The 57,671-nt window shown below is 60.8% G+C and carries 46 protein-coding genes, 1 tRNA gene and 1 pseudogene (1 of these 48 running past the window's edge); 16 read left to right on the plus strand and 32 right to left on the minus strand.

Features of this window, described 5'->3' with window-relative positions; translation table 11 throughout:
• Positions 1-58: 58 nt before the first annotated feature.
• Positions 59-2,080, plus strand: coding sequence for an FIST N-terminal domain-containing protein (locus H0Z09_RS18375; RefSeq protein WP_186692160.1), 2,022 nt, complete (start codon positions 59-61; stop codon positions 2,078-2,080).
• A 58-nt stretch (positions 2,081-2,138) separates the two neighbouring features.
• Here H0Z09_RS18375 and msrA read toward each other — a convergent pair whose 3' ends face one another.
• The 3 genes from msrA to H0Z09_RS18390 all read right to left on the minus strand — a co-directional run bounded on the left by msrA (position 2,139) and on the right by H0Z09_RS18390 (position 4,681).
• The gene (msrA, locus tag H0Z09_RS18380; RefSeq protein ID WP_169378055.1) at positions 2,139-2,645 is read right to left on the minus strand and encodes a peptide-methionine (S)-S-oxide reductase MsrA; all 507 of its coding nucleotides are present in this window, start codon (positions 2,643-2,645) and stop codon (positions 2,139-2,141) included.
• Between the two features lie 109 nt (positions 2,646-2,754).
• Positions 2,755-4,101, minus strand: a complete 1,347-nt coding sequence (locus H0Z09_RS18385; protein ID WP_186692163.1) for a hypothetical protein — start codon at positions 4,099-4,101, stop codon at positions 2,755-2,757.
• Positions 4,102-4,174: 73 nt separating this feature from the next.
• The gene (locus H0Z09_RS18390; protein WP_186692166.1) at positions 4,175-4,681 is read right to left on the minus strand and encodes a hypothetical protein; all 507 of its coding nucleotides are present in this window, start codon (positions 4,679-4,681) and stop codon (positions 4,175-4,177) included.
• Between the two features lie 245 nt (positions 4,682-4,926).
• On the opposite strand from H0Z09_RS18390, the gene H0Z09_RS18395 reads away from it, so the two are divergent.
• The 4 genes from H0Z09_RS18395 to H0Z09_RS18410 all read left to right on the plus strand — a co-directional run bounded on the left by H0Z09_RS18395 (position 4,927) and on the right by H0Z09_RS18410 (position 9,017).
• Entirely contained in the window at positions 4,927-5,964 is a 1,038-nt protein-coding gene (locus tag H0Z09_RS18395) for an alpha/beta fold hydrolase (RefSeq protein WP_186692168.1), read from the plus strand.
• A 92-nt stretch (positions 5,965-6,056) separates the two neighbouring features.
• Positions 6,057-6,302 (plus strand): helix-turn-helix transcriptional regulator, encoded by a 246-nt coding sequence (locus tag H0Z09_RS18400; RefSeq protein WP_186692170.1) that lies wholly within the window; start codon positions 6,057-6,059, stop codon positions 6,300-6,302.
• On the plus strand, positions 6,295-7,530 hold the full coding sequence (locus H0Z09_RS18405) for a type II toxin-antitoxin system HipA family toxin (protein ID WP_186692172.1): 1,236 nt from the start codon (positions 6,295-6,297) through the stop codon (positions 7,528-7,530). Before H0Z09_RS18400 ends, H0Z09_RS18405 begins: the two co-directional genes overlap by 8 nt.
• A 92-nt stretch (positions 7,531-7,622) precedes the next feature.
• On the plus strand, positions 7,623-9,017 hold the full coding sequence (locus H0Z09_RS18410; protein WP_186692174.1) for a PLP-dependent aminotransferase family protein: 1,395 nt from the start codon (positions 7,623-7,625) through the stop codon (positions 9,015-9,017).
• On the opposite strand, the gene panB is transcribed toward H0Z09_RS18410, so the two are convergent.
• Positions 9,005-9,820, minus strand: a complete 816-nt coding sequence (panB, locus tag H0Z09_RS18415; RefSeq protein ID WP_076953373.1) for a 3-methyl-2-oxobutanoate hydroxymethyltransferase — start codon at positions 9,818-9,820, stop codon at positions 9,005-9,007. The two genes, H0Z09_RS18410 and panB, sit on opposite strands and share 13 nt — an antisense overlap.
• A gap of 150 nt (positions 9,821-9,970) precedes the next feature.
• On the opposite strand from panB, the gene H0Z09_RS18420 reads away from it, so the two are divergent.
• Entirely contained in the window at positions 9,971-10,132 is a 162-nt protein-coding gene (locus H0Z09_RS18420; RefSeq protein ID WP_076953371.1) for a DUF2986 domain-containing protein, read from the plus strand.
• A gap of 145 nt (positions 10,133-10,277) precedes the next feature.
• On the opposite strand, the gene H0Z09_RS18425 is transcribed toward H0Z09_RS18420, so the two are convergent.
• Positions 10,278-11,492, minus strand: a complete 1,215-nt coding sequence (locus H0Z09_RS18425) for a YeeE/YedE family protein (protein ID WP_186692176.1) — start codon at positions 11,490-11,492, stop codon at positions 10,278-10,280.
• A gap of 520 nt (positions 11,493-12,012) precedes the next feature.
• Complete coding sequence (locus H0Z09_RS18430; protein WP_186692179.1) at positions 12,013-12,810, minus strand: DNA/RNA non-specific endonuclease; 798 nt, start codon at positions 12,808-12,810, stop codon at positions 12,013-12,015.
• 158 nt (positions 12,811-12,968) lie between these two features.
• Here H0Z09_RS18430 and H0Z09_RS18435 point away from each other — a divergent pair, with 158 nt between their 5' ends.
• Positions 12,969-14,048, plus strand: coding sequence for an SDR family oxidoreductase (locus H0Z09_RS18435; RefSeq protein ID WP_186692181.1), 1,080 nt, complete (start codon positions 12,969-12,971; stop codon positions 14,046-14,048).
• Positions 14,049-14,127: 79 nt separating this feature from the next.
• Here the strand turns inward: H0Z09_RS18435 and H0Z09_RS18440 are convergent, their stop codons facing one another.
• Positions 14,128-15,345 (minus strand): MFS transporter, encoded by a 1,218-nt coding sequence (locus H0Z09_RS18440; protein ID WP_186692183.1) that lies wholly within the window; start codon positions 15,343-15,345, stop codon positions 14,128-14,130.
• 121 nt (positions 15,346-15,466) lie between these two features.
• Between H0Z09_RS18440 and H0Z09_RS18445 the strand changes: the two genes are divergently transcribed.
• The 4 genes from H0Z09_RS18445 (at position 15,467) to H0Z09_RS18460 (ending at position 20,178) form a co-directional block, all read left to right on the plus strand.
• Positions 15,467-16,141 carry a TetR/AcrR family transcriptional regulator gene (locus H0Z09_RS18445; protein ID WP_186692185.1) on the plus strand — a complete coding sequence of 225 codons (675 nt, stop codon included), beginning with the start codon at positions 15,467-15,469 and terminating at the stop codon, positions 16,139-16,141.
• A gap of 87 nt (positions 16,142-16,228) precedes the next feature.
• Positions 16,229-16,750: a sigma-70 family RNA polymerase sigma factor gene (locus tag H0Z09_RS18450; RefSeq protein WP_186692187.1), complete on the plus strand. Its 522-nt coding sequence runs from the start codon at positions 16,229-16,231 to the stop codon at positions 16,748-16,750.
• Complete coding sequence (locus H0Z09_RS18455; RefSeq protein WP_186692189.1) at positions 16,747-17,697, plus strand: FecR domain-containing protein; 951 nt, start codon at positions 16,747-16,749, stop codon at positions 17,695-17,697. Before H0Z09_RS18450 ends, H0Z09_RS18455 begins: the two co-directional genes overlap by 4 nt.
• A 75-nt stretch (positions 17,698-17,772) precedes the next feature.
• Entirely contained in the window at positions 17,773-20,178 is a 2,406-nt protein-coding gene (locus H0Z09_RS18460; RefSeq protein WP_186692192.1) for a TonB-dependent siderophore receptor, read from the plus strand.
• Positions 20,179-20,262: 84 nt separating this feature from the next.
• Here H0Z09_RS18460 and H0Z09_RS18465 read toward each other — a convergent pair whose 3' ends face one another.
• The 6 genes and pseudogenes from H0Z09_RS18465 to H0Z09_RS18490 all read right to left on the minus strand — a co-directional run bounded on the left by H0Z09_RS18465 (position 20,263) and on the right by H0Z09_RS18490 (position 33,542).
• Positions 20,263-20,721: an Hsp20 family protein gene (locus H0Z09_RS18465; RefSeq protein ID WP_186692194.1), complete on the minus strand. Its 459-nt coding sequence runs from the start codon at positions 20,719-20,721 to the stop codon at positions 20,263-20,265.
• A 246-nt stretch (positions 20,722-20,967) separates the two neighbouring features.
• On the minus strand, positions 20,968-22,821 hold the full coding sequence (locus H0Z09_RS18470) for an ABC transporter ATP-binding protein (RefSeq protein WP_186692196.1): 1,854 nt from the start codon (positions 22,819-22,821) through the stop codon (positions 20,968-20,970).
• Positions 22,822-23,225: 404 nt separating this feature from the next.
• Positions 23,226-23,405 (minus strand): annotated as a pseudogene (locus H0Z09_RS18475) (IS4 family transposase); the annotation flags it as partial.
• Positions 23,406-23,627: 222 nt separating this feature from the next.
• Entirely contained in the window at positions 23,628-23,852 is a 225-nt protein-coding gene (locus H0Z09_RS18480) for a hypothetical protein (RefSeq protein WP_186692198.1), read from the minus strand.
• 142 nt (positions 23,853-23,994) lie between these two features.
• Complete coding sequence (locus tag H0Z09_RS18485; RefSeq protein WP_238340271.1) at positions 23,995-31,788, minus strand: DUF637 domain-containing protein; 7,794 nt, start codon at positions 31,786-31,788, stop codon at positions 23,995-23,997.
• Between the two features lie 32 nt (positions 31,789-31,820).
• Positions 31,821-33,542, minus strand: a complete 1,722-nt coding sequence (locus tag H0Z09_RS18490; protein ID WP_186692201.1) for a ShlB/FhaC/HecB family hemolysin secretion/activation protein — start codon at positions 33,540-33,542, stop codon at positions 31,821-31,823.
• Positions 33,543-33,705: 163 nt separating this feature from the next.
• Between H0Z09_RS18490 and H0Z09_RS18495 the strand changes: the two genes are divergently transcribed.
• The gene (locus tag H0Z09_RS18495; RefSeq protein WP_186692209.1) at positions 33,706-34,242 is read left to right on the plus strand and encodes a sterol desaturase family protein; all 537 of its coding nucleotides are present in this window, start codon (positions 33,706-33,708) and stop codon (positions 34,240-34,242) included.
• Here the strand turns inward: H0Z09_RS18495 and H0Z09_RS18500 are convergent.
• From H0Z09_RS18500 to fni, 5 genes are read right to left on the minus strand one after another with little or no spacing between them, the layout of a single operon-like run.
• The gene (locus H0Z09_RS18500) at positions 34,124-35,122 is read right to left on the minus strand and encodes a phytoene/squalene synthase family protein (protein ID WP_186692211.1); all 999 of its coding nucleotides are present in this window, start codon (positions 35,120-35,122) and stop codon (positions 34,124-34,126) included. The genes H0Z09_RS18495 and H0Z09_RS18500 overlap by 119 nt on opposite strands.
• Entirely contained in the window at positions 35,122-36,612 is a 1,491-nt protein-coding gene (locus H0Z09_RS18505; protein ID WP_186692213.1) for a phytoene desaturase, read from the minus strand. The genes H0Z09_RS18500 and H0Z09_RS18505 overlap by 1 nt, the downstream gene beginning before the upstream one ends.
• Positions 36,609-37,775, minus strand: coding sequence for a lycopene beta-cyclase CrtY (gene crtY / locus H0Z09_RS18510; RefSeq protein WP_186692215.1), 1,167 nt, complete (start codon positions 37,773-37,775; stop codon positions 36,609-36,611). The genes H0Z09_RS18505 and crtY overlap by 4 nt, the downstream gene beginning before the upstream one ends.
• Positions 37,772-39,046: a glycosyltransferase gene (locus H0Z09_RS18515; RefSeq protein WP_186692217.1), complete on the minus strand. Its 1,275-nt coding sequence runs from the start codon at positions 39,044-39,046 to the stop codon at positions 37,772-37,774. The genes crtY and H0Z09_RS18515 overlap by 4 nt, the downstream gene beginning before the upstream one ends.
• A complete protein-coding gene (gene fni / locus H0Z09_RS18520) occupies positions 39,043-40,098 on the minus strand; it encodes a type 2 isopentenyl-diphosphate Delta-isomerase (RefSeq protein ID WP_186692219.1) in 1,056 nt (351 codons plus the stop codon). The genes H0Z09_RS18515 and fni overlap by 4 nt, the downstream gene beginning before the upstream one ends.
• A gap of 214 nt (positions 40,099-40,312) precedes the next feature.
• On the opposite strand from fni, the gene H0Z09_RS18525 reads away from it, so the two are divergent.
• Positions 40,313-41,218 (plus strand): polyprenyl synthetase family protein, encoded by a 906-nt coding sequence (locus H0Z09_RS18525; protein WP_186692221.1) that lies wholly within the window; start codon positions 40,313-40,315, stop codon positions 41,216-41,218.
• Here the strand turns inward: H0Z09_RS18525 and H0Z09_RS18530 are convergent, their stop codons facing one another.
• The 5 genes from H0Z09_RS18530 to H0Z09_RS18550 all read right to left on the minus strand — a co-directional run bounded on the left by H0Z09_RS18530 (position 41,219) and on the right by H0Z09_RS18550 (position 44,185).
• Complete coding sequence (locus H0Z09_RS18530) at positions 41,219-41,686, minus strand: hypothetical protein (protein WP_186692399.1); 468 nt, start codon at positions 41,684-41,686, stop codon at positions 41,219-41,221. It abuts the gene before it with no gap.
• Between the two features lie 91 nt (positions 41,687-41,777).
• Positions 41,778-42,077, minus strand: coding sequence for a hypothetical protein (locus H0Z09_RS18535; protein ID WP_186692223.1), 300 nt, complete (start codon positions 42,075-42,077; stop codon positions 41,778-41,780).
• A gap of 100 nt (positions 42,078-42,177) precedes the next feature.
• Positions 42,178-42,990 (minus strand): DUF1206 domain-containing protein, encoded by an 813-nt coding sequence (locus H0Z09_RS18540; protein WP_186692225.1) that lies wholly within the window; start codon positions 42,988-42,990, stop codon positions 42,178-42,180.
• 162 nt (positions 42,991-43,152) lie between these two features.
• Positions 43,153-43,228 (minus strand) — tRNA-Asn (locus tag H0Z09_RS18545).
• Between the two features lie 60 nt (positions 43,229-43,288).
• Positions 43,289-44,185, minus strand: coding sequence for a LysR family transcriptional regulator (locus H0Z09_RS18550; protein ID WP_186692227.1), 897 nt, complete (start codon positions 44,183-44,185; stop codon positions 43,289-43,291).
• Between the two features lie 101 nt (positions 44,186-44,286).
• Here H0Z09_RS18550 and lldD point away from each other — a divergent pair, with 101 nt between their 5' ends.
• On the plus strand, positions 44,287-45,423 hold the full coding sequence (gene lldD, locus H0Z09_RS18555) for an FMN-dependent L-lactate dehydrogenase LldD (RefSeq protein WP_186692236.1): 1,137 nt from the start codon (positions 44,287-44,289) through the stop codon (positions 45,421-45,423).
• 494 nt (positions 45,424-45,917) lie between these two features.
• Positions 45,918-46,844 (plus strand): GGDEF domain-containing protein, encoded by a 927-nt coding sequence (locus tag H0Z09_RS18560; RefSeq protein ID WP_186692238.1) that lies wholly within the window; start codon positions 45,918-45,920, stop codon positions 46,842-46,844.
• Positions 46,845-46,865: 21 nt separating this feature from the next.
• On the opposite strand, the gene H0Z09_RS18565 is transcribed toward H0Z09_RS18560, so the two are convergent.
• The 7 genes from H0Z09_RS18565 to H0Z09_RS18595 form a co-directional block, all read right to left on the minus strand.
• Positions 46,866-47,666: an iron-containing redox enzyme family protein gene (locus H0Z09_RS18565; RefSeq protein ID WP_186692240.1), complete on the minus strand. Its 801-nt coding sequence runs from the start codon at positions 47,664-47,666 to the stop codon at positions 46,866-46,868.
• Between the two features lie 46 nt (positions 47,667-47,712).
• Positions 47,713-50,175: an EAL domain-containing protein gene (locus H0Z09_RS18570; protein WP_186692242.1), complete on the minus strand. Its 2,463-nt coding sequence runs from the start codon at positions 50,173-50,175 to the stop codon at positions 47,713-47,715.
• 71 nt (positions 50,176-50,246) lie between these two features.
• Positions 50,247-52,049: an ATP-binding cassette domain-containing protein gene (locus H0Z09_RS18575; RefSeq protein WP_186692244.1), complete on the minus strand. Its 1,803-nt coding sequence runs from the start codon at positions 52,047-52,049 to the stop codon at positions 50,247-50,249.
• Positions 52,042-52,644, minus strand: a complete 603-nt coding sequence (locus H0Z09_RS18580; protein ID WP_186692408.1) for a DsbA family protein — start codon at positions 52,642-52,644, stop codon at positions 52,042-52,044. Before H0Z09_RS18580 ends, H0Z09_RS18575 begins: the two co-directional genes overlap by 8 nt.
• Positions 52,645-52,680: 36 nt before the next feature.
• On the minus strand, positions 52,681-53,622 hold the full coding sequence (locus tag H0Z09_RS18585; protein ID WP_186692246.1) for a rhodanese-related sulfurtransferase: 942 nt from the start codon (positions 53,620-53,622) through the stop codon (positions 52,681-52,683).
• Positions 53,623-53,745: 123 nt separating this feature from the next.
• Positions 53,746-54,039 carry a BolA family protein gene (locus H0Z09_RS18590; RefSeq protein WP_076953088.1) on the minus strand — a complete coding sequence of 98 codons (294 nt, stop codon included), beginning with the start codon at positions 54,037-54,039 and terminating at the stop codon, positions 53,746-53,748.
• A 6-nt stretch (positions 54,040-54,045) separates the two neighbouring features.
• A complete protein-coding gene (locus H0Z09_RS18595; protein WP_017527734.1) occupies positions 54,046-54,564 on the minus strand; it encodes a DUF2059 domain-containing protein in 519 nt (172 codons plus the stop codon).
• A 192-nt stretch (positions 54,565-54,756) separates the two neighbouring features.
• Here H0Z09_RS18595 and H0Z09_RS18600 point away from each other — a divergent pair, with 192 nt between their 5' ends.
• Positions 54,757-56,139, plus strand: coding sequence for a class II fumarate hydratase (locus H0Z09_RS18600; protein ID WP_186692248.1), 1,383 nt, complete (start codon positions 54,757-54,759; stop codon positions 56,137-56,139).
• On the opposite strand, the gene H0Z09_RS18605 is transcribed toward H0Z09_RS18600, so the two are convergent.
• A complete protein-coding gene (locus H0Z09_RS18605) occupies positions 56,136-57,092 on the minus strand; it encodes a DMT family transporter (protein WP_186692250.1) in 957 nt (318 codons plus the stop codon). The genes H0Z09_RS18600 and H0Z09_RS18605 overlap by 4 nt on opposite strands.
• Before the next feature lie 76 nt (positions 57,093-57,168).
• Positions 57,169-57,671, minus strand: partial view of a fimbrial protein gene (locus tag H0Z09_RS18610; protein WP_186692252.1) — the 3' portion only. The gene runs 466 nt beyond the window's last position; only the last 503 of its 969 coding nucleotides appear in the window; its start codon lies beyond the right edge, outside the window — the gene reads right to left on this strand; it ends in the stop codon at positions 57,169-57,171.

Consider the following 57,671-nt stretch of genomic DNA (forward strand, 5'->3'; position numbering starts at 1 on the left):
ATAACTTGATTATCGACACGCCTCCCCGCGCGTCCACATGATCGAGCCCCTCCCCACCATGAACCCACTCAACCTGCTCAAAAAAGCCCATCCCACCCGCCAAGGCTCTACCACCCTCACCTGCACCGCCAACGAACTCGACGCGTCCCTGGCCACCCTGCGAATCAGCCCCACCCTGATCACCGGTTTCATCTCGCCGCACCTGGACATCGACCAAATCGCCGCCAAGCTCAAACGCCGCTTCCCCCACTCCACCCTCAGCCTCTGCACCACGTCCGGTGAACTCTGCAACGCGCCCAATTCGCTGTATTGCGCCACGGGCGAGCGCTGGGACCGGATCGTGTTGCAGTTGTTCGACGACAGTGTGATCGCCTCGGCCGAGGTGGTGATGGTGCCGTTGGAATGTGAGGATATTCGCAGTGGTGGCAAGCGCCTGGGGATGCAGGAGCGGATTGCCAAGTTGGTGAGCAACATCAAGCGCGTGCAGGTGCGTACCTTGATCGATCATCGCGATACGTTGGCGTATGTGGTGTTTGATGGGTTGTCGGCGTCGGAGTCGTTTTTCATGGAGGCGCTGTATGAGTCGGGGCGGTTTCCGTGTTTGTTTGTGGGCGGGTCGGCCGGGGGTAAGGCGGATTTTCAGAAGACGTTGATTCATGACGGCCAGCGCAGTTATCAGAACCATGCGCAGATTGTGTTTTTGAAGACCGCGGCACAGGTGCGGTTTGGGGTATTCAAGAGCCAGAACTTCAAGCCGGCGGATGTGAGCTTCAGTGTACTGACGGCGTCGGTGGAGGACCGCACGATCGACCAGGTGATCGACAGTCACGGCAACATCAAGAGCATGGTGCAGGCGCTGTGTGATGCGTTCAGTTGCACGCCCCAGGCGCTGGAGGCGAAGCTGGCGGATTATTCGTTTGCGATTCGGGTGGGCAGTGAGCTGTTTGTGCGCTCGATTGCGCGCATCGACTATGAGCAGCAGATCGTGCAGTTGTTTTGCGACGTGGCGCCCGGCGAGGAGTTGGTGATGGTGCGGCGTACGCCGTTACGCGAGGCGACGCGGTTGGACTACGAGCAGTTCTTGCGCGGCAAGGGCGGCCAGCCGGTGGCGGGTATCTTGAACGACTGCATTTTGCGCCGGCTGAACAACGGCGCCGAGCTGGGCAGCATGGCCGGCACGTTTGGGGATGTGCCACTGGCGGGGTTTTCGACCTTTGGGGAGATTCTGGGGTTGAACCTGAACCAGACGCTGACGGCGATTTTCTTCTTTCGGGTGGCCAAGGGTGCGAGTTTTACTGACGAGTACGTGGACAATTTCATCGCGCACTACGGCGAGTTCAAGGCGTTTTTCCTGCGGCGCCAGGTGAAGAAGCTGGCGGGGTTGAACCATGTGGTGGTCAAGCAGATTGCCGCGTTCAAGAACAATGACTTCAGCACTACCCTGAATACCCGCGGGCTGGACCGCAATATCCTGCCGGTATTCGAGGGCCTGGCGGATTTGGGACAAGTGCTGGCCCAGGCCGAGCGTCAGCAGGAGGATATCGCGGCGCAGCTCAAGCATTATTCGGGTGAGTTGCATGCGTCGATGGATGACCTGGTGGGTACCATTGACCGGCAGAACACGGTGTCTGCCCAGGCCGGAGCCACGGTGGAGGGGCTGTCCAGCCAGGCGGATGTGGCGGTGGAAGGCGCGCGCACCCTGGCCGGGTCGAGTTTGCGCATCCAGTCGATCGTGCAGGTGATCCAGCAGATCGCCGGGCAGACCAACCTGCTGGCGCTCAACGCCGCAATTGAAGCGGCGCGTGCCGGCGACCTGGGCCGGGGCTTTGCGGTGGTGGCGGACGAGGTGCGCAAGTTGGCGGAAATCACGCGTAAGAATGCGGCGGACATTGGTGTGGATATCGACCTGTTGTCCAGCGAGATTCAGCGCGTGGCGCAACAGATCGAAGACCAGTCCACCGGCGTGGGCGCGCTGCGTGAGATGCTCGATGCGCTGGAGGCGTCCAGCCGCGAGACGGAAGGCACGGCGCAGCGCACCAAGACGATTGCGGACACCTTGACCGGGCTGACCCACGCCTAGGCAACAGCGGGATCAGACTAGGATGCGGCGCCCCAACTACTCGGGTGCGCCGCCCTCTTCAAGCCCGCTTCGGCAACGTCCAATTCGGCCGAATGAAGTGGCACGTATACCCATTCGGAATGCGCTCCAGGTAATCCTGATGCTCCGGCTCCGCTTCCCAGAACGGCCCCGCCGGCTCGATCTCAGTCACCACCGGCCCCGGCCACAGTGCCGAGGCATCAACGTCAGCGACCGTATCGTTGGCAATATCCCGTTGCTGTTCGCTCAGGTAATAGATCGCCGAACGGTAACTGGGCCCGAGATCATTGCCCTGACGATTCGGCGTGCTCGGGTCATGTATCTGGAAAAAGAATTCGAGAATTTGTCGATAAGTGATCACCGCCGGATCAAACACAATCTCAATGGCCTCAGCGTGGTTGCCGTGGTTGCGGTAGGTGGCGTTCGGCACATCGCCGCCGGTGTAGCCGACGCGCGTGCTCAGCACGCCTGGGTAGCGGCGCAACAGGTCCTGCATGCCCCAGAAGCAGCCGCCGGCGAGGATGGCGGTTTCGGTTTGGTTGGTCATGGTCTGCCCTTGCGTTTAATGGATACAGGGGTAGTTATGGGGCTGTGTTGGCCAATACCAAGCGTCAACGACGGTCAGCTGTCCGGTAAACGACGAAATGTGCCAGGCCTCAGGGTTTGAAGTTTTTCATCAGCTTGAAAAGGTGACCGGGCCAGAGCCATCGTGTCTTGGGTTGCTCCCCCGTGTCGGAGAGGGCTTGGAAGAGGCTATTGTTGCGCGCCTCGCTGGCGGGATCGTTCCAGGTTGAACGCTGTTGCGCTTGATCCGTTGGTGGCTCGGCGGGCTTGTACACCTGGCGGGTGGCTTTATCCAGTCTGTAACCCTCGGCCTTGCCGTACTCGGTGAGGCTCCATACACCGTTGACGACCTGTGTGACTGCTTTGGAAGGTGGGAGCCTTATATCCTTGTGCGTGGTGCTGACGACATGATCTTCGACTCTGGCTCTTTTGAAGGTGGTGAACTCACTGCCAAGTGGAGGTTGATCCGCGCCCTCACTGGAGAATTTTTTTACCATCCGCTCCAGGAAAGGTATGCCGCCAATGTTGATGAACGATCCGTGGTCCGGGCTCAGAATGTATCGCAAAAAGCCTTGGTCGATACGGGTGCTATTGATTGCCGAACCGTTGAGTATGCTGGAGGCGGTTGCGGCGTCCTCCGGCTTGAAATCCAAGGTCACTCGATACCCGTCCGTGTCGTAGCCATTATTGCCACTGAGTTGACGCCCGTCGCTGTAATAACGGTAGGTGCTGAGTGACATGACCAATCGATCGACGTAAGCCAGATCCGCGCCTTGCGACTGTGCATAGGCGTACATGTCCCCGATCAAGGCGCGATCATCAAGGGTCAGGAATTCGCTGCGTCTTTGAGTGATGTTCTCAAAGGTCGCCGGTGGCAAGGCGACGGGGGGTTCGCGATTGTTGAACAAGCGCGAAACCATGATGTCACGGCCATTGACAGAGACCGACTCCGAACTCGACGCAGTTGGAGACTCCATCGATTGCATCGTTTCCCAAGCTGCGCGTCGCTCGTTAACAGTGAAGGCGCCACTGTCATCGCGGGCAATCAGGTTGAGTTGATCGCGCCCAAGCCCGTTGAAGGGGTTTGTGTCGTGGCCGTTCAGGAAGTCAGTCGCTTGTCGCGCCCGTGCCAACAGTTCCGGGTGGGTGGTATTGGGTATTTCTGCGTCGTGTTGCGTGTTGTTGGCGAAATATTCTTCGCCTGTGATCGGGTCGAGCGGATCGGTGCTTTTCTGCTCCACACTGGCTGCAGCCCGCGTTGCCGCGTCACTCAGTTGAAGTGCCAGGATTGAAACCGTAGTGGAAGTGCCACGATTTGAAGAAATGGACGCGGCATTTTTGCTGTCCTCCGGCGACACCGGGCGCCGGGCTACAACGCTGGCGGCATCGTTTGCCGGGCGGGTGTTAGACGAGGACGTAGATGAACTGACGTTAATCATGGGTATTCACCTTACCTATGAACATTCATTAAAACGCGCATCATCGAAACGAGCGTGAGCGTTTGACACCTCATCAGTACCTATATTTAAAACTTACCAAGTCCACACCAGCGGGACGAGCGTAAGGTCGCGCGCCGCCTAAAACTTTATGATTAATCACAACCTTTGAACCATGACCGAAGGCTTGATCATTAAAAAACATCAATGTCCCGGAAGCATTTGGATAGATTTTTTCACAGCTATTTTGAGAACTGAACGGCAGAAAATAACATAACTGGATTTCTTCATTGATCGTCCCAGGATAGTAAGTTGTACGCCAACTAATCTCCAACAGCTGCTTGGGCCCCACGAGTGTTCCCGCAGGAATGTCGGGGTACAAAATGTCGAAGACTGCGAACCCGACACCGGGATCAATATTAGAATTAGACAATATAAGTACCGGACTGGGCGCCTTCATTTTACTAATCGTGTGCTCCGCAGCAAACGTATCAGCCTGTGTAAAAATAATAAAACCGGCAAACAGAGCAAGCGATAACTGACTTGCGTTCTTGCTGTTTGGAAGCACCATCAAGCTTTTCATAATCATCACCATAGAGTCGTGCATTAACACTTAAGGTTCAAATCAAGCCAGCTGTAAGATTCACGCCTCTACCATTGCACGATTAATTAACCGAAGAAAGCCATGCACTTCCTAAAATAACGAAGGACAACTCCGTCATACTTTAAAGTAGGAACGCGTCAGCCACTTCCTAGTCCCGCCTGCCCTCTACCAAAACGGCCTGTTTGGGTGCATGCTGCGCCACCTCATATCAAGGACGATAAACAGTGAAAACCGCCCTCGCCGCCCTCCTTTTGCTCTGCTTGACCGCTGTCGCGTCGGCTGAGGAAACCGCCATTGGTTTTCGAAGCACCACCCTGCCCGACGCGCAAAACCACCGCGCACTGCAAATGGTGGTCTGGTACCCCGCCGCCACCGCTGCCACCCCCGAACTGATCGCCGACAACCCTGTCTTTGTCGGTGCCCTCGGCGTGCCCGACGCACCGCCGGCTGCGGGTGAGCACCCGCTGGTGGTGCTTTCCCATGGGTATGGCGGCAATTGGGGCAACCAGGTGTGGCTGGCCAGCGCCTTGGCGCGCCAGGGTTATATCGTCGCGGCGGTCAACCACCCCGGCACCACCAGCAAGGACCGCAGCCCGCAGGTAGCCGCACAGTTGTGGCAACGCCCCAAAGACTTGAGCCGCGCCATCGACGCGGTACTGGCTCAGCCAACACACTTTGGCGCAGTGGCGAAGCAGCGGATTGCCGCAGTGGGTCATTCCCTCGGCGGCTGGACGGTGATGGAAATCGCCGGTGCGCGTTTCGATCCTGTGCTGTTTGCCCGGGACTGCGACATCCACCCCAAGCTGGGCGGCTGCATCGGCTATAAGCAGATGAACCCTGCCGGCACGCCAGTCGGGAAGGCCGAACTGGCCAAGGACTTGAGCGATAAGCGCGTTACCGCCGTTGTGTCCCTGGATCTGGGCCTGTCGCGCGGCTTCACCGACGCCAGCCTGGCCGCGCTGCCGGTGCCGGCGCTGGTGATTGCGGGAGGCGTACCCACCGAGGATATGTCGCCCGAATTGGAGTCGGCTGACATGGTCAGGCGCATGCCCAAAGCGTCGACGCAGTATATGGAAATCGGCGATGCGACCCACTTCAGTTTCATGGCGATCTGCAAACCGGGTGGTATGGCGTTGATTGAAGAGGACTCGCCGGGGGATGGGATGATTTGCCGGGATGGTGAGGGCGGCCGGCCACGGGAGGCGATTCAGCAGCAGGTTGTGGAATTGATCACAGCGTTTCTGGCGCGTACAGACTCCTAGTCGAAAAAAACGCTACTCAACGCAAAACGTATGGAATACGATGCATAAATATAAAATTTCGCATATCTGCACTGTATAGGATGCAATTTAATATGGAAGATTTGGGTCTGCTAATCAAAAGCCTGCGTAAGGCGGCAGGCCTTTCGCAAAGTCAGCTCGCGCTTCGGCACGGTATGAGCCGAGCAACCATTTCGGGGATTGAGAACAACACCATCCCTGAAGTGGGGGTCCGAAAGGTAGCCGCTATCCTTGAGGGGTTGGGCTATGAATTGACCGCGACGCCCAAGCGTCGCCGCAAGACGCTCGATGAACTGAAAGCAGAAAACTTCCATGACTAAAGAAAGCGAACGGCTGAACATCGGGGTCAGCGGCATTTTGGCTGGAATACTTGGGCGCAGCGAAGAAAACCGGCACGACTCGGTGTTCTCATATAACCAAGCGATTGCCGAAAAGGACGCGGTGTCCTTGACGATGCCGGTACGCTTGGAAAGCTACACCTGGACGTATGGAATCCATCCTCTGTTTGAGATGCACCTTCCCGAAGGGCATTTGAAAGCCGAGCTTGTACGCCGCTTCAGCAAGTCCGTACGTGGCTTTGACGACTTCGCCCTGCTGGGTATCGTCGGTCCGCACCAGCTAGGTCGCATCAGCGTCACCCAAGCCAGCGCTGGCGAATCGCTGCCTGAAATCAAACTCTCCAATCTGCTGATGTATGACGGGGCGAAAGACCTGTTCGACGATCTGATGAAAACCTACGCAGCCTATTCAGGTGTGTCCGGCGTTCAACCTAAGGTACTGGTGCGCGATGCTGGCGATACGGATCCCGATGTTGCGTGCCTCACCCACCGTGGCGCCACGCACTTGGTGAAGGCCTTCAATGATTCAGACTTCGCGCAACTGGCAGCCAATGAGTTTTTCTGCCTGCGCGCGGCCTTTCATACAGGCCTTGAGGTACCTGAATGCCAGCTAAGCCAGCAGGGCAAGTTTCTGGTGGTGAAACGGTTCGATATCCGGGATGGCGCCTACCTGGGGTTTGAGGATATGTGTGTTCTCTCCGGAAGGGGAACGGACAAGAAGTACGACGGCAGTTACCAGGGCTGCGCAAAGTTGATCAAGGCGTACGTTCCCCCTTCCCGCGTTACCAAGGCATTGGAAGACTTCTTCTTGATGGTGGCGCTCTCGGCCGCGATCCAAAATGGTGACGGGCACTTGAAGAATTTCGGGCTGCTCTATGAGCACTGCGCAGAAGACGCCGATGTTTGGCTCGCGCCAGCCTACGACCTCGTGACCACCACGGTGTATCAGCCGAACGACATCATGGGCCTGCTGCTCGGCGGCTCGAAAGCGTGGCCAAAGCGCAAGCTGCTGGTGCAGTTCGGACGTAATTCGTGCAATTTGACAGAGGCGCGCTGCAATGAATTGCTCGCCAGGGTACGCAGCGGCATGAACCGCGCGATGCTAGAGCTATCGGATTATCGAAGCACTCACCCGGCTTTTGAAGCGGTGGGCGAAAAGATGGCTGCCGCGTGGGCTGCAGGGCTGGCGAGAAGTATTGAGCCGGCGTAGACGTTGCCTGCCGGCTCAATGCACGTCGCTGCCCTCGCGACGTGCAAGCCTGTTAACCCGCCGGCCTGTAACAGCGGCCGCCAGGAATGATCATGGCTAAACCCAAAGACGCCGCCTTCGCCTATCAGGCCGTGTACCGCTACCTCGTCGAATGGATCGAGGCCAGCCCTGCCCAAGGTGATCGCAGGTTGCCGTCCCTGCGCCAATTGGCGCAGCGCCTGGGTGTATCGGTGTCGACGACCAAATACGCCTATGCGCTGCTTGAGGATGAAGGGCGCATCTACGCCAAGCTTAAGTTGGGGTACTTCACCCGTTCGATACCGCCGCCTCCATCGACTGATCACTCGCCCAGCCTGATCGACCAGGTCTTCGCCAGCGCCCGCCAGCCTGGAATGCTGGCCTTGAGCAGCGACGCCCCCGCCCTGTTGCTGTCGCTGGAGAACCCGCTGCTGCTGATGGAGCGAGAACTGGCCCGCCATTACCCGCGCTCACTCACACCGCTGTACCTGCCCTTCGGCGAACCGGAGCTGCGGGCGGCGTTGGCCGAACGCTATACCTGCTCCACTGATTGCTACTGGCAGGCCGATCAGGTGTTTATTGGCGCGGACCTGCACAGCGTGCTGGAGGTGTCGCTCAATGCCCTGGACCTGGCGGGCACCGTGGCGCTGGTGGAATCGCCCTGTTCGTGGGCGATTCTGCGCCAATTGCAGGCAGCGAACATCCGCGTGATCGAACTGGCCCTGGGCGCCGACGGGCGTTTCGACCTGCACGCGCTTTATGAACGGCTCACGCATGAGCCCATCGCCCTGGCAGTACTGTCATCGACAGTGAACATTCCCCACGGCAGCCGCATGCCGGACGAGGACAAGCGGCAGATCTGCCAGTGGCTGGCTGAGCGGGAGATCTGGCTGTTCGAAAACGACACGTACGGCGAGTTGTATTTCGCCCCCCAACCGGCGCGCTATCGTGACTTTGCCGCCCCGCACAGACTGGTGGTGTTCTCCAGCTTCGACAAGGTGATCGGCGCGGAGGCGCCCTATGGCTATCTGCTGTGCCGCGGGCATGGCCCGCAGTTGCAACGATTGTTCCTGGAGCGGGCGTTTCGTCTCTCGCCGATCCGCCAGAAAGCGATTGCCAAGCTGTTCACCTCCAGGCGCATCGACACGCATCTGCATAAGCTGCGCGCCTTGCTGCAGGACTGCATGGTTCGCATGAGAGGCTTGCTGGACCAGCATGGCAATGGTGCTTTCCACGCAATGATCCCGCAAGGCGGCGCGTGTTTCTGGCTTGAGGCCACACAGCCGGTCGACATGCAACGGGTGTTCGAGCGGCTGCTGGCTGAACGCATCGTCATCGCCCCCGGGGAGTTGTTCAGCCAGCATGGTGCCTGGAGACAACATGTACGCTTGAGCTTTACCCTCGATTGGAGCAAGGACATCGTTCGGGCCGTGGCGCAACTGGGACAGGCGATCCGTCAAAGTCCGTAGCAGTGCCGCGCCTGCGGGAAACGCCCATGGCGCACGTCTTCAGCAAAGCGCTCGCAGGCGTCGCGGATCACCGCGCCAACGTCGGCGTACTGTTTGACGAAGCGCGGTGCCTGTTCGCCGCCAAGGCCCAATACATCTTCTGTCACCAACACCTGGCCGTCGCAGGCGGGGGAAGCGCCGATGCCGATGGTGGGCATCGCCGAATCAAGGGTGATCTGCCGGGCAACGCCCTCGGCCACCCCTTCAAGCAACAGGCTGAACGCGCCCGCCTGCAAGTTGGCGCGCGCATCCTCGGCAATCAAGGCGCCGGTCTCGGCGGTAAGGCCCTGGGCCTTGAAGCCGCCCATGACATTGACGAACTGCGGCATCAGCCCTACATGCGCCATGACGGGTATACCGCGCGCCACCAGAAATTCGACGGTGCCGGCCAAGGCCTTATTGGCTTCCAGTTTGACGGCATCGCAACCGGTACGCGCCACTACTTGTGCGCAATTGCGAAAAGCCTGTTCATTTGATTCCTGATAGCTGCCAAACGGCATGTCGGCGATGACACAGGCCAGGCGTGTACTGTCGACCACGGCCCGGGTGTGGCCGATGATTTCTTCGAGCTGCATGCTCAAGGTCGAAGGCCGGCCATAACCGACCATAGCCGTGGAGTCGCCGACGAGGATGAAGTCGACCACCGGGTCGATCAGCTTGGCGATGGCGCTGGTGTAGGCGGTGAGCGAGACGATTTTCTGCTGGCCCTTCATGGCGACCAGTTGCGGGACGGTCAGGCGTTTGGTGCGGGTGTGGATGCTCATCAGTGTCTTCCGTTGTGCGCTGGAGGACCCGATTATTGGCAAAAGGGCAGGCGATTCAATGCACAGATCAGCGCTAAAAAGCGCCCCAGGGAACGGCCCCGGATTTTATGCTGGTATCATCCCGCGCCTGAACAATCCGGATAGAACGACATGAATCGCCAGAAAAAACTTAAGCAGTTGTTCAAGGCCAAAGCCAAAAAAGCCAGCGCCAAACTGGCGCCGAAAAGTAAGGATAAGTACATCAGCAAGGCGGAGCGGGAAAAGCTCGCTGCGCCAGCGGCTGAGGACTCAAGCCCTTCACAAGAGAGCTGATCGAAGGGCAGCCCCGGCCTCGTAGACCTACGATGGCGGGCCGGCGGCAATGAAGACGCCAGCAGTGCCGGCCCCTTCGCAGCCTCGCTGGGGCTCGACAGCTTTCACAGTGGAGCTTCAGCGCGAGCCAGAACCCGCGCACTGTTCAGCACCCGCTCAACACCGCCTTCGGCCGCTGCTCACCGGCAAAGAAAAACGGCCGCAACCGCACGCCCACGCTGTTGCCGATGAACGCCGCCACCAGCCACACCCAGCCATGCAGGCTACCGGAGGCGATGCCGCTGAAGTAGGCGCCGATGTTGCAGCCGTACGCCAGGCGCGAACCGTAGCCGAGCAGCAGGCCGCCGATGACCGCGGCGATCAGCGAGCGTGCCGGGATCTTGAGGCTGGGGGCAAAGCGGCCCGCCAGGCCGGCGGCCAGCAGTGCACCGAGGACGATGCCGATGTCCATCACGCTGGTGATGTCTTCCCACACCGGCGCGGCCAAGGCCTTGGCATTGCCCGGCATCTGCCAGAACGCCCAGGCGCTGACGTCCACACCCAACCCGCTCGCCACCTTGGCGCCCCACAGCGCGAACGCCGAGGTGATGCCCCACGGGCGCCCGGCCAGCGCCAGGGTGGCGTAGTTGAGCAACGCCAGGCCAATCGCGCCCCACAGCAGTGGCCAGGGTCCGCGCAGGAAACGGCGCAGGCCCTGGTGTTCGCTTTTGACCCCCTCTTCCAACTGACCGTGGCGGCGCTTTTCCAGGCGCACCGTGACCATCGCAATGATCGCGAACATGGTCAGGCTGGCGAGCAATGCCGGGAAGACGCCGAAGCTCTTGACGATGGAGACGGCGGGGAACGCAGGCAGCGCGAACCACCAGTCCACGTGGTGCGTGGCGATCAACGAGCCGCAGATAAAGAACAGAAGTGTCACCAGCATGCGCGCATTACCGCCGCCCACGGTGAACAGCGTGCCCGACGCACAGCCGCCGCCCAACTGCATGCCGATGCCAAAGATGAACGCGCCGAACACCACCGACACCCCGGCCGGTGCCACCAGCCCAACCACTGGCTGGCCGAACAAGGTGCCCGCCCCCAACGCGGGGAAGAACAGCAGCACCGCCAGCGCAAGCATCACCATCTGCGCGCGCAAACCGGCGCCACGGCGCTCATTGATAAAGACGCGCCAGGCCGACGTGAAGCCGAAGGCGGCGTGGTAGAGCGTCAGGCCCAGCGCGGCGCCGACCACCAGCAACAGCACCTGGCGCGAGCCAACGCTGTTTTGCAGGAACAGGGCGCCCAGTACCAGAATAATGAAGGCCACCAGCGGCGCGACGGGCTTTCGCGCAGGGGTGAGAGGGAGAGAGGTGCTCATGGGATATCTCGGGCTGTTTGAAGAGGTGATTCGCGGGGGGGTAAGTATAACCTCTTGAAGCGATATCCACTTGTGGGAGCTGTCGAGCTTCAGCGAGGCTGCGAAAGCGGTGGGTCAGGCGCAGAAAATGCCAGCAATGCCGCCGCCTTCGCAGCCTCGCCGGGGCTCGACAGCTCCCACATTTGATCTTCGTCGCGCCGGAGATTACGCCAGCCGCGACAACGCAAATCCACCCCACAAAAGCCGACCCCCTGTGGGAGCTGTCGAGCTTCAGCGAGGCTGCGAAAGCGGTGGGTCAGGCACAGAAAATGCCAGCAATGCCGCCGCCTTCGCAGCCTCGCCGGGGCTCGACAGCTCCCACATTTGATCTTCGTCACGGCTGGGATTACGCCAGCCGCGCCAACGCAAACCCAACCAACAAAAGCCGATCCCCTGTGGGAGCTGTCGAGCTTTAGCGAGGCTGCGAAAGCGGTGGGTCAGGCGCAGAAAATGCCAGCAATGCCGCCGCGGCGCTGAAGAGTTACGTCCGCCCCACCGAGCCCACAACCGGAAGGTTCCCCAACAATTTCAGCCCAGTGCTTTTGACAAAAGCTTCGTAGTCCATCGGCCGTTGGATGCGTGTCTCTGCATTAGGCAACACATACGCCCACGCCCGCTGGGAAGAGGCGTCGTACACCAGCTTGAACAGCCGCGTCGGCACCCAGACCTTGTTGTCGCCAATGGTGCCGTGGCCCGCATCGAACAGCGGCCCGGTAAAGACATACACGTCGCCGCCGGCGCGCGTGGCGAACTTGCGTACGTCGGCCTCCACCTTGCTCCAGATCTTGCGGTTGTTGGTGGGGTCTTGCGGCACCATGTTCGACAACGCGAAGGACTGCGCCATGGCTAAAGCACTCGGTGCGTCGGCGGCCGGGGATTGGTGCCCACGGTCCATCGCCGGGTGTTGGTCGCGATAGTCGCTGAGTTGCGCGCGCCCGGCCATGGGGATGCGCGGGTCGGCGTAGAAATGGTTGGTGCGCTCCTCGCCCTTGGCGTCGCGCAGTTGGCGCGCGTTGAGGCGCTCGACCACCAGCAACGGCGTTTTGCTGGTCTGCGAATACAACACCGCAAAGCTGTTGGAGCACAGCGCCAGGGGTTTCATCGACGCGGGAACGGTCGCGGTCTTGATCGGCGTGGCAGCGGGGAACAACGCGGCGCAGCTGTCGAACGAGAGCTGTCGTTGCTCAGCGGAATACAGGTCGATCGGGCCACGTGCCTGTGCTGCGGTGGAGAACAAAATCAAGGCCCACAGGCCAACTGCAAAAGTGCGTAGGAACATGCTTAGATCTTTTTACCTGAGGATGAACAGACGGCCAGGGACGACCGTGCGGGGCCTATGGACCCTCATAAACAGGATTAGTGCGCGCAGCCCTACAGATCAGGTTGAACCTCTCCTACGCACAGAGGCTCACAAACCTACATTCTCGGGAGAATCCTATGACCCAGACCGCATTAGTCGTGGGCGCCAGCGGCATCGTTGGCAGCGCCATTACCCAATTACTGCTTGAGCAAAACTGGCAGGTCGCCGCCTTGTCCCGACGGCCCTCGCAGGTGCCGGGGGTGATCCCGGTCGCCGCCGACCTGCAAGACCCGGCCTCGCTGCAACAGGCCCTGGCCAAGCTGAAACCCACCCATGTGTTCATCACCACCTGGTCGCGCCAAGCCACTGAGGCCGAGAACATCCGCGTCAACGCTGCCATGGTGCGCAACGTGCTGGACGCCGTGCGCCCCGCCGGAACGGTGCAGCATGTGGCGTTGGTCACCGGCCTGAAGCACTACCTTGGCCCGTTCGAAAACTATGGCAAGGGCAGCCTGCCGCAAACCCCGTTTCGCGAGGAGCAAGGCCGGCTCGACGTGGAAAATTTCTACTATGCCCAGGAAGACGAAGTTTTCGCCGCCGCGGAAAAGGACGGCTTCACCTGGAGCGTGCATCGCCCGCATACCGTCACCGGCGTGGCGGTAGGCAACGCGATGAACATGGCGACCACCCTCGCGGTCTACGCCAGCATCTGCAAACACACCGGGCGCCCCTTCGTATTTCCCGGCTCACGCGTGCAGTGGGACAGCCTCACCGACATGACCGATGCGCGGCAATTGGCCAAACAACAGCTGTGGGCAGCCACCACACCGGCGGCGGCGAACCAGGCGTTCAACATCACCAACGGCGATGTGTTTCGCTGGAAGTGGATGTGGGGCCGGATTGCGCACTACTTCGGCCTCACGCCGGCCGACTTTCCCGCAACGCCCGCCCCGCTGGAACAGCAGATGGCCGATGACCAGGACAGCTGGCGCCAGATCGCTGCAGAGCACGGGCTGAAGGAAACCGATATCGGCCGGCTGATTTCGCCCTGGCACACCGACGCCGACCTCGGGCGGCCCATCGAGGTGGTCACGGACATGTCCAAAAGCCGCATGATGGGGTTCACCGCCTACCAGGCCAGCGACCAGGCGTTTTTCGATGTGTTCGACACATTGCGTGAAGCGCGGTTGATTCCGGGTGGCGTCAACCCTGCCTGATTGAGGGTCGCACCGGTGATCAGCGCTGAGCAGATGACCCAGTTGTTTTCTGTGGTCGTCCGCTCAGGCGCTGCTTGCTTCAATGCCCGACCACCGCCGCCCCATGGGCAGACCGTCGTCCCGGTCTGAAGCCATGGGCATGCGCCGCCCCTGCGATGACCAGCGCCACCGCCAACAACACCAGCATCGCCCAAGGAAACACCGCCACGCCCCAGCGGTCGAGCAGCACCCCACCGACCACGCCGCTGCCGGCAATCGCGCTGTTCCACGCCACCACGTTCAGCGACAACGCCACATCCGCGCCGTCGCCCGCCGCATCGGCCAGCGCGGTTTGCAGCAAGGTGGCCGCGCCGCCGAAACTCAGGCCCCATACGGCCACGCCGAGGTAGATCACCAAAGGCGCACTGCCCATCAAGCCAAACACCACGCAGACCAGCGCAAATAGCATCAAGCTCACCAGCACGGTTTTGCGCAGCAACGCCTCGACCCGCTTGGCCGTCAACCAGATCCCCACCAGCGCAGCCGCCCCGAAGACCAGCAGCACCAGGTCGACCCGATCGGCAAGGCCCGCCGGCGCCACGAACGGGGCGATGTAGGTGTACAAAATGTTGTGCGCCAGCATCCAACTGATCACCACCGCCAGCACCGGCCGTACCCCCGGCGTGGTCAGCACCTTACGCAGCGACACACGTTGATGGGCGGGCTGCGGCGCGTAGTCCGGGACCTTCACCAGCACCCACGCAATCAGCGCCAGGCTCATGGCCGACATCAGGCCGAACGTGGTGCGCCACCCCACCAACCCACCCAGCCAGGTCCCCAGCGGTACACCCAGGGATAACGCAATCGGCGTGCCGACCATCGCCAACGCCAGCGCCCTGCCCTGTTGCTGCGGCGCGACCATGCGCCGGGCGTAACCGGCCAGCAGGCTCCAGGCCAACCCTGCCGCCACGCCGGCAAAGAAGCGCGCGACCAGGATCACACCATAATGGGAGGACAGCGCCGTGATGGAGTTGAACAGCAGGAAGCCAACGATGGTCAGCAGCAGCACATTGCGCCGGCGCCAGCCTCGGGTGGCGATGGTCATGGGGATCACCGCCAGCACCGAGCCCAACGCATAAGCGGTGACCATCTGCCCGGCCATGGACGGGGAAATCGCCAAGCCGTCGCTGATCAACGGCAAGAGACCGGCCGGCAGGGTTTCGGTGACGATGCAAATAAAGCCGGTCATGGCCAGGGCGAGCAAGGCGCCGATGGGCAGGCGGTCGGATGACGCCGATAAGGTCAGTGATGGTGTCACGGGCAACTCCTTGAGCAAGACTTAGATACTGATCGATATAGATGTTGCAAGGCGCGGCCGCACATTGTCAACGACTTATGTATCGACTAGTATTTATCTCGCTATTCACCGGAGACCTGACATGGCACAAATGGGCCGCCCCCGCACTTTCGACCGCGAACAGGCCGTGGAACAGGCCATGCACCTGTTCTGGCAGCACGGCTACGATGCCACTTCCCTCGCCCAACTCAAGGCGGGACTGGGTGGCGGTATCTCTGCGCCGAGCTTCTACGCCGCGTTCGGCTCCAAAGAGGCGCTGTTCGACGAATGCGTGCAGCGCTACCTGACGACCTACGCCCAGGTCACCGAATGCTTGTGGGATGAAAGCCTGCAACCGCGTCAGGCGGTTGAAACAGCGTTGCGCCAGTCTGTACGCATGCAATGCGAGGATGGGCATCCCAAGGGCTGCATGGTGGCGCTGGGCGTGATGAGTGCGCCCAGCCCGGAGAATGCACGGGTGGCGGATGGGTTGACGCAGTCGCGGCTGCGCACGCGGGCCGGGATCGTGGCGTGCGTGGAGCGCGCGGTGCGTATGGGGCAATTGCCGGACACGATCAACCCGGCCGTGATGGCGGCGGTGTTCGACAGTTTCCTGCAGGGTGTTTCGATCCTGGCACGGGACAATCTACCCCACGCAACTCTCGACGCGGCGCTCAGCCAACTCCTGCTGACCTGGGACGTTGCCGCCTCTACCGCACCGCCCGTTCGTCCCGACACCGCACCCAAGAACCCCTGCTTATCGACCCCGACCACCTAAATACAGACCGTGCGCCGGCCACGCTTGCATTCGCTGATGGCACACCGCTAATCTTGCGAATAATTCTTATCCGCAGACTTACCCTCGATGCCGGCCAGCAACCCTACCTTGAACCAGGCTGTCCATATGCTCTACACCGAGCACCATGGCTGGTTGTTCGGCTGGCTGCGCAAAAAGCTCGGCTGCCCGCATAACGCGGCGGATCTTTCCCACGACACCTTCATGCGCATACTCGCCTCCCGCGACGCGCTCGGTGGGATGCGCGAACCACGGGCCTTCCTGACGACCACGGCGCGCCACCTGATCATCGACCGCGCGCGCCGTCGCCAACTGGAGGATGCGTACCTGCGGGAACTGACGCTGACCATCGAGATGATGGAGCAGTGCCAGCAGTCGCCGGAGCAAATCCTGGTGACCCTCGAAGCGTTGGAGCAGATCGCCTTCGTGCTCGACGGTCTCGCCCTGAATGCGCGGCAGGCGTTCCTGCTGTACTTTCTCGAAGGCCAGCGCCAAAGCGAGATCGCCAGCCGCCTGGGCATCTCCGAGCGCATGGTGCGCAAACACCTGATGAATGCCTTGCTGCATTGCAACCACGCGCTGGACGTATGAGCGCCGACCTCGACCAGCAAGCCGCCAACTGGGTAATCCGCCTCAACGAAGGCAACCTCAGCGAGCGCGAACACCAGCAATTGGAGCGCTGGAAAGCCGCCGACCCACGGCATGCCGCAGCCTTTGAGCGCATGCAGGGTTTTGTCGGACGCCTGCAGGCGTTGCGCCCGCAGCAGGCGCCGGTGCAGGCTGCGCTGGAAGCCGTGCGGGTTCGTCGGCGCAACCCGGCCGGCCGCGTGCTGCTGGGGTTGCTGCTGGCATTGCCGGTGGTCCTGGCGCTGCGGGCCTACCCACCCAGCTATCTGCTGGCAGACCAGCGCACCGCGCCGGCGCAATGGCAACGCATCGATCTGCAAGACGGGTCGCAACTGACCCTCAGCGGCAACAGCGCCGTGGATTTGACCTTCGACGGCCAGCAGCGCCAGGTGCGTTTGCTGCGCGGTGAAATCCTGGTACAGGTGGCCCATGATGCGACGCGACCCTTTACCGTGGTCACCGACGACGGCCAAGTGCGCGCCCTCGGTACGCGCTTCACGGTCAAGCGCGAGTCGCCGGGCACCCTGCTCGGCATGCTTGAATCCAAGGTCGCCGCTACCGGCGCCAGCCAGCAGAACGCTGTGCACGTCAGCGCCGGCGAGCAAGCGCGTATCACGCCGGATGCCGTGACGCTGCTGGGCAAGATCGACCCACGTACCACCGACGATGCCTGGCAACGCCATCAACTGGTGGTGCAGGACTGGCCATTACCACAGGTGCTGGACGAACTGGCGCGCCAATACGGCGGCCATGTGCAGTTCGACCGCGAGCAACTGGCGGACCTGCGCGTGTCCGCGGTATTGCCGCTGGATAACCCGCGTCGCGCCCTGCAGTTGATTGCCGATGGCCTGCCGGTGCGGATCCGCGCGTTCAGCCCCCTGTGGTTGCAGATCGAGCGTGTTGAAAAATAGTCTGGCGTGCCGGGTTCCGCTTTTCACGACTGCTGCGTCAAGGAAGAAAGCACCTCAATAACAGGAATGTCTTCCATGCACCGCCACTTTAAGCGTTCTCCCTTGCCCCTCGCCCTGGCGCTCAACCTGGCCAGCCTGGCGACGCTGAGCCTGGCCGTCAGCAGCCCGGCGGCGGCACAGGAAACCACGCGTTATGCCATTGCCGCCGGCGCCTTGGGCCCGGCATTGAACCTGTTCGCCCAGCAGGCGCACGTGGCGCTGCTGTTCGACAGCAAGACCGTCGCCGGCCTGGACACTGCCGGTTTGCAAGGGCAATACCCGGTGGCGCAGGGCTTCGCCCAATTGTTGCGCGGCAGCGGCTTGCAGGCGGTGCAAGGCGCCAACGGCTACGTGCTGGTGCCACTCGACACCCGCGGCTCGCTCGAGCTGGGCCCCACCGCCATCACTGGCCTGAGCGAAGAGCGCAGCACTGAACACGTCAAAGGCTATGTCGCCACGCGCAACCTCAGCGCCACCAAGACCGACACCCCGATCATCGAAACCCCGCAATCGCTGTCGGTGGTCACCAGTGACGAGATCCGCGACCGCCAATCCGAAACCCTCTCGCAAACCCTGGACCTTACGCCCGGTTTCACCAGCCAGCCGACCAGTTTCAACCGCACTTCGGACCGCTTCCGCATTCGCGGTTTCGATGTGGAGTCCGCCACGGGCGGTTCGCTGCGCGACGGCCTGCGCCTGCAAAACAACTCCTACGACGGCGTGCAGGAACCTTATGGGCTGGAACGCGCCGAGGTGATTCGCGGTGCGGCGTCGGTGCTGTACGGCCAACTGTCGCCGGGCGGCTTGATCAACACCGTGAGCAAGCGCCCCAGCCAGACGCCGTACCACGAGATCAACCTGCAAGCCGGGCAGAACAACCGCAAGCAATTGTCTGCCGACTTCACGGGCCCGTTGGGTGACAGCGACACCTTGAGTTATCGCCTGACCCTGCTCGACCGCAAGAGCGACACCGCGGCCGACCATATCCAGAACGACAAGGTCTACGTCGCCCCGGCCCTTACTTGGCAGCCCGATGACGATACTTCGCTGACCTTGCTGTCGTTCTATCAGAAGACCGAGACCGGCTTCTCCGCGCCCCTGCCCTATCAGTTGACCAAAGGCGTGGGCAGCGGCAGGTTCCAGATTGGCCGCCACGACTTCATCGGCGAGCCGGACTATGACGAAATGAACGGCGAGATGTCGGCGCTGGGCTATGAGTTCGACCACCGCTTCGACGAGCACACGCGCATCAGCCACAAGCTGCGGTATTACCAGTCGGATGTGACGTGGCGGTACCTGCAAGTCAACACCGCCGGCATAGCAACCGCGCAAACCAGCGGCATCCTGCGTCGCCAATACAGCGACCGCCAGGAGCGCTCACGAGGCCTGGCCAGCGACACCAACGTCGAGAGCAAATGGCAATTCGGTGACTGGCAGCACACCTTCCTGCTGGGTTTCGACGGTTATGACACGAGCTACGATTCGCATAACTTCCGTGGGAATGCACCGTCGCTGAACCTGGCCACCTACCAGTACGGCCAGCCGGTGGTGGTCAATAAAAACCCCGCCACCGACCGTGGCTCGCAGATCGACACCCTGCAAAAAGGCATCTATTTCCAGGACCAGATCAAGTTCGATGAGCGTTGGATTTTGCTGTTGGGCGGCCGTCACGACTGGGCGGACCAGCACACCGAACTGTTCCGCAATTCGGCCGACAGCGGCAAAAGCGATGAAGCCACCACCTGGCGCGCGGGCCTGGTGTACAAGGCCGACAACGGCCTGGCGCCCTACATCAGCTACAGCGAATCCTTCTTTCCGGTGGCCGGCACCAACAAGGCGGAGCAAAGCTTCGTGCCCACCGAGGGCAAACAATATGAAATCGGTATCCGCTATCAACCCGAAGGCAGCGCCACACTGCTGAGTGCCGCGGTGTACCAGTTGGAACAGCGCAACGTGCTGAGCCAGGACCGCACGGATATCAACTTCTCGGTACAGGTCGGCGAAGTGCGCTCCCGGGGCTTCGAGCTTGAAGCCAAGACCGAAGTCACGCCCAACCTCAGCCTGATCGCGTCCTATGCCTACATCGACGCACGCATTACCAAAAGCGATATCGCCAGCGAGATCGGCCAACGCAGCGAAGACACCCCTTACCACCAGGCCGCCCTGTGGGCCGACTACCGCCTGGCTGCACTCGGCATCCCGCAACTGCGCATCGGCGGCGGCGCCCGCTACAAAGGCACCACCCAAGCCTCCGGCGTGCCGTCGGCAATGCCCGCCTACACCCTGTACGACGCCCGGGCCAGCTACGAAATCGACCCCCATTGGGAAGTCGCGCTCAACGCGAACAACGTGACCAACAAACGCTACACCTACTGCGAGTTCGCGATTTGCCGGTATGGCGATGAGCGGCAGTTGGTGAGTTCGTTGACGTATCGCTGGTAGTGACGGGTATCTGGTACGGACCGGACAGAGGGTAGACAAAACAAAACCGGAGGCGCCGCGATGGGCGCCTCCGGTTTGTTCAACTCACTGCTCGCTGATGGTTTTCACATCAGCCTTGGCAGCACCACCAATCGCAATGCGCTTGGGCTTGGCTTCCTCAGGCACGATCCTGAGCAGATCGATGCTGAGCAAACCATTGGCAAGCTGTGCGCCTTGCACCTCGATATGGTCCACCAAGCGGAACGACAGCCGGAACGCGCGCTGGGCGATACCCTGATGCAGGTAGGTGATGTTCTCATCGTGCTCGCGCTTGCCGCCGGAGACGGTCAACACGCCTTTTTCCACCTGGATCTCCAGGTCATCCTCAACCAGGCCTGCGGCCGCAATGACGATTCGGTAATGGTCATCGCCGTGTTTTTCCACGTTGTGAGGTGGATAGGTGGTACCGGCCTCGCTGCGAAGCGCCGATTCGAAAAGGTCGTTGAACCGGTCAAACCCAACGGAATGACGGAACAGTGGGGCCAAGGAAAGAGTAGTAGCCATTGCAAAATCTCCTGAGTTTTCTCCAAGTGATTTGATACGCGACCCGTCTTCGGCATCGCGTAAAACCTATGTAGGTTCAGGGGGAAAATTTTCAAGCGTCGCACCAAAAAAATTTTTAGTGCCGTGCCCTGCCTGTAAACCGGGCCCCTCCAATGCTAGTCAGTTGAGCGCAGCTCCCACATTTGATCTTCGTTGCTTTGAGTATTGCGTTCGCTTAACTGATCGGCAGTGGCCCCCCACTCATGCCTATTCCAGGGTTTGCGCCACGCCCTGATCCTCCCCCAGGAACCCGCCGCTCTGGTGATGCCACAGCCGCGCATAGGTGCCGTTCTTCTCCAGCAGTTCGGCGTGGGTGCCTTGTTCGATGATGCGCCCGTTATCCATGACGATCAGCCTGTCCATGGCCGCAATGGTCGACAGCCGATGGGCGATGGCAATCACGGTCTTGCCCTGCATCATGTCATCCAGGCTTTCCTGGATCGCCACTTCGACTTCCGAGTCCAGCGCGCTGGTGGCCTCATCCAGCAGCAGGATAGGCGCGTTCTTCAACATGACCCGGGCAATCGCGACGCGTTGGCGCTGGCCGCCCGACAGCTTGATGCCCCGCTCGCCGACCAGGGTGTCGTAGCCGTTGTGGCCTTGTTTGTCGCTCAATTGGCTGATGAACCCATCGGCCTGGGCGCTGGCCGCCGCGCTGCGGATTTGCTCGTCGGTTGCATCGGGACGGCCATAGGCGATGTTCTCGCGAATCGAGCGGTGCAGCAGGGACGTGTCCTGGGTGACCATGCCAATGGCGCTGCGCAGGCTGTCCTGTGTGACATGGGCGATGTTTTGCCCATCGATCAGAATCGCGCCCTTGTCCACGTCGTAGAACCGCAACAGCAGGTTGATGAGCGTGGATTTCCCGGCGCCGGAGCGCCCCACCAGGCCGATTTTTTCTCCCGCGCGAATGCTCAGGCTCAGGCCATCGAGCACTTGGCGCTCGCCGTTGTAATTGAAGCTCACGTCGTCGAAGGTCACCGCGCCGCCGGTGGTCACCAGCGCGGGTGCCTGCGGCGCATCCTGCACCTTGGGCCCACGCGACAAGGTTTGCATGCCGTCCTGCACGGTGCCGATGTTCTCGAACAGCCCGGTCATCTGCCACATGATCCAGTGCGACATGCCATTGATGCGCAGCGCCATGGCCGTAATCGCCGCCACCGCGCCCGTGCCGACTTCGCCTTGGTGCCACAGCCAAAGCGCATACCCGCCAGCGCCCATGATCAAACCAACCACCAAGACCTGATTGACGATCTCGAACTGGCTGACCAGGCGCATCTGGCGAAAGCCGGTTTGCTTGAAATCCTCCATCGCCGCCCGCGCAAAATGCGCCTCACGCTTTGAATGAGAAAACAGCTTCACCGTGGTGATATTGGTATAGGCATCCGAGATACGCCCGGTCATGGACGACCGCGCATTGGCCTGCTCCTGCCCGACTTTGCCCAGGCGCGGCACGAAATAGCGCATGGCCAGACCGAACAGCGCCAGCCACGCAATGAAAGGCAGCATCAGCTTCGGATCGAAGCCAGCGGCCAACGTGATGATCGCGATGAAATACACGCCGATCCCCGGCGCGATCTCGATCAACGTGAACAACACCTCACGCACCGACAACGCCGTCTGCATCACCTTGGTCGTGACCCGCCCGGAAAACTCATCGGAAAAAAACGAAAGACTCTGACGCAGCATCAGCCGATGAAAATCCCAGCGCAGCCGCAACGGAAAATTGATCGCCAACACCTGGTGCTGCACCATCGTGCGCAACGCCACCAGCCCGATGCTGATCACCAACACAATGCCGATGCCCCACAGCACACGACTTTCCTGCCCGGCCGCTTCGCCACCGGCTTGCCAGGTCGACAACAGGTCCACGACCTGCCCGAGAAACGAAAACAGCCAGGCTTCATAAACCGACACAGCGGCACTGAGCAGCGCAAGCAAGAGGATATAACCCCGCGCACCACGCGTGCAGGCCCACAGAAACCGCGCCAGGCCGTCCGGTGGTGGCGGTGTTTCGTCAGGGGGGAAAGGGTCGAGCCGTTGTTCAAATTTGCCAAGCATGGAGTTCTCCAAAACGATCCAGTGGGTGGATTCTGGCATTTAAACGGGGTGTTAAGGGACGTTTGAGGGGTGAATGGAATTCCTTGGGCATTGCCAAGCCGATTTGAAGGGGCTGGTTGGGAGGTAAAAGCTGATGCACAAAATGGTGATCTGGCTCCGCGGCTTGGCCTCAAGTGATTAACAGTCACTTGCTAGCTGTAAGGCGCACCGCGGCCACGACGAAATGTGGCGAAGGGATAGAATTGCTGCATAGCGTGAGTCGCATACATGCGTCACGTCAGGAAAGTTAGTCGTGTTGGGTTTGCTTGTCAAAACGTGACAAAGCAATGACTTGTAGGAAAAGGAGGCGCCCGCAGTCAGCTACCGCGTCATCTCCAATATGTATCTGACCCAGCCGACTTTCACATCGACAGGGTCTCGGTCGGTGTGAACAACCGTTGACGATGCTTGGGCATCACAGGCTCGACACGCTGCAGCAGCTCTGGGTCGGCGAGCAACTTGAAGAATGCTGGAGCACTGCTGTTTTTGGCGTGCTGATGAATGCGCTGCTGTTGATGATTGAGGATTTGACGTCTACGATTCACGCGGGCTGTGTCCTTGTTCTATTGGTGTGTGTTCGAAACTATCACCGTAGACCAAGGCCAGCCTTTTTCAATTTTTTTAAGCAGGATCAGTGGGTTACCTGTTAAGTAAGTGCCATTCGGGACAGAAGTATTTTTTTAGGCGCAAATAAGCTCTCTCCTTAGAAAAATGCCGCCTAGCAATGAATAAAATAAATCTGTCCCCATTTCCCTGCAAAGGAACAATCAGACTTTACATACTAAACCAGCACCCACCGTAGCTAGCGCAAAATCGTTTTGCTCGGGAATGAAAAACTCAACCTCATAGGCCGAGGGCTGATCAGCACTGCCATACACAATAACAATTGTGCCTTCGGCCCCTTCGGGTATAAAGACTTCATCTCCAATAACTATTTTAGCTTCCACCCCTTCCCGGAGAAGAACGACATCATTTTCGCGAAATATATTCATTTTTTTGCCGGAATTCCTGTTACAAGGCGAACAGTACCTGAGCCGTCTTTCAAAAATACGAAAGGTACATCAATGGTTCTCCCATTAGTCCCGACAATAGGGATTTTCTGCTCAAACGTCTGACCATATTGAGTTATTTTTGTCACCACGGCCTTCGCTTCATTAAATTGAATCTGCGACGCCAATCCCTCCCAATTATTCTTATCAAAGCCAAGAGCCTGCTGAAACCAAGTGGCTTTGGTTTGGTTCTGAGGGTGCCCTGCATCAAGTAGGTACCCCTGCAATTTACTCTGCAGGTTAGCAGTATCAAAGCCAGCGTCAATTGCCCCCCAGGTGCTTTTGCACCAGCCTCCTTTACCGGGTGTGCATACGGCATGCCAGCCTCAGCATCCGGCGAGACAGTCGAGGTGTATGGCGCCTTTCCTGTGCCCGTCCCTTTTGCACCGCTACCACCTTTCGCCGCATTGATCGCCGCGACAGTCACTACGACACCCGCCACAAACGCTGCAGCACGCTCCGGCGTGATGCTAAATTTCCGAACGAGAACGTCAGCTACTGCTTCCGCCGTGTGCCCTGCAGTTACACCTGCCAATTCATTCTGAAAGCCATAATTTTCCGCGATCAACAGGTTAAGCACTCTCGCCACGGCAGGAGAAGCACTGTCGGCAATGGCCCTGAATCGAGCTGAATCCGCCTCGGCTTCCGCGACTAGCATTGAGACCTTGGCACACATTTGTGGATTGTTACCGCAGTCAATAAGGGCCTGAGCAGTCTGCTTCATGCTCAGATCGTGATATTTCGCATAAGCATTTTCCGCACATATCGTCTCGTTACCGCAGCCCAAAAGCTCTTTAGAAGCCCGCTCCAGATCCGAATGGCTCAAATAGTTATACTGCGTGGCGTTTGCTGTGATGTTGGCCGCGAGTTCCGGATCGCCCCCGGTGACCACCGCAGCCAGAACCCCCAGCAACTGCGACATTGCCAACAGATTGACCTGTGCCTGCTGATTGCCAGGCAGATTCGGGTTGTAGTTATCTGGCAGCACCAACTCTGCGAGGTATTGCACCAAGGCTTCGTTGGCACCGCCTGCCAATGCGCCCGTCTGGAAGTCGCCTCCCATGGCCATCGACTTCAGGCCACCGAGCAAAGCGTGGGCCGCAATTTTGGTGGGGCTGCCGTCGACTAGATTAATTTCACCGATCTGATTGGCAGCCACGGCTCCGGCAATATTGATTACAGCACCCAACAAATTGTTGGCAAAATTATCGCCCAAACTGCCGCCGTTGATCGCAGTCTGGACCAACGTATCTGCCCCGGTTTTGAGAACGACCTGGCCTGCGCTGTTCCAATCGAAACCCAACTTTGTCGGGTCATATCCAAGGGTGCCAGCGATCCCGCCCATAAGGCCGGAGACGACGTACCCTTTCATTGCATCTTTGCTGGTGATGTCTTTGAACGTGCTGGAAAGATTACCTTTGTTACTGATCATGCTATTGGCAGCGTTGTTCATCACGGCGGCCAACACGGTGTTTGCGAATCCAGCAGTAAACGTGCCTGCTGATGCCCCTACCAACCCGGCGCCCAGGCCTGCGCCACCTGTAACAACCGCCAGCGCAATCGCCAAGATAACTTGAGCCGCAGGCCCAAGGCCGGAATGGGAATATTTGAAGCTGGTATGGATTTCTTCGACCCGGCGCCAATCCACATCCCCACGCTTCTCCGCCTCCGCCAGCCACGCCAATTGCGGGTCGGCGGCAACCATGGTTTCGATTACCTGGTGGACGGTCTGCTGGTTGACCTGTTTGATATCGATTTTCAAGCCATCAACGGCTTTGATGACCAACTCGCCTTGAGCAATCATCTGAGTTTGACGCACGGTCTCGTCGGTATGCCCCTTACCCGACATTGAGGTCCAGGCCATGCTGTTGTTCGATTTCTCGTGCGTCTCTTGATGCAGGTCCTTCACTGCTTCAAAGGTTATCGAGCCGCCACTGTCCAGGGTCAAGTCCTTGCCACTGTTGAGCTTGGCCACCTGGTACCGCTGATCCCCCCCACTGACCAATGACAGATCGCCCCCGGTCGTGATCTCACTCCCAATGTTCTTAACATCGGTGACTTCATCACGCTGGGTCTTCTTGCTGCCCCAACTGCCCTTCTTTTTTTCATCAAACAGCGAGTAGTCGCTGTTCTGCGCAGCCAGCAACTGAAGCTTATCCCTGGCAGCCAGGTAGGCTTCGTCACCCGCCGCGATACGGCTGGCGACCAGCGTCAGATTTTTGCCCGCATCCAGGTCTATATTGCCGCCGGCTGTAATCTCGGATTTGACTTGGCTGACATGATCTTCCTGAATTTTCAGCTTCTTGCTCTTGTACAAGAAGTGTTGTTCATCAGCGGCCGAACTGATGGTGATGTTCTCGGCCGCAGCCATGTCAATATCGCGCTTGGCATCGATCTGGCTGGCGACGACGTTGAGATCACTCCCGGCTTTTACCGATATGTCTCGCCCGGAGCTGACATTCGCGCTGTACTGAGTGGTGCTGCTGTTGCGGTTAACGCCGCGATCCAGACTATTGGTGGTCTGCGCGGAGACTATGTTGACGTCACGGCCGGCGTTAAGAACCACGTCACGACCGCCCTGCAGTGAGCCGCCGATGTTATTAATATCGCGCCCTGCCGAAATGCTCAGGTCGTTGACGGCCTCGACTCGAGCTGCGCTGTTTGCGTAGTCGTTACGGACCTGATCTTTTCCATAAGCAATCTGCGACGTCGTAACCGTACGCTCATTAACCACATCGCCCGTAACCGACGTTAACGCCACATCCTTACCGGCGATGATGGCACCCGCCCTGTTGGTCAGGTCTTTATTGGCCAGCAGATCAAGACGACCACCCGCTTGCATCAACCCACTGTTTACCAACTCCTGCCCCGCCACTGCGGACAAGTTACTGGTGGCCTTCAACGTGCCAACATTCTCAAGGTTCCGACCGGCGATAACAGTCACCTCGGCCCCCTGAATCAACGCCCCATTCGGCGCCAACCGGTTATTGGCCTGTGCCATATACAACACCGGCACCAGCACCTTCTCGCCGTTCACCTCATGCTCTTCAAGCCAAACAATATCGTGCGTCAGCGCCGCAACTTGCTGCGAGGTCAGGGTCACACCTACCGCCAGGTTGAGCTGCTCCTTGCTGGCGATAGCGTTGTTCATCAGGTATTTGAACTGATCCTCGTTGGAGGTCTGCCCGGCGATAAACGCTTGGCCGGTGCGAGCGACGACGGCTTGCTGCACCAGGCGTTGTTCGTAGAGCCCGTCGCCGAGACGCTTGGCGCTGGTGTCCGGGTCGTAGCCAAGACGTGTGAGCAGGTAATCCGAGCTCATGAATTGCTTGAGGTCGGTCAGCGCCGGGTTGGTTTCGATCAGGTATTTCGGCGGCTTCAGCGGCGTTATGCTGTTCGGCAGGCCTTGCACACCCGCGATGTGGCTGGCTGCCGCGCTCGCGCTGTCCTGGGCGTTGAGCCGGAACAAGCCGTTCTGCCCCGCCGGCAGGCTGAACCCTGGCAACGCGGTCGGATCGACTTGCAGTTGGGCCAGGTCCGGCGGCAACTGGCGGTTGAGCAGGACGGTTGAGGGTTGGGTCACGCTGAAAACGTTGGTATTGGCGGAGCGCTCATCGACGCTGGAGCTGGTCTTTTGAACCACGATGCTGCGGATGTCATTGGCGGCGGTCAGTTTCGACGCGCCACCCGCCTGGATAATCGCGGGCGCAACAGCTTTGCCGTCGGCCTGGACGATCACGGGGTCGTTGATGCCGTAAAACAGGTTCGGATCAAACCTCGCGACCAGTTGACCAAACGCCACAGGGTCGAACGGGCCAGAGCGTGGATGCTTCTGGTCATAGGCACTCACGGCACTCATCAACCCGTAGAAGTTCTGGCTGGTTACCCAGTTACCGGCCCCCACCTCATGACCCGATGTGCCGGAGGCAGAGAGGGCCGCCTTATTGGTCAGGTTGGTACTGGTGATGGTCAGGTCATTGGTGGCTGACAACAGGCTGTACTGATTGAGCGCGGTTGTGCTGTTGATCGTCAGGTTGCGCCCGGCCGCCAGGGTGGCCATGGGTGAGTCTTCACTCACCGTGCTTTCAACCGTTTTGTAAATGAATACCGGACCACGCACATCCGGGCCGTTCGGGCCGCGGCAATGCTGCACACAGGAGATGGTCATGAAGCCGCCGGTAACCACTTGCTCCATGTTGAATCTGTCACGCTGGTTGACGAAATTCGTGACGGCGATGTCGATGTCGCCACCTGCTTCGATGCTGCCGGAGCTGTTCTCCAGGCTTTGCGCTGAGCTGCCTGGCGTCGTTCCCGACACCATCAGGTTGCCGAGCGCATAGATGTCGGCGTAGCGGTTTTTGAGGCTACCCGCTTGGAGGCCCATTTTCCGGCCGCTGAAGATGAAGCCTCGGCTACCGTCTTGCGCCTGGTCGTTAAGCAGGGTTTGAGCAATGAGGGTGAGGTCTTGCGACGCCGCCAAGGCACCATAGTTGGCGAGGCCTGCGGCGGTCACGGTCATATCGCCGCCGGACGTCAGTCGACCGTAGTTGTTCAACTGGCCTGTGACAGTGATATCTGTCTTACCACCGCCCTTGATGCTGGCAACGCTGTTCAAGTCGAGCCGGGCAGCGCCCATGCTCAGCTCCGCCAGGCTCACCACTTGGCCGCTGCCTGAGTAAGCACCGCTCAGCTTGAGGCTCAGCGTACCGTCACTGCCGATCACGCCATCGTTGGCCCAGGTCCCCCCCGTCCCGACAAAGGCCGTCGACGCCAGTAATTGGCCCGTGGCCGTCTGTGTGAAGTCCTTCACGTTGACGTTGAGCGTGCCGGCCTGGATCACCCCGCTGTTGGTCCAGCTGTCGGCATCCAACGTCAGTTCGCCGCCCGTGACAAAGCTGCCGCCGGCGTTCATCACGGCAGTGCTCGACACGCCAAAATTGCCTTTGCCGGTATGCCGAACGCTGCCTCCGGTGTTGAGCACGCGAGCCGCCGCCAGGCTGATGTCGTTGTTCGCCGTTTCCAGCAGGCCGCGCTGGTTGTCCAGTAGCCCACCGATCTGGAAGCGGGTGATACCGCTGGCGCCGAGCGCCCGTAGTTTGCCGGTGTGGTTGTCGATGCTGGCAGCGGTGATATCGAGGGTGCTGTCGCTTTCGACTATGCCCAGGCGATTATTGAGGTCACCGTCGAGGGTCAGGTCGATCTGTTGGCCGCTGATCTGGCCGCCCTTGTCGCCGCTGTTGTCGAGATTGTTGGCCGTGATAATGACGCGTTGCTTGGCGTAGAGGCCACCGTCGCGGTTATCGAAATCGGCGGCTTTGGTGTCGATCAGGGCATCGCCGTTTTGCGCAGCGATGCGTCCGCCGTTGTTGTTGATACCTGCCAGCGCGCGCAAATCAAGCGCGCTCGCCTGGACCGTGCCGCCTTTGCCGTCGAGGTCGTATCCGTTCTTGAGCACGCCAACAAGGCGCGCGGTGAAGGCGTTTTTCAGGCTGGACAGTGTGCCGCCACGGTTATCCACATTGTCGGCGGTAACGCTCAGTTCGCCGTCCTGGGCGATGATTTTGCCGTCGAGGTTGTCGACACCACCGTCGGTTTCTAGCACCAGCGCCGTTTGGCTTTGCAGCGTGCCTTTACTGTTCTCCACGCTGGCGGCATGCAGGTTGAGGTTTGCGTTCTTGCTATAGATCAGGCCGTCGTTGTCATTCTGCACCTTGCCGGTGGCCGTCAACAGCAGTTGACCGTTGGCGGCGACCGTGCCGCCGTTACGGTTATCCAGGCCACCGATGAGCAGCGTCATCATGCTCTGGCTGGCGAGCTGACCGCCCTGGTTATCGACCTGATCGGCTCGCTTGAGCAACAGGTCCCCCACACTGGCGACTGTGCCCTTGGTGTTGGTCAGGGTGCCCAGCAGATCAAGGGTCGCCTCTGCGTTGGTCGCGAAGCTACCGGAGGTATTGTCCACATCGGTGCCGGTGACGGTCAGGCCGAGTTGTGAACTAACGGTGCCGCTAGCATTTCGCAGCGTCGTAGCCGCAATGCCCAACGACTCGCCGCTGTCGATCTGCCCCTTGTCGCTGTTATCCAATGTGTCGTTGACGATAAGGATCTGCGCACCGCCGCTGGAGAGGCTGCCCGTGCGGTTATCGATATTGGCCGCCTCGACCGTCAGCGCCTTCTGGCTGACCAGTGCGCCTCCCTTGCTGTTGTCCAGGTCCCCCGTGAGCTTGACGTCGATAGCGCCGTTGAGGCTGGACAGCTTGCCGCCATCGCTGTTGTCGAGTTTGCCACCCGTGACTTCAACGCCCTGTAACCCGGAGATAAGGCCCAGTTGATTGAGTAACTGCTCGGCGTTGATGCTCAGCGTTTGTTCACTGATCAGGCTGCCGCTGCCACTGTTGTCGACCTTGCCGCCCACGACGCTGATGCCGGCCTTGCTGGAGATTTCACCGCCACGGTTATTCAGGTCTGCGCTGACAATGCGCAGGCCGCCCTGGCTATAAATCTTGCCTTGGCTGTTAAGTAGCGTGTCGGCGTTGATACGCGTCCTGTCAGCGCTCAGGACCCTGCCGCCGTCGCGGTTATCCAGCGTACCGGCGGTAATTTTCGTGACGCGTTGCGCGCTCAGTGTGCCGCCACTGTTATCCAGGGTCTGGCTGACCGCTCCACGCACATCGCGGCTCGCAACCAGGGTGCCGTTGTTGCGCATGCCTTGCGCACGAAACTTGATATCGCCCGTGGTATTGCGCGTGTTATCCACGTTCACGCCCGCTTCGACGATAGCGTTGTTGGTCAATTGTCCCTGGCTGCCAAGCTTGATCAGGTCCCGCGCGGCGATGTTTTGCTGGATGGCCAGTGCATCGCGGGTTTGTATGTCGACGCTAGCCGCGTAGACCGTGCCTTGCATATCGGCACTCGCGGCCTTGACCGCCATTGCACCCTCGGCGGCGACTTGTGCAACAGTCAAGTCGCCATTGGCATCGATCTGGATATCGCCCGCGCTGGCGGCCATCTTGCCGTCGAGCTTTACCCCGACCCCGGCTTCGCTGCTGACCAACTTGATCGCCCCGGCGTACATCCCGCCCAGTGCCGAAGAATCGATGGCCAGTTGCGGCTTGGTCGCCGGATCGGAGGCGCGAGCGGTAGCCTTCAACGTCTTGGCGTCGACATCATTGGTGCCTGCAATGATCGCCAGATTTTTGGCCTGAATTTCGGCATTGATCCTGGCCGACCGCGCGATAATTTCGAAGCTGTCGACGTTGTTGGCATTCAGGCCGGCGCCTTCGATGGACACGCTGCCTTGATCGACCTGATAGCGGCTGACCTGGCCGTTTTCAATCACCGCTTTACCGGTGGTCAACGTGGCGTGCGGGGTGTTGATAAAGCCGCAGCCGTTACACGTAATCCCGTACGGGTTGGCCACGATCACGTGCGCCGACTGCCCCGCCACTTCGGTAAAACCGCGCAACTGGCTGGGGCTGCCGCCGTTCACCTCGTTGAGGATCACATTGGCGGCGTTGCCTTTGAGGTTCGGGTTGCCGAGGATAATCCCGCCCAGTTGCGTGGACTGCGTGCGGCCTGTCGCGTTGTTGAGGATCACGCCCTGCTGGCCGACGTTGTAGTCACTGAACTGGTTATACGACAGCCCGCTGCCATTGGGCGCCGCGATGTTGACGATCGGCACGCCGTTGCCCGCCTGGCCCAGACTGGTGCCGGGCGCGCTGACCACAATCCCGTCCGCCTGCGCCAGCAACGGCTGCCAGAACATCGCGTTGGCCAGCACCAACGCCAACCCACGTTTGGGCAGGCCCAAAAAGCTGGAACGGGTTTTCACGGCTGCAGAAGGTTGGCGCGCAAGGAAGGCGAACTGGCGAACGTCCATGTCAGGTCTCGATGCCCGAAGGCGGTAAAAATTTAAAGGAAGAAATCCAGGCGGAAATAAACCGGCGCTTCACGTTCAGTGATCGGCCCCGGTCGTTCCAAAGAGTGCGCAAAGGTCACTGTGGCGGCGACGTTCTGGCCGCGTGCGAACAGGTCCACGGAGTTGCTGGTCATGCGCCCGTGCTGTTCGGCGTTGTAGCGGTCGCCGCGGATCACGCCCTGGTCGTAACCGAGGCTGGTGCCGTATTCGGTGAACACCGGTTGCAGCCAGGCCCAGGTCACCGGGCGGCTCCAGCGCAGGTCGTTGCGCCAGTAGCCGCCGCTGTCGCCGGACAGGCTCTGGTCCCGGTAGCCGCGAATCGACGACTGCCCGCCCAGGCTCATGCGCTGGGGGCTGAACAGCACGTCTTCGCTGCGCTGGCCGGTCATGAGGCTGCTGAAACTGAACGACTCGCCCCACAGCTTGAACGGGTACAGGTAGCTCAAGGTGGCGGTGTATTTGCGGTAGCGCGCATCGGCCTGGCCAGGGCGTGGGTTGTGGTTGGCCTGGGCGTCGAAGGCGCCGATGCCGTCCTGCATGCCCAGGTCGATGTTGAGGAACGAGCCACCGATGCGGCGGCCATGGTTGATGCCGAACTGGGCTTCGCTGAGGCGGTTGCTGCTCAGGGCGAGCTTGCTGTCTTCGATGAAATTGTTGGTGCGCAGGGTGGCCACACCGGTGCTGAGGGAAGTTTTGCTCAGGGCGTCGCGGTGAATCACGCGTTCCAGGCGCAGTTGGTGGTTCTGGCTGTCGCCCGATTGCTTGAAGTTGAAACCGCTGGCCTGGGCCAGGGAACGGTATTCGGTTTCGCTGTAGCTGTAATTGAGGTTCCACCAGCCGAAGGGCAGGTTGTAATTGAGCATCGAGTTGCGCGAGGTTTTCTGGTGATCGCTGACCGCATCGTGACCTCCGCGTAAGGAGAGCTGGTCGGCCAGGCCCAGCGGGTTATCCCAATCGAAGCTGGCGCCCCACTGCTGCTCACCGGTGCTGCGCTGGCCACCGTTGTGGCGGGACAAGCCGACGCGCCACGGTTTTTGCGGGGTGTTTTTCACCAGCACTTCGCTGCCGCCGACGGCCTTGCCGGGAGCCAGTTCCATCTGCGCCTGGTTTGATGGCAGACGGTTCAACTGGTCGACCATCTGCTCGATCTCGCGCAGGTTGAGCAGGTCGCCCGGTTTACCTGGGAAACTCATGGCCAGTTGACGGTCGGTGATGCCGCTGCCTTCGGCGCCCTTCAGCCCTTCCAGACGGCCTTCCACCACTTGCACCTTGAGGTTGCCGCTGGCGAGGTTCTGTTGCGGCAAGTAGGCGCGGCTGGTGACCAGGCCTTTGGCCAGGTAGTGGTCGGTGATGACTTTAAGTAGGTCATTGAGCTGCGGCACGCCGAGGCATTGGCCGATATAAGGTTTGAGCAGGCCGGTGCGCTCGGATTCGGACAGGGCGTCGGCGCCGGTGAGCTCGATGGTATTGATCGCGAAGCAGCGGGTGTCGGCGGGTGCCGCTGGCTTGGTTGGAGTAGCAGCTTTGCCGGGCAGATCCTTGAGGTCGTCGAGGCGGCGTTGTTGCTCTTCGAGCAGGCGGTCCTGGCGGTCACGGATCAGGTCGGTCATGCCCGGCGTGTTCTGCGGGGTCGCGGCTTGCGCCATGCCTGCTGCGCCAAGGCAAATAAAAGCGGATAACAGGCCGAGTCTGGTTCGACGTACCGTACGCCACATTTCTAGATCCCTCTATATGGCACCGTGCCATCAATGGGCGGCGATCATAGTAGTGGCGATATAGTGGCATCCATTAAATGTAGAATTCTGTACCATGAGCACATACTCAGAACGTTGCGCACTGAAACGAGTCTGAACAGCTGACTTATCATGAGTGAATCAAATGATATTCAACGCTCTGGTGTTCCTGACCACGCTGATCGGCATGGAAGGCTTCGCGTTCGTCGCCCATAAGTACGTGATGCACGGATGGGGTTGGGGGTGGCATCGTTCTCACCATGAACCCCGCACGGGATGGTTCGAGAAGAATGATCTGTATGCGGTGGTGTTCGCGCTGTTCGCCATCGTGCTGATTGCCCTCGGCAACCAGGGCGTGCACCCGCTTGAGTGGATCGGCGCAGGCATGACGGCGTACGGTTTTCTGTACTTCCTCGCCCACGACGGCCTGGTGCACAAGCGCTGGCCGTTACGGTACGTGCCGAGAAACGGCTATCTGAAGCGCCTTTACCAGGCGCATCGGATGCACCACGCCGTTCCCGGCAAGGCCGGGTGCGTCTCTTTCGGTTTTTTGTACGCGCCGTCTATTTCGACACTTCGGCGCCAGCTTCGCGCGCTGCATGGCGGCCCGTTGGAAAAGCGTGACGGGGACGCTGCCAAAAATCAGCGGGTCGATCCGGCCAGCGGCGGCCACGGGACTTGATGGCGCGCCAGAGCCCCGCCAGCACCAGGCGGAGCTTATCGAGCTTGGAGGTCGAGACGCGCGTGTCCCAGGCCTTGCTGCCGCGCTGCTTGACCTTGATACCGATCTCCCGGTAAACCCCGCTGGCCGTCGCCACTGCCCAGGCCGAGCGCCACGGCAAGGCGGTCAAACCCGCTTCGGCGCTGACGTAGAAAGGCTCCGCCCTGTCGACAAGGCGCTGCGCCAGTACGGCCAGGGCTGCTCGATACTCAGGCTCGGCCAGGTGCTGCTGCGGTATTGCGAATTCGTCCAGCCACTCTCGCGGCAGATAGCAGCGGCCCATGCCTGCGTCCTCGACGATGTCCCGGGCGATGTTGGTCAATTGAAAGCCCATACCCAGGTCACACGCGCGGTCCAGGGTCTGTTCGTCGCTCACGCCCATGACTTGCGCCATCATCAGCCCGACCACGCCGGCAACGTGGTAGCAGTAGTCCAGCGTGTCCTCGATGCGCTGATAGTGGCGTTGTTGAACGTCCATCGCGAACCCGGACAGATGTTCCAACGCATACGTCTCGTGCAGGCGATGACGGATCACCACTTCGCGAAACGCCGCGAACGCCTCGGTCTCGACGGGCTGGCCGGCGAATACCGCGTGCGTCTGGGCAATCAGCGCGGCGAGCCGCTGATTGACGTCGTCCTGCCCAACGGGCGTTGCTGAATGGCCCGCCTCCTGGCCATCGATCACGTCGTCGCAATGTCGACACCAGGCATACAGCATCACGGCGCTGCGACGCGTGGCCGGGTCGAACAGCCGCGACGCCGCCGCGAAACTCTTGGAGCCGACGGCGATGCTTCGGGTCGCATGGTCGAGCAGCGTCTGATCATCACCTTGAATAGCCATCACTGGTGCAGGTCCTCCAGCATCAATCCCGCAGTGGCTTTGGCGGAACCAATCACGCCAGGCACGCCGGCGCCCGGATGGGTGCCCGCGCCGACCAGGTAGACATTGCAAAGTTTGGCGTCACGGTTGTGCGGGCGGAACCAGGCGCTTTGGGTGAGGATGGGCTCGAGGGAAAATGCAGAGCCCAAGTGCGCGTTCAGTTCGTGTTGAAAATCCGTCGGCGTGAAGATACGACAGGTGACCAGATCCTCGCGCAGCCCTGGTATGTAGTGCTTTTCGAGGTAGTCGAAAATCCGATCCCGATAGCGCGGCCCTTCGACGTCCCAATCAATCGGCGCATTGCCCAAGTGCGGCACGGGGGACAGCACGTAGTGGCTGGAGCAGCCCGGTGGTGCAAGGCTTGGGTCTGTGATGCAGGGTGCATGCAGGTACAGCGAAAAATCCTCGGCCAGTGCCTTGCCCTTGAAGATCTCCTGGATCAGCGCGCGATAACGCGGACCGAAGCACACGGTGTGGTGCTGCAACTGAGGCTGCGGGCGCTTGAGCCCGAAGTGAATCACAAACAGCGAGTTGCTGAAGCGCTTGCCCTTGAGGCGAGTGCTTTCCTGCGCTCCTCGGGGATGAGCGCCCAGCAACCGGGCATAGGTGTGCACCACATCCGCGTTGGAGGCGACGCAGTCGGCGTGGAATTGTCGTCCGTCCTCAAGGCGCACACCGGTGGCGCGGTCATTGGCCACCTCAATGCTGGACACGTCGGCATTGAGTTCAACGCGCCCGCCGATGTCCTCAAACAGCCTGACCAGCCCGTTCACCAACGCGCCGGTACCGCCGCGGGGAAACCACACGCCCCACTCGCGCTCAAGCGCATGAATGAGCGTATAGATCGACGACGTGGCAAACGGATTGCCGCCCACCAGCAGCGAGTGAAACGAGAACGCCTGGCGCAGCCTCTCGTCTTCGATAAAGCTCGATACCTTGGCGTACACGCTGCGCCAGGCCTGCAGCCGGGCAAGTTGCGGCCCGGCCTGGATCATGTCGCGAAACGACAGGAACGGCACCGCGCCCAGCTTCAGATAGCCCTCGTGGAACACTGCCTTGGAGTACGCCAGGAAGCGTTGATAGCCTGCCACGTCACGTGGGTTGAACTGGGCGATCTGACGATCCAGCGCCGCCTGGTCGTTGGCGTAATCAAACCGCGAGCCATCCTCCCAACACAGCTGGTAGAACGGCGCCACGGGAAGCAACTCGACGTAGTCGGCCATCCTTCGACCGGCAGCCGTGAACAGCGCCTCGATCGCCGTCGGGTCGGTGATCACCGTCGGGCCCGCGTCGAAGGTGAACCCTTCATCGTGATACACGTAAGCGCGGCCGCCGGGCTTGTCGCGTTTTTCCAACAAGGTCGTTTGTACGCCGGCAGCCTGGAGCCGGATTGCCAAGGCAAGCCCGCCAAATCCGGCGCCAATCACGATGGCCTTTTTTTCGTCGGTCATTCTCGATTCTCGTAGTGTCTGGGCAGGTAACGGCGCATCGCGTGCAAGGCTTCGATGACCGGCACGGGCGGGCTGCCGGAGACCACCCGCAGTTTGTCTGCAACGCTGCTGTTGCCGGCGTAAAAGCGGCTGATCAAGCCTTCGGGAAGGCCATAGAAACGCTGCATCACCCGCCACCGGTCCTCAGGTTGCCCGGCCAGAAACAGCATGCGATTGAGCAGGCGGTAGAAGCGCTGGCGGCGCCAGGCCTGATGGGCGAAGGCTCGTATGCTTTTATCGAGCGCGTGCGCATTCAGGTCGCGTTGTTGTGCAATCCTGTCAGCCAGGCGCACGGCATGGGGCAACGAGTAGCCGGTGGTGCAGTGGAATAAACCGGCGCGCAGGCCGGATAGCGGCTGTCCGTTCGCTTCACGCCAGAACTGCGTGAAATCGCCCGCCAGGGTGATGGGCAACACGCCCTCCTCTTCACGCAGGCAGGCGGCGACGCTCCAGCCTTGCTCGCTGACATAGTCGGCGATGTGGGCGCGAAGCTGGTCGGCGGACAAGGCCTGGCGATCCACGTAATGAGTGTCTTCAATCAACAGCGTGTCCGCGCTGAACGGCAGCACATACACGAAACGATAGCCCTGCCCCTGGGCCACTCGAGCGTCCATGATGATCGGTGCTTCGAGGCCATGGGGTGCGTGCAATTGCAGCAGTTGGCCGAGAAATGCCTGGCGCCCGAGCACCATCTGCTCACTCTCCCGCACGCCACGGCCGTCGATGACCGCCTGGGCCGCAAGCGTCTCGCCGGTGGCGAGGGTGACTGACTGCGGTGTCACCTGTGTAAGGCGCTGGCCAGTGCGCAGGTTGTCACCGAGCGCGGCCTGGATCACCTCGGCAAAACGCTCGGAAGTGATGCTGGCGTACCCGGAAGAAAGACGCCGCGACCGCGCCGGGAAATGCACGTCGTAGCATGGCCAACGGCGCACCACCAACGGTTCGATCCACTGATGCTGGGGCGGGCTCAGGTCACCGTCATGGAACGACCAGGTGTGATTGCCGCCAATGCTGGCTTGCTCTTCGATGCACAGCACGTTCAATTCAGGCCGCAGTTGCTTGAGTCGCCAGGCGATCAAGCCATTGGCCAGACCGCCGCCGGCCAATATCAAGTCGTAGGTCATGGCAAGGTCTCCGCGCAGACGGGCCTGCCGGTGCGCACAACCGTTTCGATGATATCGGCCGCCCGTTGCGTGCCGCCCGCCTGGTCCAATTGTGCCGCCAGCCGGTGCAAAGGTTTGAGGGGATGGTCGAGCAGCCGAGCCAACGCGTCATGAATCCTCGGTGCGCGCGCGCGCCGGCTCAGGTTCAGGCCCACGCCGGCGTGGCTGACCCGCGCAGCCACGCCCGGTTGATCAAAACCAATGGGCATGACCAACACCGGTGTGCGGGCCTTGATCGCGTCCATCACCGTGTTCAGGCCGCCATGGGTGACCACCGCATCCGCCTTGTCGAGGACCCACTGTTGCGGCGCAAAATCCACGACCCAGGTTGCCCCGCCGCGCTTGAGGCGTGCTTGCTGCGCAGGGTCCAGGCCGCCGCAATGGGCGACCATTAATTGCGCGTCGAGCCGTGCGCAGGCCTTGGCGATCTGGCGGAACATATCCATGCGTCCACCTTGCAAGGTGCCCAGGCTGGCGAAGATAAATGGGCGTGCAGGGTCGATGACCCACTCGCCTGGCGCCTGATGCTCGGGCGTTCGTAACGGGCCGACGGCGTGAAAGGTCGCAGGCAACTGCTGGCGCGGGAGGTCGAACCCGACAATCGTCTGGCTGATTTGCGCGTAAGGCGAAAGACACTGGTGAAGGGCATCGCGGGGCTCAATCGCAAACTCCCGGCAGGCCGCGCGGATCACGTCGCGCAACGGCTGCATCAACCAGTCATACACCCGCTGGCTGCCTTCGTAGAGGCGTCGGCTGCGCTCGTCCGTGCCATAGGCAAACGGCATGACGGCCAACGCAATGCCAGGCTCGCGGTTGACCGGCAGTGCACAGGCCACGGAAATGAACGGCACGTCCAACGCCTCCGCCACCAGGCCACCGGCGGCTTCCATCTGGTCGCACAGCAGCGCATCGATGCGGTTCTGAGTCAGCGCCTGGGGCAATTCACGGCACAGCATGCGGGTGGTCGCGCACAAATCGCGAATCACGCCACGCAGCCGCAGAGGATTGTTTGACGTCGCTGCCCGGCGTAACACGCCGGCGAGGCTGCCTGGCGGATGGCTCGCGGCGCCCAGGGTGTGAAACCCCACACGAGGGTCGGTGAGCCAGCGGCGCGCATCGGCCTGCTGAAAAAACGTGACGCGATGACCACGGTCGATCAACGCCGACGCCAACGCCTGGAACGCCTGGAAATGGCTATAGAACGCCGGCGCGACGACAGCGAAATGACTCATGGGCGCAGGGGCAATGAAGGGGTGGTGGATAACAGGCGAGCTCGCCGCAACGCTGCAAGGTTGGCCGAGCCGGTGCAGAAGCAGGCAATGCGCAGCTGCCTGATGACGATGTCGAAATGCTCGATGACCGCCGCCGTCGACAGGGTGGCCTCGCGCAGAACGCCTGCCGCCTGGCCAATCACATCGGCGCCCAGGCAGATGGCCTTGGCCGCGTCGACGCCGTTGCGGATGCCGCCAGAGGCAATCAAGGGCATGCCGGGCAATGCGCGCCGAACGTTTTGCAGGCTGGTGGCGGTCGGTATGCCCCAGCCGGCGAAGGCTTCGGCTACCCGTCGATCCTGCGGCCGCACGGCGCGGGCAGCTTCGACCGCGGCCCAACTCGTACCGCCCAGCCCCGCGATGTCGATAACCTGCACGCCGGCACCGGCCAGCGCCAACGCGACCTGCGCCGAGATCCCGGCACCGACCTCCTTCACCACAACAGGCACCCCGACGGTTTCCACGGTGCGCCGGATGGCCTCCAGCACCCCGCACCAATTGCGGTCGCCTTCGGCCTGCACCGCTTCCTGCAGCGGGTTGAGATGAATGATCAAGGCGTCGGCCTGCAGCGTGTCCACCGACCGGCGCGCCAGGTCGAGGCCATCGCGCTCCAGTAATTGCGCGGCGCCGATATTGCCCAGCAACGCAATGTCTGGCGCCAGACGGCGCAGCTCGCGGGTCAGGCCTTGGTCGTTGCCACTGCGCAGTCCCACCCGCTGCGAGCCGACGCCCATGGCGATGCCAAGCGCCTGGGCCGCCTCGGCCAGATGGCGGTTGATGGCAGTGGAACGCTCGGCGCCGCCCGTCATGGAACTGATCAGCAAGGGTGCGCGCAACGTTCTGCCGACCAGCCCGCCGCTCAAGTCGATGGCGTCGAGGTCCAGCTCAGGCAACGCACAGTGTTCAAATTGCAAGGCATCGAAGCCTGTGCCGATGCCGCTTGGGCAGGCGCTTGCGTTGAGCACGATGTCCAGGTGATCGTCCTTGCGTCTACTCAGATCGTTGTCACTCATTACAAGCCCCACATTGCTTGAATCATTTTGTGCTCGACACTGTCAGCTACTAAGATAACTTATACAAAGAAGTGATGAGCGCATAAGTTTTTTGCGGCTAAGACTGAGGCACCTCCGATGCCCAGTCGTTCCCAACTTTTAGCGTGGCAGCTCAAAGCCCCCCGTGCGGACGCCCATTCGCAACACATTCGCACCAGTAGAGGTAAATACATCGATGACCACGCAACCCGGCGCCATCCTCGATCTCGGTTTTACCGAGCGCCTTTCTCAGGTACGCGCATCCATCGAGAAGCGCCTGGATGAGTTACTGTCCGAAAGCCGCAACGAGCGCGACCTGGTGGCGCTCGCCATGCGCGAATCCACGTTGGCACCCGGCAAGCGCATGCGCCCTATCCTGCTGATCCTGATTGCCGACGGGCTTGGGCATAAAAGCGACTGCGCCCTGGACCTGGGCTGCGCGGTGGAGTTGATCCACGCCGCGTCGTTGGTACTCGACGACATGCCGTGCATGGACAACGCTTCGCTCAGGCGCGGCCGGCCAACCGTGCATTTGAAGTTCGGCGAGGACGTGGCGATCCTCACCGCAGTCGCGTTGCTGAGCCGCGCGTTTGGTGTGATTGCGTCCATCAGCGAATTGGCGCCCGCGATCAGGACCCAACTCGTCGAGTTGGCCGCCAACGCGGTGGGCATGAAGGGGCTGGTCAGTGGACAGTTTCAGGACCTGCGCGACGGCCAGCGATCCCGAAGCCCCGAGCAGATCGCCTTGACCAACACGCTCAAAACGGGGGTCTTGTTCGGCGCTATCGTGGACATGGCCTGGCTGATCAGCAACAGCGACGAACGCGTACGCGCGGTCTTGCAGAACTTTGCCCTCGAGTTGGGGCAGGCTTTCCAGATGTATGACGATCTGTGTGACAACTGCCCGGACAGCGGCAAGGACCAGGGCAAGGATGTGGGTAAGTCCACCTTCGTTTCCATCTACGGCGTGGACAAGGTCAGGGAGCAACTCTATACGCACCTGGCCAACGCCGAGCGCAACCTGCGTCAGGTCTTCGACGATGCCGACATGATTGCCGGCTTCATGGCGATGGTCTTCAAAAAAGCAACGATCACCCGCTGATCAAGGCTGTGGTCGCTGCGCAATGGCCTGCTTGAGCGCCGTGCCGTCGGTGAACCGTTGCTCCTGCACGACGGCGCCGCCCTTGAGCGTCAGCCATTGAACCGAATCACGGTCGCCCTTGTACTCACTGGCGACCCGGCCATCACGGTCCAGCAGGATCCGGTATTTGGCAGAACGCATCGCCGGCACAGCCACCATCTTGACCAGGGAAGGCATCTTTTCGATGTCTGCGACATAAATCATGTGACGCGCTTCGAGATAGCCGGCGGGTGAGTCTTCGATGGCGGCGTTTACCAGTTTCGCCGCCGCCATGCTGCGGGCCACCAGCAGCACCTGGGCATCATCGTCGAGGGTATAGGCTTTGTCATTCTGGTCGAGCAACGTCCACTTTTTGACCGGCACAATCGCGTCGTCCGCCAACGCGCTGAAGCATTGAAGCAATAGGGCCACGAGAACAAGACGTCGCATCATGGAAAACCTCGTTAACGAAAGGGATCCCTATACTAAGTCAGTGGTGCTCAATTCGTCTGGTCAATATCGCTCAAGCGCTCAGGAGTGACTATTGATGAGTGTCCGTCTCCTCAGCCGGATAAAACTCGCCCTCCTTCTCGATTTTTTTCAGCCGTTCGCGCACGATCAACTCAACGCTGGCCACTGCGGCCCGATCTTCAGGGTCGACTGACTGCAAACACAGGCGTTGAACATTCTGGTCGTGGGTGCCCTCACTGAGCATTTCGTGCGTGAAGACTTGTTCGCCACGCCATAGGCATAGCTGGGCATGAGTCCCGCCGAGCCATATCTCGTTGATTGATCCAAGGTCGGTGGTAGCCAGTTGATCCACGGTGATTATCTTGTCCATTGCGCTGTGCCTTACCAATGAGTGGATACAGGATGAGCCTGCTCTATTCCCCTAAGCGTGAGCGGCATGGATCCGAACTGGTGCGACGATTGCTGGCACGCTACGGTCTCGGTATTCCGGGCACATCCATATTGATCCTGCGCCAGAAGGCTTCAGCGAAGCTGTAAACCGAGAACGCAATCAGCCCTAATGCCATCACCATCAAAATCAACCAACCAGCTGGTAGATTTTGGAGCGCGTCCAGTGCTTCCTTCATACCAGGCGGATCCATGGCTTGATAAGTGGAGCCGCTGATTGCCAGCAGCACCGCAATCTCTAGAAACACGACTCCACGGGCAACCAGGCCGAATCGAGATACAGGACGGACATACTGCATGACGTCTTCATCGGCCTCAAAATATTTCTCGAACGACGCCTTTGCTCCCTTGATGATGTGAGCAATACCTACGCCCAGCGGAACGAGTGCGATCAGGTACACCATCAAATTCGAATGATCCCAAGACAAAACATGCGCCAGCCAGTCTTTGGCCTGCCCACTGGATTTACCCGAACTTCTAATGCCGCTAATGAGCAGGCTCAATGCAAAAAGCGCTAAAGCGCCGTTGACCATACCTCCCGCCAACAGACCTGCGCGAATCACCAGGCCTTTGAGTTCTTTGCCGTGATGATCGACATCACGCGTAGCTTGCAGGACGCGCCAAGCCGAAAATGCGAGCAGACCCGCCACCACAAGCCCAACTAAAAAATAGCCAAATGGTTGGCTTAGCAGTGCTTCCAGGCTCTTGTGGCTGTCTTTCGGTTTTGTCGAATCATGTGCTGCCAGCAGTGCGAAGATACCGATGATCAAATAAAGCACTCCCCGAGCGGCGTAGCCTCCCCGAGCAAGTATCACTAGGCTATTTTGCGCGGACATTCGATGTATTCCCCAGTTCTGATAAAGGAGCAGACCTCTCTCGCTGGGTTGGGTTCTATTTTAACGGCTTCATGCTGGCCACGCTGTGCGCTTTGATCCCCCCGAAAAATCCAAGGCAAAAAAAAGCCTGCATCGCTGCAGGCTTCTCTTTGTCTTGCTATCTGGCTCCACGACCTGGACTCGAACCAGGGACCCAGTGATTAACAGTCACTTGCTCTACCAACTGAGCTATCGCGGAATGCGCCGTATGTTACTGATTGAAAAGGAGAAGTCAAGCCTTCTCTGGCCCTGGCCGCGATTAAACCGGAGGGTCGGTTGAAATCGCCTGTCCCCTGGCCAGCTCCAGCCAGGCCAGGGCAGCGGGCGGCAGGTGGGCGTTGGCGCGCCAGGCCAGGGCGATGTGCCAGTCGGTGTGGGGTTCGTCCAAGGGTATCAGGGCGATGCCAGCGTGTTGATGCGTGTGCGCCAGCATGCGTGGCAGGAACGCGACGCCCAGGCCGGCGGCGACCAGGTCGACGATAAAGTCGATCTGCCCGCTGCGCGCGGTCACTTTTGGCGTGACGCCTTTGCGCTCGCAGGCGGCGAGGATCTTGGCGTTCAGGGCAAAGCCGGCTTCAAACAGGATGAAGGCTGAATCCGCCAGGTCGGTGAAGTCGATGCGCGCGCGTCCGGCCAGGGGATGATCGATGGGCAGTACAGCCATCAGCGGTTCATTGCGCACAGGTTGGTAGTCGAAGGCTTCGTCTGTCGGCAGCAGCAGCGCCGCCAGGTCGACCTCCCCTGCTTCCAGGCATTCACGCAATTTCTTGCTGCCGTATTCGGTGAGTTCGATGTCGATGTCCGGGTAGCGACTGCGGTAGGTGGCAAACATCGTTGCGAACAGCACGCCGCAGCCCACCGGCGGCAGGCCGATGCGCAGTACGCCGCGCTTGAGGCCGCGCAAGTCGTTGATCTCGGCGACCAGGTCGTTATGTTCGGCGAGCAGCACCAGGGCGCGGCGGTAGGCGATCTCGCCGGCGGCGGTGAGTTCGTTGCGGTGGCCAAGGCGATTGAGCAACGGCGTGCCCAGTTCGTCTTCGAGGGTCTTGACCGCCTTGCTCACCGTGGATTGAGTCAGGGCCACCACCTCGGCGGCCTGGGAGAAACCGCCCTGGCGCACCACTTCCACGAATGCCCTCAAGGTTCTCAGGTTCATCAGTATTCCTTTAGCGACTAATTGCCAGCGATAAAAGTTGTTTTTATCATGCCAGATTTTTACCTATGCTGATCCGCCCTGCCTTGTGGAGACCTTTTTTCATGATCATCTCGTCCGCCTCCGACTACCGCGCAGCGGCCAAGCGCAAGCTGCCGCGCTTTCTGTTCGACTACATCGACGGCGGCGCCTACGCCGAACACACGATGCGGGCGAACAGTTCGGACCTGGCCGAGATCAGCCTGCGCCAGCGCATCCTGCGCAACGTGGACAGCCTGAGCCTGAAGACCACGGTGTTCGGCCAGACGCTGGACATGCCGGTGATTCTCAGCCCCGTGGGCCTGACCGGCATGTACGCTCGGCGCGGCGAAGTGCAGGCGGCGAAGGCGGCGGCGAACAAAGGCATCCCGTTCTGCTTGTCGACAGTGTCGGTGTGCCCGATTGAAGAGGTGGCTTCACAAAGCCCGCAAGCCATCTGGTTCCAGCTGTACGTGCTCAAGGACCGCGGTTTCATGCGCAACGCGCTGGAGCGAGCCCAGGCGGCGGGCATAACGACATTGGTGTTTACGGTGGATATGCCCACGCCCGGCGCGCGCTACCGCGACGCCCACTCGGGCATGTCCGGGCCGTTCGCGGCGCAGCGGCGCATGTTGCAGGCCGTCACCAAGCCACAATGGGCGTTTGATGTGGGCTTGATGGGCCGTCCCCACGACCTGGGCAATATTTCCAGGTATCTGGGCAAGCCCACTCACCTGGAAGACTACATCGGCTGGCTGGCGAACAATTTCGATCCGTCGATCAGTTGGAAAGACTTGGAGTGGATCCGCGAATTCTGGAAAGGCCCGATGATCATCAAAGGCATCCTCGACCCCCAGGACGCCAGGGATGCCGTGAGTTTCGGCGCCGATGGCATTGTGGTATCCAACCATGGCGGCCGCCAGCTGGACGGCGTGCTGTCCACCGCCAAAGCGCTGCCACCGATCGCCGACGCGGTGGGCGACGACCTCACGGTGCTGGTGGACTCCGGCATCCGCTCCGGGCTGGACGTGGTGCGCATGCTCGCCCTGGGTGCCAAGGCATGTCTGCTCGGCCGCGCCACCGCCTATGCACTGGCCGCCGATGGCCAGCACGGCGTGGAAAACCTGCTGGACATCTTCGCCAAGGAAATGCGCGTGGCCATGACCCTGACCGGCGTCACCTCCATCGCACAGATCGACCGCTCCACCCTGGTTTACCCCTGACCTTGTAGTGAGCGGGCTCGCCCCGCGCTGGGTGGCGAAGCCGCCCCAAACCAGGCGACCGGGTTCTACCTGGAACTCGGCGGTGTATTTATTGGGGCCGCTTCGCAGCCCAGCGCGGGGCAAGCCCGCTCACTACAGATGTGCCGGCAAGAATTTGTAGATATGCGTACTTTTATTAGTGGGGGCAATCAGGCCCTTACTTGCCAAATAACTGGCGTCATAGTTCGGGTGCTGTGTTTCTGCGATAAAAGCAGATGCTTGATTTATAAGGCGTTTAATTTAATTAAAACGTTTGGCATGAATCTCGCTCTAACCCTTTTCAAGCAGGTCAAGCGATGACAAGACGTGCGGCGGTGCCCAGGGGTTATAACCCATTGCAAAGCGGTCTAGACTGTAACCAATGTTTTACGGAACTGAAGGAACAGTAAGACGCCTGGCACTCGCCACTCTCATCGAGCCTGTAAGACAGCTAAGTGCGTAGAGGCCGATCGCTTATGAAAACACCTACCCAGACCAACGCAATTGACTTTGACAGTGCCAAATTGCAACGCCTGGGATTTGGTCAGCCATCCCTCCTGCCGCGCCGCCCCACCACGGTCACTCAACTGCGCCAGCAACTGGGCCTGCAGTTGCAAACCAGCCTGGAGCCGGAGCGCATCCTCGCGGTGTTCTTCCGTGAGATCCAGCGCCTGGTGCCCCTGGACGCCCTGCAATACCGCCATCAGGCCAGCGACCTGCGCCTGGAGCTGGGCCATCGCGGCCACCATGCGGTGAACTACAGCCTGAGCCATGAAGGCGAGCACCTGGGCGAGTTGATCTTCCGTCGCAACCAGCGCCTGTCGGACGAAGAACTCGGCCAGCTTGAATCGCTGCTGGCCACCCTGCTCTACCCGATGCGCAACGCCCTGCTTTACCGCGCCGCCACCCGCAGCGCCCTGCGCGACCCGTTGACCGAGACCGGCAACCGCATTGCCATGGACCAGACCCTGCAACGGGAAATCGACATGGCGCGCCGGCATCTGAACCCGCTGTCCTTGCTGATGCTGGACATCGACCACTTCAAGACCATCAACGACACCCACGGCCACGCCGCTGGCGATAGCGTGCTGCGTGCCGTTGCCGGGGCGATCAAGGGCCAGTTGCGCAACGTGGACATGGTGTTTCGGTTTGGCGGGGAAGAGTTCCTGGTATTGCTGTCCAACACCGGCCGGGACGCGGCGGCGATGATCGGTGAACGTCTGCGCCAGGCGACACAGGCCCAGGATTATCGGGCGGATGGAACGCGGATCGAATTGACGGTGAGCCTGGGCTGCTCGACCTTGCTGGCCGCTGAGTCCGCCGAAAGCCTGCTGCGCCGCGCCGACAGCGCCTTGTACGTGGCCAAGCGCGCAGGCCGCAACCGCTTGGCGATGGCGGGGTAGAAACCCCGCCATCGTCTTGCGTCACGCTTCGCTGGCGACCCGCGCCTGGCGCTCACGCACAACCGCGGGTGCCTTTTCTTTCTCCAGGCGCATGCAGCTTTCCAGGAACAGGTACATGTAGTCGTAGCTCTTGCACACGGCCTGGCGCAGCTCTACCTGCAATGCCTGGGTCGGGTTCGTCCCCGCCAGGGTGCAGATGATTTCCAGCGCTTCCCATGGATGCGCGTCATCGTACTGGGCGTGCATCTTCAGCCACTTCATCGCACGCTTGCGTTCTTCCTCCGGGAAGGCCGCCGCGTAGGCGCCGGTGGAACACACCACGGCGGACCATTCCCCCGTCGCCCCTTCGATTGCATAGTTGGTCGCGGCAATCGCCACGATCAGCGAATCGGCGGAACTTGTGTGCCAGCACCAATGGCTCAGTGCGTGCAACTCCGGCGGCACGTCCTGGGCCTGCAACTCTTCCAGGCTCACACCGTGGGCACGGGCCCAATGCACCCAATAATCGGCGTGGTTGAGTTCCACGCGGATATTGCGCATCAGCCAGCGGCGCGCCATGTCTTCACCGGGATGGCGGGCAAATTTGGTCTTGGTGAGGTTCTGTGCCATGTACAAGGCAAACTGTTCCACCACAGGCCAGCCACCGATCAGGTAGTGGCGCATGGTCTTGGCGCTGAGCGTGTTATCGCGCATGCGCTGGTACAGTTCGTGCTCAACAACTCGACGCTTGCTCTCGCTACAGTCCTGGATCAATTGCTGAGCCCAGGCGGGGTAACTGGAGGCTTCCATAAGCGGGCCGGTTCTGTTGAAGGTGTCGATCACTGTTAAGGCTCCTTTTTAAGTGTGATTGTACAGACCAGCAAATGTTTCAGCGGAACGTGCCGGGCGCCTTGAATAACAGAGGCTGTGGCCGCACAGGTCGACATTGCAAGCTATCAAAGGTAAACAATTGCGGTCGTTCGATCAGGTAGCCCTGAGCGTAATCCACACCGATTTCGAGCAGGGCCTGCTCGATCTGCGGCGTCTCGACAAATTCTGCAATTGTGCGCTTACCCATGACGTGGCCGATGTGGTTGATCACTTCGACCATCGCGCGGTTAATCGGGTCGTCCAGCATATCCTTTACGAAACTTCCATCGATCTTCAGGAAGTCTACAGGTAAATGTTTGAGATAGGCGAATGAGGACATTCCGGCACAAAAGTCATCCAGTGAAAAATGACAACCTAAGGCCTTGAGTTCATTGATAAAGCGAATCGCGCTGCCCAGATTGGCGATCGCGGCGGTTTCGGTAATTTCAAAACAGATCATGTTGGGCGGAATGCTGTAGGTCTTAAACTTTTCGTGCAGAAACCCGAGGAAGTCATCATCACCAATGGTGATGCCCGACAGATTGATCGCGCACATGGCCATGGGTCGACCCGGCCGCTCCTGCAGGCAACGGGCGATGATCTGGAATACATTCTCCACCACCCAACGGTCCAGGGATGTCATCAACCCATAGCGCTCGGCAGCCGGGATAAAGCTGTCGGGCAAGATAATGCGGCCGGCTTCGTCATGCAGGCGCAGCAGGATCTCGATATGCCCATCGCCCCCGTCGACGTGCCCCAGGGGCGAGATTTCCTGGGCGTACAGGCAGAACCGGTTCTCTTCCAGGGCCATGTGCAAACGCTGCACCCAGGCCATTTCGCCAAAGCGCACGGACAGTTCCGAGTCGTCGGCGTGGTACACCTGCACCCGGTTGCGGCCTTTTTCCTTGGCCATGTAGCACGCCATGTCGGCGGCGCGCAGGGAGGTTTCCAGGGTGGTCGGGGTCTGGCCCAGGTGCACCAGGCCGATGCTGACGGTGGTCATGAATGGCCGGCCCTTCCACACAAAGTGCAGGCTTTGCACGGTGTGGCGCAGGCTCTCGGCGATTTTCTCCGCCACCGCCGCCGGGCAATTCTCCAGCAGGATGCCGAACTCATCGCCGCCCAGCCGCGCCAGGGTGTCGCCTTCGCGCAGGTCCGACTGCAGCAGTGCGCAGATATGTCGCAACAGTTCGTCACCCGCCGCGTGGCCACAGGTGTCGTTGACCAGTTTGAACTGGTCGAGGTCGAGGAACATCAATGCATGCCGCCCGCCCTGCTGCTGCGCGGCGGGATGCAGCACCTGTTCCAGGCGGAACTCGAATTCACGGCGGTTGGCCAGGCCGGTCAGGGCGTCGTGAGTCGCCTGCCAGGACAAGTTGGCGATGTACTGCCGCTCCTGGGTCATGTCATGCAACACCAGCACCGCGCCGGTAACCTTGCCGGCGCTGCGGATCGGGGCGCCCACCAGCGTCACCGAGACCGTGCTGCCATCCAGGCGCTGGATGGTTTTGGAGTGCTCGCTGCCGCCACTGAGCCGGCCCTTGACGATATGGTCGATCAGGGTAAACCCGTCGGGCTGGGCATTGTCGTCCAGCAGGTTGAACAGCGCGGCCAACGGCAGCCCTTGGGCCTGGGCCGACTTCCAGTGCGTCAACGCCTCGGCCGCCGGGTTCATGTAGGCGATGGCGCCGTCGACGTCGGTGGTGATCACCCCGTCGCCAATCGACTCCAGCGTGATCTGCGCGCGTTCCTTCTCTTGTTGCAGGGCGTCGGCAAAGGCGTGGCGCTGGGTCAGCAGCTTATGCGTGCGCAACAGCGCCAGCACAATCAGGCCCAGGGCCGTGGCCAGGTTGGTGATCAGCAGCAACCGCAGGATCATCCGCGAGCCTTCGCCCAGGGCATCGCTGAACGCCTTGGCCGCCGGGGTTACGCCTTCATTGATCGCGATGATATGCGCCTTCCACTGCCGCACATCGTGGGCGCTGACCTGGTCGCGGCGGATCGCGCCGTGCATCTCGCGGGCCAGATCATCGAGCCGCACCAGGTAGCCGTCGCCCACGGTCCACAGCTCGATGGCCTTTTCCAGGTAGCTGAAGTGGCGAAAATTGAGGTACAGCCAGATCAGGCTGGAAACATCATCCGGGTGGTTGCCGCCCTTGAGGATGCCCAGGCGAGCAGCCGCAAGATCCGGCGTGGGACGATCGAGCGCGATGCGCAGCTCATGGCCGCCCTGGGGCACGGCGATAGCCTGCAGGTATTTGAGGTAAGTGGCTTCATCGCGATTATCGGCGTAAAGCGTGAGGTAATAGATGGCGTCTTTCTGGCCTTTGGACCACAGGCTCTCACCGGCCACATAGCCACGCACCGCCGAGAGCATGAAGAGACTGACACAGCCCAACAATGCCTGGAACAGTACCACTGCGATGAAAGGCCATACGATGCCCAACAGCCTTGGCGTTCCGAGAGTCCGCTTTTGCTTCATGAAGTCCCTTACACATGCACTGCTGGATACGCACGCGAAAATCCGCTTCCGATAGCTGAGCCCAGGCTAAATCAACGTACTTGTTGCAAGTGCCCGTAGAGCTTGGCGTACAAGCCGCCATCGGCAATCAATTGCTGATGATCTCCATCCTCAGCAATGTGACCACCGTCGAACACTAAAACTCGATCGGCCTGCTTAACCGCCGACAGGCGGTGAGCGATGATCAGTGTAGTACGCCCGCTGAGGAAGCGCGCGAGCGCCTGGTGCAGGTTGTACTCAGTGGCGGCGTCGAGGGCGGACGTCGCTTCGTCAAGGATGACCACTTTCGGTTCGGCCAGCACCATGCGCGCAATCGCCAGGCGTTGACGCTGCCCTCCGGAGAACCGCACCCCGGAACGCCCCACCACACTGTCCAGGCCCATCGGCAATGCCTTGACGGTAGCATCGAGCTGGGCGATTTCCAGCGCCTGCCAGCACGCCTGGTCAGTGCGCTCGCGGCCCATGGTCAGGTTGGCGCGCACGGTATCGTTGAACAGCGCAGGGTGTTGCAGCACCACGGCAACGTTTTCGCGGATGGTCTCCAGGCCGATTGCCTGCTGGGTGGCACCGCCAAAGCGGATACTGCCGGCCTGCGGCGTATAGAGCCCGAGCAACAGCTGCACCAGGGTGCTTTTGCCGCCGCCGCTGGCGCCGACAATCGCCACCTTCTCACCGGGTGCGATGGCCAGGTTCAACTGGTTCAGTACCAGGTCTTCGCCATAGCCAAAGTTGAGCCCGCGCACTTCGATGCCGACGGTCTCACGCCCGGTGAACGGGTCTTCGCCGCCGGCGTACTGCGGCTCGTCGGCGCGGGCCAGCAATTCGTTGATCCGCGTCAGCGCTCCGCCCGCCGCGTAATAGGCGTATTGCAGGTTCAACAGTTGTTCCACCGGACCGATCATGAACCACAGGTAGCTGAACACCGCGAGCATCTGGCCGATGGACAGGTCGGAAAACAGCACCGTGAGCATCGCCGCCGCACGGAAGATGTCGATACCAAACTGGAACAGCAGGCCACTGGCGCGGCTGGAAGCGTCGGTTTTCCACTGGGAATGGATGGCGAAATCACGCACTTCCTGGGCGCGCTGGCCCAGGCGCCCGAGGAAAAACCCCTGGCGGTTGCCGGCGCGCACTTCCTGAATGGCATCCAGGGTTTCGGTCAGGGCCTGGGTGAAGCGCGAGGTGCTGTCGTTTTCCAGTTTCTTCAGGTGTTTGACGCGCTTGCCCAACTGCACCGTGGCATAGATCACCAGCGGGTTGAACAGCAGGATCAGCAAGGCCAGTTGCCAGTGCATCCACACCAGGATCGCCGAGGTGCCCACCAGCGTGAGCATGGCCACCAGGAAGCGACTGAGGGTTTCGCCGACGAATTTGTCCAGGGTGTCCAGGTCGGTCACCAGGTGCGTGGTCACCGTGCCACTGCCCAGGCTTTCGTATTCGCCCAGGGAAATGCGCTTGAGCCGCTCGATCAGGCGCACGCGGATGCGGTACACGATGTCCTTGGCCAGCCGCGCAAACAGCCGCGCCTGCACCACGTTGAACACCAACGCGCCGCAACGCAGGCACAGGGTCACCAGCAACATCAGGCCGATGTAACCGGCCGCCTTCTGCCAGCCCAGCGGCAGTGCATGGTTCATCACCTTGAGGGCTGCATCGCCATGGCCCAGCAGTACTTCATCCACCAGCAGCGGCAGGAGCAGAGGGATGGGCACGCTGCACAGGGTCGCCAGCACGGCGACGCCGTTGGCGACCCACAGGGATTTCTTGTGACGCAGGGCCAGGCGGCGAATTTCCGCCCAGGTCAGTCGGTCAGTGCGCTTGGGCTGGTCATGCACAGGTGGCTCGCTCCAGCCATCGGCCCAGCAAAGGCGACAGCTCGGACAACGGCTGGTAACCATTGGTCAGCAAGGCCAACTGGCCATTGCGCTCGGCGAGCAGCGTCGGGAAACCGGCGATACCCAGATCCTGCACCCAGGTGAAATCGGCAGCGGTGGCGGCATGCTGCTCGGCGCGGTCGAAGGCGCCGGCAAACTCGATACGCGGGATGCCCGCCTGCTCGGCCAGCTCCACCAGCACACTGGCGAGGGTCACATCGCGGCCCTCCACGTAGAACGCGCGCTGGATCAGCCCCAGCAGTGTCCATGCACAATCCGGCGCCAGGCTGCGTGCCGTGACGATGGCGCGGCACGCCGGTTCCGTGTCGTACACAAAGCCATCCGGCAATGCGCCTTCGCGCTTGAACGGCTGGCCGGTCGCATCGGTGACCGCCTGCCAGTGCTCCAGGATGTAGCGCCGGGTGGTCGGTTCCAGCGCCGCACCGCTGCCGGTGCGCAAGCCGCCCACCACCAGGTGCAGTGGCACTCCGGCCGCCTGGGCCTGCTCCACCAACGCCGCGGCCACCGGGGCAAAACCCCAGCACCAGGAACACATCGGGTCCATCACATAGAGCAGGCGCGCGGACATGGCTCAGGCCTCGGAAGGGGTTTGCTTATAGTTGAAGCCGATCGGGTGCGGCATATTGCGGGCCTTGGCCAGCTCGATCTGCTTTTGCCGGTCGATCGCACTGCGCCGGGTTTTCTCCGGCAGCTTATCCCAGCAATGCGGGCAACTGATGCCCGCCACATAGTGCTCGGACGCGCGGTCTTCCACGCTGACCGGTGTGCGGCAGGCATGGCATTGATCGTAGTCGCCTTCGCTCAAGTCGTGGCGCACCGTGACGCGGTTGTCGAACACAAAGCAGTCGCCCTGCCATTTGGTCTCTTCCTGCGGCACCTCTTCCAGGTACTTCAGGATGCCGCCCTTGAGGTGGTAGACCTCATCGAAGCCTTCGCTGAGCATGTAGCTCGAAGCCTTCTCGCAGCGAATGCCGCCGGTGCAGAACATCGCGACCTTCTTATGCCTGGCCGGGTCGAAGTTGGCTTTGATGTAGTCGGGAAATTCGCGAAAACTGGTGGTCTTCGGGTCGATCGCACCTTCAAAGGTGCCGATGGACACCTCGTAGTCGTTGCGGGTATCGATCAACAGCACTTCGGGGTCGCTGATCAGCGCGTTCCAGTCCTTGGGTTCGACGTAGGTGCCGACCTTTTTGTTCGGGTCGACGCCTTCGACGCCCAGGGTCACGATCTCTTTCTTGAGCTTGACCTTGGTGCGGTAGAACGGCTGGTCGTCGCAGTAGGATTCCTTGTGGTCGATGTCGACCATGCGCGGGTCTTTCTTCAGCCAGGCCATCAGGCCGTCGATGCCCTCGCGGCTGCCGGAAACAGTGCCATTGATGCCTTCTTCGGCGATCAGCAAGGTGCCTTTGACGCCGTTGTCGACCATCGCCTGCAGCAATGGCTCGCGCAGGGCGACGTAATCTTCGAGGGTGACGAACTTATACAGTGCCGCCACCACAATCGGTTGAGTCATGGGTGTTCTCTCCAGGTGGCTACCCTCGTAAAGGGTGAACCGGATGCAAAAAAAACGCGCCGTCTGAGCGGCGCGCTGCGGATTCTAACAAATGCCCGGTGCCAGAGACACCCGTGCCTTGAGTCAGTGCCCGCCGGCGCAGGTCGGCGAGGCCGGGGCTGCGTCGATTTTCGCCCATTCTTCAGGCGTGTAGGTATGCAGCGCCAGCGCGTGGAACTCGCCCATCAGGTCACCCAGGGTGGCGTAGACCTTCTGGTGGCGCTTGACGCGGTTGAGCCCCTCGAACTGCGGGCTGACCAGCACGGCCTTGAAGTGGGTCTGCAACCCACGGCTGTGCATATGGCTTTCGTCCAGCACGCTCAAGTGGCCGGTGCCCAGGGCGGCAAGCGCCGTTTCGATACGCTGTTGCATGGTCATTGCTGCTTACTTCTTCTTGGCCGGTGCGGCGGCTTTAGGCGACAGCTCGTTGGTCATGTCTTCCAACAGCTTGTTCACCACCGGCACGGCGCTTTCCAGCTTGGCCTGGGTCATCTGGGCCGATTGCTGGGTCAGTTGCGGCATTTTTTCCAGGACTTTCTTGCCCAGTGGCGACTGGTAGAAGGCAACCAGGTCCTTGAGTTCCGATTCGCTGAAGTTGGTGGTGTAGAGCTTGACCATGTCCGGCTTCAGCTTCGGCCAGCCGATGGCCTGGTCCAGGGCGGCGTTGGCCTTGGCCTGGTAGCTGTCCAGCACGGACTGCTTGGCGGCAGGCGCCTTGGTCTGTTCGAAACGCTGGGCAAACATTTGCTGCACTTGCATGTAAACCGGGGTGCCCAGCTTGTCGGCATGGGCCAGGGTAAGGAAGGCTTCGGCACTGGCGTTGTGGCTGGCGGTATCGGCAAAAACCTGGCCGCTGGCGCAAACCAGAGCAACCGCGGTACAGATGGCACGAAGACGAGTCATCGAGTTTCCTTTCTAGCTGGCGAGGTAAGACCCCAAGGGCGCCCATTCTGCGCCTAAAAAACGCCATGGCTCAACCCCACCCCTTGTCGGCCCTGGTTTTGTGGAGGATGAATCCGATGAAAAGTCTTTTTTGGAACCCGCTGGGTCGATCAGGGCCTAAACTGCGCAAACTGACCTGAAGGAGTGTGCCCGATGAGCCGTATCGAAACCGACAGCCTGGGAGAAGTCCAAGTCCCGGATGATGCTTACTGGGGCGCCCAGACCCAACGTTCGCTGGTGAATTTTGCCATCGGCGAGCAGCGCATGCCGCTGCCGGTGCTGCACGCATTGGCGCTGATCAAGAAGGCCGCGGCACGGGTCAATGACCGCAATGGCGACTTGCCCGCCGACATCGCCCGCCTGATCGAACAGGCCGCCGACGAAGTGCTGGCCGGCCAGCATGACGACCAGTTCCCGTTGGTGGTGTGGCAGACCGGCAGCGGTACCCAGAGCAACATGAACGCCAACGAAGTGATCGCCGGCCGTGCCAACGAACTGGCGGGCAACCCGCGCGGCGGCAAGAGCCCGGTGCACCCCAACGATCACGTCAACCGTTCCCAGAGCTCCAATGACTGCTTCCCTACCGCCATGAGCATCGCCGCCGTGCAGGCGGTGCACGAGTGCTTGTTGCCGTCCATCGCGACATTGTCCGGTGGCTTGGCCGAACTGGCGGCGCGGCATATGAACCTGGTGAAAACCGGCCGCACCCATATGATGGATGCCACGCCGATCACCTTTGGCCAGGAGCTTTCGGCGTTCATCGCCCAACTCGATTACGCCGAACGCGCGATCCGCAGCGCGCTGCCCGCCGTGTGCGAGCTGGCCCAGGGCGGCACCGCCGTCGGCACCGGGCTCAACGCGCCCCATGGCTTTGGCGAAGCGATCGCCTCGGAGCTGGCGGCGCTGTCGGGCTTGCCGTTCGTCACGGCGCCGAACAAGTTCGCCGCCCTCTCCGGCCACGAGCCGCTGGTGACCCTTCACGGCGCGCTGAAAACCCTGGCCGTGGCTCTGATGAAAATCGCCAACGACCTGCGCCTGCTGGGCTCGGGCCCGCGCACCGGGTTGGCCGAGGTTAAATTGCCGGCCAACGAACCGGGCAGTTCGATCATGCCGGGCAAGGTCAACCCGACCCAATGCGAAGCACTGTCGATGCTGGCCTGCCAAGTGCTGGGCAATGACGTGACCATCGGCATGGCCGCCAGCCAAGGGCACTTGCAGCTGAACGTGTACAAGCCGGTGATCATCCACAACCTGCTGGAATCGATCCGCCTGCTGGCCGATGGCTGCAACAACTTCCAGGAGCATTGCATTGCCGGTCTCGAACCTGATGCCGAGCAAATGGCCGCACACCTGGAACGGGGCCTGATGCTGGTGACGGCGCTCAACCCGCATATCGGTTATGACAAATCCGCCGAGATCGCCAAGAAAGCCTACGCCGAAGGCCTCACGCTGCGCGAAGCCGCCTTGCAACTGGGCTACCTGACTGACGCAGAGTTCGACCAGTGGGTTCGCCCGCAAGACATGCTCGGCGCCTAGGACGCCATGCGTAGACGCCGGGCCTTGAGCCCGGCGAGCAACGACGGCGCCAGAGCGACCATCGCCGACCCCAGCACCACGATCAACGCCCCGAAATACCCCAGGGCGTTGATCTCTTCGGCTTGCACATAGTCGGGCCACAGCCACGCCGCCAAGGCCACCGCGACAAATGTCACCAGCGGCGTAAGCGCCAGCGTCGCACTGACACGGGAGGCTTCCCAGTGGGCGAGCGCTTCGGCGAAGGCGCCATAGGCCACCAGGGTATTCATGCAGCACGCCAGCAACAGCCAGCCTTGCAGCGGGCTCAAGTCCAGGGCCTCCAGGGGATGGGCCCAAGGCGTGAGCAATACCGCGCAGGACAGGTAGATCACCATCATCACTTGCAGCGAATTCCACACCGTCAGCAATTGTTTCTGGCCCAGGGCGTAGAACACCCAGATCGACGTGGCCAACAAAACGGTGAGCACGCCGGCGGTATAGGTGCCCAGTGAGGTGAGCAATTCCAGCAGGCGTTGGTTGAAGAACAGGCCGAACCCGACCATCAGCACCAGCAACCCCAGCACCTGCCCCCGGCTGAAACGCTCCTTGAACACAAACACACTGGCCACCATCAAAAAGATCGGCCCCATCTGCACCACCAGTTGTGCGGTGCCGGGGCTGAGCATTTTCAGGCCCACCAGGTACAACACATAATTGCCCACCAGGCCGCACACGGCCATGCCCACCAGCCAACCGCCCTTGGGGCCCAGCACCTTGCGGCTGGGCAGGCGCTTGGTCAGCGCCAGGTAGACGAACAGGCATCCTCCGGCCACCGTCAGGCGAAACCAGGTGACGGTGACCGGGTCCATCACTTGCAGGACCTGCTTGAGTTTGATCGGCAGAATGCCCCAGAGCAGCGCGGTCAGCAGGGTCAGGAGAAAACCGTAGACCCAGCGGCCGGAAGAGATGTGCATGAATGCCCCAAAATGCCAGAGGAAGTGGAACCGGCATTCTAGGGGCATGCGGTGTGCTTTGGGTATAACGCTGTGTTCATGGCACGCCCATCACCAGTACCCCGCTCCCGCTTACGGCCCCCGCGCTCGGTAGCGCCCCGTTGCGCCGAACGAGGGCAAACGTCACATCGTCCCCGCCTGTGCTGTTGGTGATATGGGTCAGGAACGAACCGTTCACAGGCACCGCTGAACCCGCGCGGACAAGCCCCGTGCCCACGTCCGGATTGTTCATCAGCAACAAACGTGAATCGAACGACGATGGGCTGCCTTTGTAAGTAATGGTGATCGGTGTAGTGATCCCGCCGGCCGGACATGAGTAGTTGAGCCTGCGGTGGCTGACAATCGATGTTGTCAGCGGGTCAGTGCCTATGGCCCGTTGATTCACGGTGCCGAAGTTGACCTCGATGGGATTGTTGTTGTTGATCGTGCAGGTCGATGGAGAGATGCCGAAGTTATTCGCGGCGGTGTACGTCAATACGAGCTTCGTACTTCCCGGACTGTAATTGTTGGTCTGGTGGAGATTCAACGCGCCCAGGGTAT

Source organism: Pseudomonas sp. SWRI18, from assembly GCF_014268345.1.
In the GTDB taxonomy this organism is placed as follows: domain Bacteria; phylum Pseudomonadota; class Gammaproteobacteria; order Pseudomonadales; family Pseudomonadaceae; genus Aquipseudomonas; species Aquipseudomonas cedrina.

Coding starts and splice junctions, on each gene's coding strand:
- H0Z09_RS18500 (WP_186692211.1), bottom strand. CDS start 35,122: ATGGCTATTCAAGGTGATGATCAGACGCTGCTCGACCATGCGACCCGA.
- crtY (WP_186692215.1), bottom strand. CDS start 37,775: ATGACCTACGACTTGATATTGGCCGGCGGCGGTCTGGCCAATGGCTTG.
- H0Z09_RS18540 (WP_186692225.1), bottom strand. CDS start 42,990: ATGTCCGCGCAAAATAGCCTAGTGATACTTGCTCGGGGAGGCTACGCC.
- lldD (WP_186692236.1), top strand. CDS start 44,287: ATGATCATCTCGTCCGCCTCCGACTACCGCGCAGCGGCCAAGCGCAAG.
- H0Z09_RS18535 (WP_186692223.1), bottom strand. CDS start 42,077: ATGGACAAGATAATCACCGTGGATCAACTGGCTACCACCGACCTTGGA.
- H0Z09_RS18405 (WP_186692172.1), top strand. CDS start 6,295: ATGACTAAAGAAAGCGAACGGCTGAACATCGGGGTCAGCGGCATTTTG.
- H0Z09_RS18390 (WP_186692166.1), bottom strand. CDS start 4,681: ATGAAAAGCTTGATGGTGCTTCCAAACAGCAAGAACGCAAGTCAGTTA.
- H0Z09_RS18460 (WP_186692192.1), top strand. CDS start 17,773: ATGCACCGCCACTTTAAGCGTTCTCCCTTGCCCCTCGCCCTGGCGCTC.
- H0Z09_RS18430 (WP_186692179.1), bottom strand. CDS start 12,810: ATGTTCCTACGCACTTTTGCAGTTGGCCTGTGGGCCTTGATTTTGTTC.
- H0Z09_RS18420 (WP_076953371.1), top strand. CDS start 9,971: ATGAATCGCCAGAAAAAACTTAAGCAGTTGTTCAAGGCCAAAGCCAAA.
- H0Z09_RS18445 (WP_186692185.1), top strand. CDS start 15,467: ATGGCACAAATGGGCCGCCCCCGCACTTTCGACCGCGAACAGGCCGTG.
- H0Z09_RS18410 (WP_186692174.1), top strand. CDS start 7,623: ATGGCTAAACCCAAAGACGCCGCCTTCGCCTATCAGGCCGTGTACCGC.
- H0Z09_RS18435 (WP_186692181.1), top strand. CDS start 12,969: ATGACCCAGACCGCATTAGTCGTGGGCGCCAGCGGCATCGTTGGCAGC.
- H0Z09_RS18560 (WP_186692238.1), top strand. CDS start 45,918: ATGAAAACACCTACCCAGACCAACGCAATTGACTTTGACAGTGCCAAA.
- fni (WP_186692219.1), bottom strand. CDS start 40,098: ATGAGTGACAACGATCTGAGTAGACGCAAGGACGATCACCTGGACATC.
- H0Z09_RS18470 (WP_186692196.1), bottom strand. CDS start 22,821: ATGCTTGGCAAATTTGAACAACGGCTCGACCCTTTCCCCCCTGACGAA.
- H0Z09_RS18550 (WP_186692227.1), bottom strand. CDS start 44,185: ATGAACCTGAGAACCTTGAGGGCATTCGTGGAAGTGGTGCGCCAGGGC.
- H0Z09_RS18465 (WP_186692194.1), bottom strand. CDS start 20,721: ATGGCTACTACTCTTTCCTTGGCCCCACTGTTCCGTCATTCCGTTGGG.
- H0Z09_RS18375 (WP_186692160.1), top strand. CDS start 59: ATGAACCCACTCAACCTGCTCAAAAAAGCCCATCCCACCCGCCAAGGC.
- H0Z09_RS18585 (WP_186692246.1), bottom strand. CDS start 53,622: ATGACTCAACCGATTGTGGTGGCGGCACTGTATAAGTTCGTCACCCTC.
- H0Z09_RS18480 (WP_186692198.1), bottom strand. CDS start 23,852: ATGAATATATTTCGCGAAAATGATGTCGTTCTTCTCCGGGAAGGGGTG.
- H0Z09_RS18495 (WP_186692209.1), top strand. CDS start 33,706: ATGATATTCAACGCTCTGGTGTTCCTGACCACGCTGATCGGCATGGAA.
- panB (WP_076953373.1), bottom strand. CDS start 9,820: ATGAGCATCCACACCCGCACCAAACGCCTGACCGTCCCGCAACTGGTC.
- H0Z09_RS18515 (WP_186692217.1), bottom strand. CDS start 39,046: ATGAGTCATTTCGCTGTCGTCGCGCCGGCGTTCTATAGCCATTTCCAG.
- H0Z09_RS18600 (WP_186692248.1), top strand. CDS start 54,757: ATGAGCCGTATCGAAACCGACAGCCTGGGAGAAGTCCAAGTCCCGGAT.
- H0Z09_RS18580 (WP_186692408.1), bottom strand. CDS start 52,644: ATGTGTTCCTGGTGCTGGGGTTTTGCCCCGGTGGCCGCGGCGTTGGTG.
- H0Z09_RS18595 (WP_017527734.1), bottom strand. CDS start 54,564: ATGACTCGTCTTCGTGCCATCTGTACCGCGGTTGCTCTGGTTTGCGCC.
- H0Z09_RS18530 (WP_186692399.1), bottom strand. CDS start 41,686: ATGCGACGTCTTGTTCTCGTGGCCCTATTGCTTCAATGCTTCAGCGCG.
- H0Z09_RS18455 (WP_186692189.1), top strand. CDS start 16,747: ATGAGCGCCGACCTCGACCAGCAAGCCGCCAACTGGGTAATCCGCCTC.
- H0Z09_RS18400 (WP_186692170.1), top strand. CDS start 6,057: ATGGAAGATTTGGGTCTGCTAATCAAAAGCCTGCGTAAGGCGGCAGGC.
- H0Z09_RS18425 (WP_186692176.1), bottom strand. CDS start 11,492: ATGAGCACCTCTCTCCCTCTCACCCCTGCGCGAAAGCCCGTCGCGCCG.
- H0Z09_RS18450 (WP_186692187.1), top strand. CDS start 16,229: ATGCCGGCCAGCAACCCTACCTTGAACCAGGCTGTCCATATGCTCTAC.
- H0Z09_RS18505 (WP_186692213.1), bottom strand. CDS start 36,612: ATGACCGACGAAAAAAAGGCCATCGTGATTGGCGCCGGATTTGGCGGG.
- H0Z09_RS18385 (WP_186692163.1), bottom strand. CDS start 4,101: ATGATTAACGTCAGTTCATCTACGTCCTCGTCTAACACCCGCCCGGCA.
- H0Z09_RS18485 (WP_238340271.1), bottom strand. CDS start 31,788: ATGGACGTTCGCCAGTTCGCCTTCCTTGCGCGCCAACCTTCTGCAGCC.
- H0Z09_RS18590 (WP_076953088.1), bottom strand. CDS start 54,039: ATGACCATGCAACAGCGTATCGAAACGGCGCTTGCCGCCCTGGGCACC.
- H0Z09_RS18605 (WP_186692250.1), bottom strand. CDS start 57,092: ATGCACATCTCTTCCGGCCGCTGGGTCTACGGTTTTCTCCTGACCCTG.
- H0Z09_RS18490 (WP_186692201.1), bottom strand. CDS start 33,542: ATGTGGCGTACGGTACGTCGAACCAGACTCGGCCTGTTATCCGCTTTT.
- msrA (WP_169378055.1), bottom strand. CDS start 2,645: ATGACCAACCAAACCGAAACCGCCATCCTCGCCGGCGGCTGCTTCTGG.
- H0Z09_RS18570 (WP_186692242.1), bottom strand. CDS start 50,175: ATGAAGCAAAAGCGGACTCTCGGAACGCCAAGGCTGTTGGGCATCGTA.
- H0Z09_RS18525 (WP_186692221.1), top strand. CDS start 40,313: ATGACCACGCAACCCGGCGCCATCCTCGATCTCGGTTTTACCGAGCGC.